Below are 40,547 nucleotides of genomic sequence, written 5' to 3'. Positions count from 1 at the left end.
GCCGCGAGACGTCGAGCGGATCGACCGAGCAGGAATAGCCCGTCGGCGGGACCAAATCGCTTGGCCGAAATCTCTTGACTGAGAGAGACCCGTTACCGAAGTCCTGACCCTACGCGCTCGGCAAGTCGCTGATCCCGGATGACAAATCGCAATTTCTCAAGTTTCAGTATGGCAGGGAGCTTGGATCTCGTTATCAATTTCACCAAGCGTTTCTTGGTCGAAAAACCGGTGACACGCTTTACCCTGCCGCTTGGCTGCATAGAGCGCGATATCCGCCGCGTGCAGGATCTGCGCTCCATCAGGCGCGCGGAATTGAGCCGAAAGCGCCGTTCCAATGCTCGCCGAAATGCGGCAGATGTCATCGCCAAAAGGTATGGGCTCCTCCAGCCGCGCGATGAGCCTATCTGCGATGCCGTTCAACCGATCGCGATCATGCAGGTTGCGAAACATCAGAACGAACTCGTCCCCTCCGATGCGTGCCACGGTGTCGTCATTCCGGGTTTCTTCCACCATCAGCCGGGCAACATGTTGCAGCACGTGGTCCCCTGCGGCGTGACCGAGCGTGTCATTCACGGATTTGAAGTAATCAAGATCCAGATGCATCAAGGCGAACGGAGCACCGCTGGCCAGCAAGCGCGAAAGGATGTGGTTCATGGCTCTTCGGTTTTTCAAGCCGGTCAAAGTGTCGGTAAACGCCCGTTCTTCGGCAGCGATCATCGCACCCTGCAAGCGCTGATTCAGCGTACGAGATGCCTCCATGGCTGCGGACTTTGCCTCGACCAGGTAGAGGAGCTCGATCGCCAAATCCGTCGCCGAGAAATCTGCGCTGGAGAGGTCATAGTCTTTGACGGCCTCCAGGATAGAAATGCCAAAGGACAGGTTGACCACTGCGCCCTCGCCTCTGTCCAAGGGAACAATCTGGCCTTTCAAGGCGGTTTCCGGCTCGTCTCGAAAGCGCAGGTGGAGCTTGGCACCAGTCGATTCGAGCAACCCTGCCATCGAGGTGACTGAACGTGGCCGGATCAGCGCGAAATGGTCCAGAAACGGCTCACCGATCATGAGGGTTTCCGGGCGCAACTTCTGCAGCGTCGGACCGACATGCGTCACACGCCCGGCTCTGTCGAGCATAACATTCATCGGGCAGAGCCGGGCGAGCAACAACGACAGATCCTCTCGCCTCATCCCGTTCTCACCCCCAACTCAAAGCTTCGTCCTTCCGAAAATGCGCTTTCGACCAGCGTGATCGAGATAAGTTCCCCCTCACCCGCATGCCCCTCGTGTTCCAGCATGACCAAAGCACCGTAGTCGTCCGCCATGGTGCGAAGGATTCCCATCATCACGTACGAATAGCCCGGCAATCCCGGATGGCAGTTCAGAGTGAACCGGCCATGTGCATGTTCGTGCAGTTCGAGCGCCGGCAGTACCAGGTCCGAAACCGCAAGCCTTGCCCTGTCCGACAGATCATCGAGCGAGTGTAGGAACTCCAGGTAATTCACTCCGCCGAAACGCAACAACCTGCGCAGGGCCTCGGTGCTCGGGTTCGAGACGAGATACGTACCGAGATCTTCCAGTACCTCTTCCTGGGGCCGAGCGAGTTCCGAACAGATGGCGTCGAGCAGGCGGAGGGAAGTAGCGTCGTCATAGAGGAGCATTGCCTCGAACTCTACGAAGCCCAGCTGTGCGGCTTCGGTTATCCGAATCCAGCGATCGTGGCCATAATTGCCGCAAACGAAGGATTGTAAGGCTCTGTTGACCAGCCCGTGCATGTCCGTCCCCAGGTTCTGCGTTAACGAACTGTGCCTGGAAAATCCTTAACAAACCTCCAACACTTGACTTCTTTAGCGTCAATCACCCGGCGCAAGGACATGACCGCCGATAAAAAGAGCTTCCACACCGGACGGCGCGACAGAATATTCGCCATCCAGGGCGGCAGTCAGATCCTCGACCGATAGTGTCGGCCAGACCTCTTTCAGGGGATCGAACGCCCCACGCAATCGGGGTGCCTGGGGACGGTCATGCAAGATGTATGTCACGTCTACCTGCTGCTCGTCGACCCGGCTCAATATCATGCCTTGGGCATCCGCGGGTGCATTGGGCATGAAGGTACCCCGGATCAGCACGCAGCCGGGACGGCCATCAGGCAGGCTGCGCTGACACCCATCGATCAACGCCTCCAGTCGGAACTCCGGCAGACCTGCTATGTCAGAAGGGTTCAGCATTGCCCCCTCGGGACGGACGGGCAACAGGGTGAGCAACCGTTCGACTCGCCCCGGACGCCGTGCCGTAAGCGCCCCGCGATCATACGCAAATCGGCTTTCAGCCTCGCGCGCAAGCGCGACAAGGTCGGTCAATTCAGGGTCGGCCTGCGCCTCTAGCCGGGCAAGAGCCGCACGCCCTGCGCGCCCCCAATCGTTATGCATCTGCCAAAGCGGCAGTTCGCTCGCCTCCGTTTTGCCTTGGGCGAAACGGTCAAGCTGGCTATTGGCCGACATGCGATAGATCTGGACTGCAGGTGTCAGCCAAAGTGCAGAACCGAAGATGACGGCACCCGCCATCGCGACATTGATCATGCGAATGTACGAGGTCCAGCGCGCCCAAGGCGTCGCCAGCGCATAGAGTACGCAATAGGCCATCAGGAACGCCGCCACATATGCGGCCAACCAACGCTCCGGCGTCCAGCCATAGGCCGTGACCCGCAACACGATCGCCCAGAGTGCAAGCCCGGCCAGAAGCGGCACAAGTACGGCGAGGATTCGCGTGGCAAGTCGCAAACCGGGGCTTTCGACCTCGTGCGCGCGGTCCCGATCAAGTGCGGTCGAGATGAGGGTGATCGCGGCAATCGTCACCGCCATCAGTGTTCCTGCGGAGGAAAACTCGCCGAAAAGACGGGACAATCCGCGCAAAGGCAACGCCGCCAGGAACACCACGATGACGCCTAGAACCACGGGAACAAGCAGCCGTGTCAGGCGCAGCACGAGGAAAGGCGACAGCCTGTCCCGCAACTCGTGCAGAACAGCCAGAGCAAGTCCCATCACCGCACCGCTGAGCGTGAAGACGAGCCAGTCAGTGCGCAGCAATTGTTGCAACACGTCAATTTCGACCAGTTCCAACAACGCGCTGGACAGAAAGACAACTAGCCAGAATCCCAGCACGAAAACCGCTGCCAGGGCGTATCGGACGGTCAGTGTCCACGCCGTTTCGAACAGTTGCGCGTATGAGAAAACAGCGCTTCTGTCCTGTGCCCAGACCGAACAGAAAGGCGTTGCGAAAAAGACAAGGATCGCCCAGCCGACCAACATATGTGGCCTGTCAAGCACCTCGGTCGAGACCTCGTAGCGAAATCCGGCGACACTCAGCAACACGGTGGAGGGAACAACAACGAGAAGCGCGACCCACAAGGCCCGCGCCAAGGGGACCGGCCCGGCCAGAGCAAGCGCGACCGTGGCATAGCCGGTAACAAATGCGAATGCCGCCACGAAAAGCGCCGGGTCGATACCGGGATCGGTCCAGTGTTCGCTCAGCACCCACAACGCAGCGCCGGCGACCGCCCCGGCGAGCGCCATCAACAAGCGGTTCTCGATCTTCTGCCGGTCGCCGTCCATGTTCCGCGCCCTTTTGCGACTTCTCACAGGCAGCGTATCGACAGGCGGTGGCAACGACCAGAGAAAGGGCGCAAGGTCATGCGCGATTCAGCGGTCAGAAATCGGTGGGCGCGCCACCTTCGGACTTTCTGCGCGCGACGAAATCGGCAAGCTCTTCACGGATTCCGTCTTCCATCGGCGGCGGCTCGAAGCTGCCAATAATCTCCTTGAACTTGTGATGGGCGCGCTCGGCCGTCCAGATTCCGCCTGCCGCTTCCCAGCCTTCGTAATTCTTCCAGTCGCTCAGGAACGGCTGGTAGAACGCCGTGGTGTATCGGTCCTGCGTATGTTGGATTCCAAAGAAATGCCCTTCGTTTCCAACCGCCTTGATTGCGTCCAGCGCAATCTCGTCGGGGCCGGTCGCCACCACCTCCGGCTCCATGTAGCGCTGGATCTGCTGGAGAATCTCGCAATCCATGATGAACTTCTCCGGGCTGGCAATCAGCCCGCCCTCAAGCCATCCCGCCGCATGATACACCATGTTGGAGCGGCTCTGCACCGCAGCCCAGAGCGAATTGGACGTCTCCCACATCGCCTGTCCGTCCGGCACGTTTGCTGCGCAAACACCGGAGGAACGCATCGGCAAACCGTAGAACCGGGCCATCTGCCCTGTCATCTGGGTCGAGCGCATGTATTCCGGCGTCCCGAACGCGGGTGCACCGGTTTTCATATCCACGTTCGAGGTGAAGGTGCCGATCACGCAGGGAATACCTGGGCGGACGTACTGGAACAACGCGATGGCGCACAGCGCCTCGGCCAGCGATTGCGCAACGGCACCCGCCATCGTCACCGGGGCCATCGCCCCGGCCAGGGTAAATGGCGTCACCACGATTCCCTGCCCGCGCCGGGCCATCCGAAGGCAACCGTCGATCATCGGGTGGTCATGCTTGAGCGGCGACGTGGAGTTGATGTTGGTGTACATGCGCGGCGTGGCCTCGAACTCCTCGTCGCTCCACCCGCCGCCGATCCGCACCATCTCCATGACATCCTCGACGCGTTCCTTGCCGAGGCTGTAGGCATGCATGACCTTGTCGCTCAAAGTCAGCTTGTCATAAAGCACGTCGAGATGCCGGATGCTGGCATGGATATCAACCGGCTCTACCGGATAACCGCCGGCGAAATGGATGCAGTTGAAGTACTGCGTCAGCTTCAGCAGGTTGGCGCATTGCTCGCGCGTACCGGGCACCTTCCTTCCGATCTCCATATCCCAGTAATTCGGTGGCGACGAGACATTGCCGAATAGCAGCTTGTTGCCGCCGATCGTAATCTTTCGGTCCGGGTTGCGCGGCGTGATGGTGAATTCGCTTGGGGCCCGACCTACCATTTCCATGACGAAATCGCGATCCATCCGGACAAGGTCGCCCTCGACGCGGCACCCGGCTTCGCGCAGTATTCCCAGTGCTTCTTCGTTCAGGAATACGACACCGATCTCTTCGAGGATGCGCATCGCGCCGTCATGGATCGCCTGAATGCCGTCCTCGTCAAGCGGCTCTGTCGGACGGTCCGTATTGACCGGGATGCGCCAAGGCATCTGGTCGATCACCGCCGCCCCACGACGGGCCGCTGCCCCCGCACGACCACCGCCGCGTCGCTTGCGCGTCATAACATCTGCCATGGCAAAAACCTCCCACGCCGCCTTGTCCTCCAGAAGGCCAAAGCGTAGCGGCACCTGCCGTTCCGTTTGCGACGGGCGCAGTCGTTTTTGAGATCAGAGTCCGGAAATCTCGCTGCTGGGCCGGATCGCTTCCAACCATGACGGGATATGGCCGATATGCGGCAGGACGACATCCGCATGCGCTGAAAGGTCTGCCTCGCGTGCGATACCCGTCAGCACGCCAATCGTCCTCATACCAGCCGCTCGTCCTGCCAGAAGGTCGTGCAGGCTGTCGCCCACCATCGCCACGCGTTCCGGCGCAATGCCCACGTGGTCGGCAAAGGCCAGCAACTGTCCCGGCAACGGTTTCGCCCCGTAACCGCTGTCGAACCCGGCAATGAAGTCGAACCGATCCTGTACGCCTGCCGCCCCGAGATGTGCCAACGCCGGGGCCTCGGCATCGTTGGTGGCAACCCCGAGGCGCAAACCGCGGGTCCGCAGATCGCTCAGAAAAGTGACCAGTTCGACCGCTTCGACCTGCGGCGCACGTTCTGCCTCGTCATTCAACATGTCGACGATCTCGGCGCTGCTCATCCGCGGCAATTCAGGATACAGAACCTCGGCGATCTCGGCGGGCGTTGCCGCGATCACCACACTGTCGGGGGCAAAGGTTCCGGTCTCAAGCTCGAAGCCAAGCCGCGCACCAATCCGTTCGGCGCGGCTTGTGTCACCCTCGCTGATCCGCTCGATCAAAGCGCGCGCAAAGGCAGACCAGGTCGCTGCAAAATCAAACAGCGTGCCGTCCTTGTCGAAAATGATCGCCTCGATCGTCATCTCGCCTCCGATCAGGTCCAATGCGTGCCGGCCGCGCCCGCCAACATCGCCCGCGCTCGCTCCGGCCGGTCATAGGCAGTGCCCGTCGCATCACAAAAGGCGACCACCCAGAGATCGTCCATCACGAGGAAATCCAGAACGGAAACCAGGAAATCCCTATCCCCTGCCCGCGCGCGCAGGTCTGCCTCCGAGGCGCCAGTCGCGCCCAGGAAGACGGGCAACAGGTCTTCATTGGCGACAAGCCAGGCAAGTACGCCCAACGCAAGCGTTTCGGCGGCATCGGCGGAATTCGGCATATCGGGGATGGGTCCACGGTTTCGGAAAGGGTTTATTAACCAGTCTAATAAAGAGTTCGTAAAGAATTGGAAACAACTCTCGGAAGGGCTCTGGCGGTGAAGGGAAAGATACTGGTTCTCGACGGCGTCTCGACCAATCGTATCATGCTGAAAGTCCAGCTTGGGGCAGCCTGGTACGACGTTGTGCAGGGCGACCGGCTCGAGGGGATTGAAAAGCTGCTACGCCGGACCCGGCCCGACCTGATCCTGACGGCGATGAGCCTTCCTGACGGCAATGCCGTCGAGTTGCGCAAATTGCTGCAGGGCGAAGCCGACCTCGCCGATATCCCTGTCATTGCCATCACCGCACAGAACGACCGCACCGCCCGCCTCAGAGCGTTGGAGGCAGGAATCGATGACGTGATCGGCCAGCCATATGACGATGCGATGCTGCTGGCCCGTATCCGCAGCCTCCTTCGTTGTCATGGCCGCTCCGACGGGCTTCACGAAGGACGCCCCGAGATGGGCCTGTCAGAGCCTGCGGCACATTTCGACGTACCTCGAACCGCTGAAATCGCGCTGATCACCGACTCGGCCGACACCGGCGCTCTTTGGCGAAACTGGCTTGCACCGCATTCACGGCACCGCATCGCGCTGCATCGCGCCGACCGGGTGTTGAAAATGTTGAACCGTGAAAGCCCTGACGCTGTGGTCGTCGAAATCGACCGCACCGGCTCGGGTCTGCGCCTGCTGGCCGACCTTCGCGCCCGTGCCCTGACGCGCAATGCGGCCCTGATCGCTGTCGCTCCCGCTGGAGACGGAACCCTAGCCGCGGAAGCGCTTGATCGCGGGGCCGATGACGTGATGTCCCTAGGCTTCGGTGCCGAGGAACTGGCTTTGCGGCTTGAGACTCAGCTGCGTCGCAAGGCTCGCGCTGATGGGATGCGCAACTCGGTCCGCGAAGGCCTGCGCGCGGCCGTTCGCGATCCGATGACCGGGCTGCATAACCGCCGCTACGCGGCCCCTGCAGTCCACTCACTTCTTCGCGAAGCGCACGCCAAGGGCCAGGTCCTCGCGTTCATGTTGGCCGACCTCGACTATTTCAAACGGATCAATGACAGCTTTGGCCATGCTGCAGGCGACACCGTCCTGATCGAGACCTCCCGCCGCATGACGTCGCTGCTTGCGGACGGGGCCTTGGCAGCCCGCGTCGGAGGAGAGGAGTTTCTCTTGGCCCAACCTGTTCAGACGTCCGCCATGGCAGAGCAGCTGGCGTCAGACCTGTGTCACGCGATCGAATGCCGACCGTTTCTCCTGCCCGCAAGGGGGCAACCACTGTCGGTCACGATGAGTGTTGGCCTCGTTGTCACCGATCACCTCGTCGAAGATCCGCCAGAGGCACTCTTGGCCCGGTTGATGGACCAGGCCGACCGCGCTCTCTATGCAGCCAAGGGGTCGGGGCGCAATCGCGTGTCACGCGCCCTGCCCGCCGCCTGATACTCAGTTCCGTGGCTTGTGCCGGTTGGCCAGATCCTCGATCCTGTCAGCAAAAGCTGCCCTTTCCGGTCCCGGCATCTCGGCGATCAAGGCGACGACGCGCTGTTGCACGTCCAGGTGTCGGGCGCGCGTCGCCTCGCCTTGTTCTTGCAGTACCACCATGATGGGTGCTGGATCGAAGGGCTCGTTGCGCAAGGCTCCCAGCATCGTTTCCAGCGCATCGGCTTGTTCCAAGCGGCGTTCTCCACGTTGATCACGATTTTCCGCGCGCAACGCGCGGCGGTCATCCTCGGGCAATGCACGGTACAGGACAACGCCGAGTGAACGAGGGGGGCCATGACGGTCAGGACCGCCATGTCGAAGCAGTGCGCCAACCGCCACCCCCGCGACTGCCAAGTTCGCTGCCAGAGAGACACCAAGAAGAAGCCGCATCCACAGCGGACTCTTTCGTTCCGAAGCACCCATCAATTTCCCTCCGCCAGAAGCAGCGCCAGGTCCGTTCCTCCGAACAGGTCGGGCTCTTGCTCGCTTTCATAAACCAATTGCGCGGGATCGGGCATGAAGGCCGGCGGTGCCAACCCGACCCACAGACCGGCGGCACAAGCCGTTGCAAGACCTCCCATCCCCGTCCAACCGCCCAAGGCCTCGCGCAGTTGCGCCCAGATCGCGGGGCGGCGTTTGGGTTTGACCCGAGCAGCTTTCGCCCGGCCCGCCTGAACCTGCGCAGCATCCGCGACCATGCGATCGGCCAGCGCGGCAGGCATCCTTTCCCGCCGGGCCGCTGCAAACATTTCGTCGAGTTCCTTCTGGTCTTCAGCCATCAACATACCCCAGCTCATCTCGTCGCTCCTGCAGGCTGCGCGCCAAAGCCCGCTTGCCCCTTGCGGTCAAGCTTTCGACCGCCTCGACGCTGATATCCATGATCCCCGCGATCTCGGGATTTGTCAGTTCCTCGATGTGGCGCAAAACCACCGCCTGCCGCTGTCGCTCGGGCAGGCTCATAAGGGCCAATTGCAGCGCGTCGTTGCGTGCTGCCTCCTGCATGGAATCGGCGGCACTCCGCCCGCCATCCTCGGGTTCGGGCACCTCGTCCAGATGCACCGTCCGCCTGCGCCGTTTGAGGTCGAGGCACAGGTTCAGCACCACGCGGTACAGCCATGTCGATACACGCGCCTGGCCGTGTTGCCAGTCCCCGGCAGCGCGCCAGAGACGCATCATCGCCTCCTGTGCGACGTCCTCGGCCTCGGCCCGGTTACCCAACATCCGCATTGCCACCGAATAGGCCCGCGGGCCAAGTCGCCCGGTCAGCAGGCGCGCGGCCTCGGCATCGCCATTGGCGAACGCCACTATCAGCGCCCCATCGTCATGTGGGTCCGCGGCGGTCACTCCGCCGCGGCCTGTAGCCTTATCCGGGCCAGTGTCCTGCATCGGGCGCGATCACTCCTTCGCGGAATTGCCATGCCGCTTCATGCGGTGGTCCTTCATCCGCGCCTGGGCCTCTTCGAACTCGGCCTTGGAGATGCCGCCGCTGCCGTCGCGGTCGGCCCGATCGAACATCTTTCCGGCGCGCTCGTGCTTCGGCATCTCGGCCGGGTTCAGGAAACCGTCCTTGTCGGCGTCCAAATGCTCCATCATCCTTTGGGCTCGGACGTCAGCCCGTTGCCGAGCCTGGGCCTGCATCTCGTCCAGAGACAATTTTCCGTCGCCATCGGTATCCGCTTCCTGAAACCGCGCAGCGCGATGCCCTTCCATCTCGGCACGGGTGATCTCACCGTTGCCATCGGTATCAAGTTCCTCGAAGCTCATCATCTGGCGCCCTGGCCCCATGGCCAACGCCCCGCTTGCTGTCACCGCCATGGCGGCCAAAACGATCCCCGCGATAAAGCCTGCATGTTTCATCTGTCGGTCTTCCCTTGTCGTGTCGGTGTTGCGGTCCGCCGACGGCTCTTGCCGTCCGACCATACAGCTTCAACGCATGACACGGCCTTCTCCGTCGAAGGAAAACAAAAAATTTTCCACGCGACCGGATGTCTCCTTCCTTCCTGCAGATGAAATCTCTATCTCAGACTTCGACGGACCCAAACGGCCCGATCCCAGCAAAGCGAGGCAGAGCATGAGCGAACAAACCCTCCGCGGCGATCTGGCCGAACGCCCGATCTGGCCCGCCCTTTTTACCGGCTTTCGGCGCAAATGTCCCAATTGCGGCAAGGGAGCAATCCTGCACAGCTATCTCAAGGTGAATGACGCCTGCCCGGAATGCGGCGAGGAGTTGTACCATCACCGCGCGGATGACGGACCGGCCTATCTGACCATCCTGATCGTGGGCCACTTGATGGCGCCACTTCTGCATATCGCATACGTCCAATGGCGCCCCGAGCCGCTTACACTATTCGCGATCTTTGCCCTTGGGTGTCTGGCGCTTTCGCTCTACCTTCTGCCGAGATTGAAGGGAGCGGTGGTCGCCTTCCAATGGGCGCGGCGCATGCACGGGTTCGACAAGACCACCTGACCCTTCGCCGGGTCAGGAGGATACATGAACGGACAAGCCACCACGGTTCAGGACAAGAGCGCGATCAGAAACGCGGCCACAGTCATCGTGCTGCGCGACCGGATGGACGAACCGGCTATCCTGATGGGCCAGCGCGGCGCCAAGGCGGCGTTCATGCCGAACAAGTTCGTCTTTCCCGGTGGCGCCATGGATGCGGGCGACGCGAACATACCGCTGGCAACCCCTCTGCCCGAGATCTGCCGCGAAAGGCTGGTCGAACAGTCCGAGGCAGACCTCGCCCATCCGCTAGCCGCCGCCGCCATCCGCGAACTGTGGGAAGAGACGGGCCTGATACTCGGCACGCCCGGCGAATGGTCGGGCACCGTGCCAGGCGACTGGCAGAGCTTTGCCGCGACCGGTCACCTACCGGCGGCGCATGGCTTGCAATTCGTATTCCGGGCGCTGACGCCGCCGGGCCGGCCCCGCCGTTTCGACGCGCGGTTCTTCCTTGTCGACGCCAGCGAGATCCAGGGCGATCTGGATGATTTCACCCACGCTTGCGACGAGCTATCGCATCTGCAGTGGATCCCGCTGAAAGATGCGCGCAAGTTCGACCTGCCCTTCATCACCGAGGTGGTGCTGGCCGAGGTCGGCGCGCGGGCCCGAGACCCAGAACCGCCCGCCTCGGTGCCCTATTTCCGCAACAATGACGAGGCGAGCCTGTTTCTGCGACTGCACGGTTACCCGATGCCCGACACGCACTAAAGAACGCCTCAGCGCATCCGGCTGATGACGACCGTCACCTCGGGCTTTTTGCCGATTTCAGTTTGCGCCGTCTGGCGTGCGATGCGGCGCAGGGCCTCCTCCAGCTTGTCATCGTCGCGCAGCGTTTTCGGGTCCGCCCGCATCAGGAACTGGTTGAGGTCTTCCTCCATCACCTCGACCAGCGCAGCGCGAGAGTTTCCGGTCTCTGCCAGCCCCATCGTATCGCACCACGGCTCGCCAAGCGGCTCGTCCCCTTCATCGAGGATAACGGTAATCGTGACATGCCCGTTGAGAGCCATCCGGATTCGGTCGCGGATGACCCCGTCCAACGCACCAACCTGTATCGAGCCATCCAGATAGGTCCGCCCCGTCTCGATGTATTCGGCCACCTTGGGCGCATTTCCCGACAGGTCCAGCATCATACCGTTCACGGCAACGATCCCGGTGCGCCCGTTGGCTTCGGCCAGTTTGACATGCTCGCGCAAGTGACGGTGTTCGCCATGCATCGGAACGATCATCTGCGGATCGACGATCTGGTGCATCCGCTCCAGATCGGGACGGTTGGCGTGACCCGATACGTGATACAGGCCCGAGCTGTCATCCACGACATCCACGCCCTTTTCACTCAACTGGTTGATGATACGGATCACATCCCGCTCGTTTCCGGGAATCGTCTTGGACGAAAACAGGAAAAGATCGCCCTCCTTCAGTTCGATCCCGCGATACTTGCCGCGCGAAAGCTGTGCACTGGCGGCACGTCTTTCCCCCTGGCTGCCGGTCACGATCAGCATCAGGTGATTGCGCGGGATGTCCTGTGCCTCTTCCGGTCCGATCACGCGGGGAAAATCGGTCAAGACACCAGTCTCAATCGCTGCCTCGATCATGCGTCTCATCGCCCGGCCAAGCAGAACGATCGACCGTCCGGCCCGCTCTCCGGCCTCGGCCAGTGTCTTGACCCGCGCCACGTTCGAGGCGAACGTCGTGGCGACGACCATACCGTCGGCCTGCTCGACCAGCTTGGTGAGTGCAGGTCCCAGCTCCGACTCGGACCGCCCCGCATGGGTCGAGAATACGTTGGTCGAGTCGCAGATCAACGCCCTGACCCCGGGCTTTGCAATGGCCGACCACAGGTCAGGATCAAAGGGTTCACCAACGACTGGTTCAGGGTCGATCTTGAAATCGCCCGAATGCACGACACGGCCTGCCGGGCTGTCAATGACCAGTCCGTTGCTTTCCGGGATCGAATGCGAGATCGGCGCAAAGCTTACTGTGAACGGTCCCGCAGTCACGGTTTCAGGCCATGGCTCCACTTCACGTACCGCGTCCTGCGGTTGTCCGCGCTCCTCCATCTTGCGACGGGCAAGATTCGCCGTGAAGGCACGGGCGTAAATCGGCGCGCGTAGCTCTTCGTAACACAGCGACACGGCGCCCAGATGATCCTCATGAGCGTGGGTGACGAAGATCGCCTCCAGCCGGTCCCGGCGCTCTTTCAGCCAGGTCATGTCGGCAAAGATCAGGTCAACCCCCGGTGTGCTGTCCATATCCGGAAAGGCCACGCCAAGATCGACAAGGATCAGTCGCTCCTCATCGGGTTTTCCATAGCCGTAAACATAGGCGTTCATGCCGATCTCGCCGGCGCCGCCGAGCGGTAGGTAAATCAGTCGTTCATTGCTCATGCCGAGCCATTTTCCTTGTTATAGCGATGAATCACGGTCAGGCCGTGCATCGTCAAATCATCCTCGAAGGCGTCGAACAGGTCGGCGGTCTGCTGAAACAGCGGGGCCAGCCCACCTGTCGAAACCACCTTCATCGGTGTGCCGTACTCGCCCTTGATGCGCGAACAGATCTCACGCACCAGCCCGACATATCCCCAGAACACGCCGGATTGCATGCATTCCACCGTGTTGGTGCCAATGACCTTTTGCGGTTTCGAGATGTCGACATGCGGCAGGGCCGCCGCAGCCAGGTGCAAGGCTTCGAGGCTCAGGTTCACACCCGGCGCGATCACCCCACCCACGTAAGCACCGTCACTTGCCACCACGTCAAAGGTCGTCGCGGTACCAAAATCCACCACGACCAAATCGCCGCCATGGCGGTCATAGGCACCCGCCGTATTCACCAGACGGTCCGGGCCGACCTGCGTCCCCTCGTCCACGCGCGGGGCAAAGGGCAAAAGGCATTCGGGCTTGCCCACGACAAGCGGCCGGCACCCAAAGAACCGGTCGGCAAAGACACGCAGGTTGAACACGACACGCGGCACGGTGGACGAGATGATGACGTCCGTGATGTCCGGCTCGATCCCATAATGCTTCAGAAGGGTAGAAAACCAGGTGAAATAGGCGTCGGCCGTCCGCGCATGATGGGTCGACGTTCTGAGCGTGCACAGGAAACGCTCGCCATCCCAGATCGAGAAGACGGTGTTAGTATTGCCGCAATCAATGGCCAGCAGCATCGCCCGCCCCCTTCAGAAGTAGATGTCCGCAGCCGGTATGCTCACCCGGCCTTCGGCGGTGTTTAGGACAAGGTTGCCCTGCTCGTCCACCGTCTCGAACGTTCCGGTGGTCTCACTGCGCCCGGTACGCGCGGTGATCACTTCGCCCAGTCTTGCGGCCCGGTCCAACCAGGCCAAACGGATCGGCCCAAAACCATGCGTCCTGAACTGCGTTTCGAACCGGGCATAAGCCGCGGCCAGTTCGGTCAGAAACTCGTCTGGTGTCACGGCCACACCTGTCTCGGATAGGAGTGAAACCGGCCGAACCGCTCCGGGTTCCACCACCTCGGGCGCGGGCGCTTCGGCAAGGTTCACGCCGATGCCGATGGCCAGATGCCCCAGTCCCTGACCACTCCCACTGCTTTCAAGCAGGATACCGGCCAGTTTACCCCCGTTCAGCAAGACATCATTCGGCCATTTCAGGGCGAGGCCCTGCGCCCGCCCGGTAGCAGCGACCACGGCGTCGAACAGGGCAAGGGCCGCCACGAAACTGCGCAACGCCGCCTGTGCAGGTGTTCCCTCGGGTCGCATCACGAGGGTCGAGGACAGGTTTCCCGCCGGATCAGCCCATGCCCGGGCGCGTCGTCCGCGGCCTTTGGTCTGCCGCCGCGCCATGATCCAGACCGGCCCCGCCATCCGTGGAGCGATCCGTGCAGCCTCGTCAAGTGTGCTGTCGACCTCCTCCAGCACGTGCAGACCATATCCGTCTGGCCACGCGCTCATGATGGCTGTCCTGTTTCGCGCCGGGTTCTGCAAACGCCCAAGGTTCGTTCATTGGACACCGGGCACCCGCATAAAGTACCGACGCTGCCGGCGCGCCCTTTCGGCATCGGATCAGTTGACAAGCGTCGCTGCCGCTGCCGCTGCCGCACCTTCGATGCCGAACTGGTACACAACCCCGACGAGCATCAGCGCGGCAGAGGCCATCAGTGCCCCCCAAAGGATCGGCGTCGACCGCGTATCGATCGGCTGATCGTTTTCGGCCCCGAAATACATGTAGAACACGATCCTGAGGTAATAATACGCCCCGATGACCGACGCGATGGCCGAGGCGATCACCAGCCCAGTAAGATCCGCCGCAACACCTGCTTGCCACACACCGAACTTGGCGAAAAAACCCAGCATCGGCGGCACGCCCGCAAGCGAAAACATCAGGATCAGCACTGCCAGCGCCGCGCCGGGTTCGCGCCGCGCGTATTGCCGCAAGGCGTCGATATCGGTGACCGGCTTGCCATCGCGCTCCATCATCAGGATAAAGGCAAAGGTGCCCACGTTCATCGTGACATAAACGGCAAGGTAGATCAGCATCGCCTGCACACCTGCCGCGGTCCCGGCCGCCAGACCGATCAGCGCATACCCCATATGCGCGATGGACGAAAAGGCCATCAGGCGCTTGATGTCGCGCTGCCCGATCGCCGCGATACCGCCCAGGAACATCGACAAAACCGACAGCAGAACGATAACCTGCTGCCAATCCGCCACCGCGCCGCCAAAGGCGTCATGCAGGAGGCGGGCGAACAGAGCCATCGCCGCAACCTTGGGTGCCGTGGCGAAAAAGGCGGTAACCGGTGTCGGTGCACCCTCATAGACGTCCGGTGTCCACATATGGAACGGGACGGCCGAGACCTTGAAGGCCAGGCCCGATATCAGAAAGATCAGACCGAATAGCAGACCAAGCGAAACTTCGCCCGCCGTCGCGGTCTGGATGATCCCGGAAAACAGCGTCGTGCCGGCATAGCCGTAGACAAGCGATGCACCGTAGAGAAGCAGGCCCGAGCTCAAAGCGCCAAGCACGAAATACTTGAGACCAGCCTCGGTCGATTTGGCGCTGTCACGACGCAGCGAGGCAACGACGTAAAGCGAAAGCGACTGCAGCTCGAGCCCCATATAGAGCGCCATCAAGTCGCCGGCGCTGACCATCATCATCATCCCGACAGAGGCCAGCGCGATCAGCACAGGGTACTCGAACCGCAGCAGGCCGCGGCGATGCATGTATTCCTGGCTCATCACCATGACGATTGCCGCGGACAGCAGGATGGCAACCTTGGCGAAACGGGCAAAGCCGTCATCGACGAACATGCCGCCAAAGGCCACGTTGACGCCCTCGCCGCTCATCGCGATCCAGATCGCCAGCACGGCCATGATGCCGGCAGTTACCCAAGTCAGGACCGGGGCCAGCGCATCCTTTGTCGTATAGACCGCGCCAATCAATGCCAGCATGGCGTAAACGGCCAGGATGACCTCGGGCAGGATCACGCTCAGATCGGACTGGATCATCTCCGTCCCCCTCAATTCGCAGCGTGCTGGGTCGCGGCCTCGGCCGCCGCCAGCGCGGAGTCATAGTTCTGTACAAGCGCCTCGGTCGACGGACCGATCACATCGGTCACCAGCGACGGGTAGACGCCCAACAGGATGGTCATCACGATAAGCGGGGTAAATATCGCCCGCTCGCGCGTGTTCATGTCGGTGATCGCCTTCAGGCTCTCCTTGATCAGGTCGCCGAACACGACCCGCCGGTAGAGCCACAGCGCGTATCCCGCCGAGAAGATCACACCGGTCGCGGCCACGGCGGTCACCCAGGTGTTGACCTGGAAGGCACCCATCAGAGTCAGGAATTCACCGATGAAACCGCTCGTGCCGGGCAAGCCGACATTTGCCATGGTGAACAGCATGAAGACCAGCGCGTAGGCAGGCATCCGGTTCACCAGCCCGCCATAGGCGTCGATGTCGCGCGTGTGCATCCGGTCATAGATCACGCCGACGCACAGGAACAGCGCCGCCGAGATGAACCCATGGCTAAGCATCTGGAAGATCGCGCCATCGACACCCTGCTGGTTCGCGGCAAAGATACCCATCGTGACAAAGCCCATATGCGCGACCGAGGAATATGCGATCAGCTTCTTCATGTCTTCCTGCACCAGCGCAACCAGCGAAGTGTAGACCACAGCGATCGCCGAGAGCCACAGGATGAAGGTGCTCATCACCTCCGTCCCCACCGGGAACATCGGCAGCGAGAAACGCAGAAACCCGTAGCCGCCCATCTTCAAAAGGATCGCGGCCAGCACGACCGACCCCGCCGTCGGCGCCTGAACGTGCGCGTCGGGCAGCCAAGTATGAACCGGCCACATCGGCATCTTGACCGCGAAGCTCGCAAAGAAAGCGAGGAACATCAGGGTCTGGGCTCCGCCGACGATATAGAGGCCGAGCACCGAGAACCCTTCGGAGGAGAACTGATGACTCATCAGCGCCTCGATATCGGTCGTTCCCGCATCGGCATACATCGCAACCATGGCCACCAGCATCAGAACCGAGCCGAGGAAGGTGTAGAGGAAGAACTTGAACGACGCATAGATGCGGTCCTTGCCGCCCCAGATACCGATGATCAGGAACATCGGGATCAGCCCCGCCTCGAAGAACAGGTAGAACAGCACCAGATCGAGCGCCATGAACACGCCCAGCATCAGCGTCTCAAGCAGCAGGAACGCGATCATGTATTCCTTGACGCGGGTCGTGACCTCCCAACTGGCGAGGATGGTCAGCGGCATGATGAAGGTGGTCAGCAAAACGAACAGAACGCTGATGCCATCCACGCCCATCTTGTATTTCAGGCCGAACATCCACTCGGCCTCTTCCACCATCTGGAAGCCCGTGTCGTTCGGATCGAAACCCGTGTAGATCCCGATGGAGACGAGGAAGGTCACAGTTGTCGCAAACAGCGCCACCCATTTGGCGTTCTTTTGCGCCGCGGCATCCTCGCCCCGCAGGAACAGCGCAAGAATGGCCGCCGCGAGCGCCGGGATGAAGGTGACGATGGAAAGGATGTTATCCATTATTGCGCTCCCCCGCCGATCGACATCCAGGTGACAAGCGCGGCGATGCCCAGCACCATGTAGAAGGCATAGGTGAAGATATATCCCGACTGCGCCCGGCCCGCGAGGCGGGTCAGGTAAGGCACGATCCCCATCGACACGCCGTTGATCGCCCCGTCGATCGTGTTGCCGTCACCCCGTTTCCACAGGAAGCGCCCGATCATCACGGCGGGTTTGACGAAGACGACGTCGTAAAGCTCGTCGAAATACCACTTGTTTTTCAGGAACAGGTAGAGAGGCCGCTGGTTCTCGGCCAGGCGACCGGGAAGCGACGGGTTAACGATGTAGAACAGGTAGGCCAGGCCAAGCCCAAGAACCATCGCCACGAACGGCGAAACCTTGACCCATTTCGGCGCCGCATGCGCATCGTCCAGCACGGTGTTGTCGGGCGCCATGTACAAAGCCCCCTCACCCGGTTGCCCGACAAAGGCGTAGTGATGGTCGCCGCCATGCCCGTCTCCGTGTTCCTCGCCATGTGCCTCGTCCGAGGCGTGCGCACCCTCCTCGGCATGGGCATCGGTCGAAACCGTATCCTCGCCGGAGGCTCCATGCGCCGCGTCCTCGCCATGCGCTCCGGCTTCGGCGACGGGGATCCCGTAGAACTTGCCGACCTGGTCCGCGTGACCAAAAAAGTTGCTGTACCAGATCATCCCGGCAAAGACCGCGCCCACGCTCAGCACACCGAGCGGAACCAGCATCACCCTGGGGCTTTCATGCGCGTGTTCGTGCGTATGCCGATCACCCCGCTGCTCGCCGTAAAAGGTCAGGAAGATCAGGCGCCAGGAATAGAAAGAAGTCATGGCCGCCGCGATCACAAGAAGCCAGAACCCGTATCCCGACCCACCGGCATAGGCGCTTTCGATGATGGCGTCCTTGGACAGGAACCCGGCAAAGCCGATGGTCGTCAGCGGGATACCTACACCGGTGATCGCGAGCGTGCCGATCATCATCGCCCAGAAGGTATAGGGGATCTTCTTCCGCAACGCGCCATAGTTCATCATGTCCTGTTCATGATGCATCGCGTGGATGACAGAACCGGCCCCGAGGAACAGAAGCGCCTTGAAGAAGGCATGCGTGAACAGGTGGAACATGGCCGCCGAATACATGCCGACACCGGCCGCCACGAACATGTAGCCGAGCTGCGAACAGGTCGAGTACGCGATCACACGCTTGATGTCCGTCTGGACAAGCCCCACGGTCGCCGCGAAAAACGCGGTCGTTGCGCCCAGCACGGTGATAAAGGCCGCAGCACCATCTGCGAACTCGTAAAGCGGCGACATCCGGCAAACGAGAAACACGCCCGCCGTGACCATCGTTGCGGCATGGATCAGCGCCGATACCGGTGTCGGGCCTTCCATCGCGTCGGGCAGCCAGGTGTGCAGGATCAGCTGCGCCGACTTGCCCATCGCACCGATGAACAGCAGGATCCCGACCACCTCGACCGCCGACCATTCACCCCAGAGGAAAGTCAGCTGTGTCTCCGCCAACTCGGGCATCGCGGCGAAAATGTCGTCGAAGCTGATGCTGTCGACAAGGAAGAACAGCGCAAAGATCCCCAGCGCATAGCCGAAATCGCCGACCCGGTTGACGATGAAGGCCTTCATCGCCGCGGCATTTGCGCTTGGCTTGCGATAGTAGAACCCGATCAGCAGATAGGATGCGACGCCCACGCCTTCCCACCCAAAGAACATCTGAACGAGGTTATCCGCCGTCACCAGCATCAGCATCGCGAAGGTGAAGAACGACAGGTAGGCAAAGAAGCGCGGTTTGTACGTCTCGCCGGTCCGAAAGTTCGCGTCATGATCCATGTAGCCGAAGCTGTAGAGATGCACGAGCGCCGATACTGTGGTCACCACGATCAGCATGATCGCGGTAAGCCGGTCCAGACGGATCGCCCAGGAGGTTGAGAGCGAACCGCTTTCGATCCAGCGCAGGATCTCGATCTGCTGGGTTTCGCCGTTGAACGAGAAAAAGACGATCCAGCTCAGAAGGCAGGCGAGGAACAAAAGCCCGGTAGCCGTCCAGAGCGCCGCCTTTTCACCTATGAACTTCCAGCCGAAGCCGCAGATGATCGCGCCCACCAGCGGGGCGAAGAGGATGATGGTTTCCATGGCGGCTTACCCCTTCATCACGTTGACGTCTTCGACCGCGATGGTGCCGCGATTACGGAAGAAACAGACAAGGATCGCCAGACCGATCGCGGCCTCGGCAGCGGCCACCGTCAGAACGAAGAGAGTGAAGACCTGGCCGACCAGATCCCCGAGAAAGGCGGAAAAGGCGACAAGGTTGATGTTCACCGCAAGCAGCATCAGCTCGATGCTCATCAGCAGGATGATCACGTTCTTTCGATTGAGAAAGAGCCCGAAAATCCCGATGACGAACAGCACCGCCGCCACCGTCAGGTAATGTTCCAATCCGATCATCTAACGTCCCTCCGGGCTTGCTACCCGTTGCAATATCCATTCGCCACCGAAACCGCGGTGATGATCCCCGCAGCGGCGACGTTCCGGGAGCGCGCGGTCACAGCCCCTGCCCCGGTTTCACGTCTTTCAGTTCCATCGCCTTGGCCGGATCGCGATAGATCTGAGCAAGGATGTCCTGCCGCTTGATATCGCTGCGGTGGCGCAGGGTCAGCACGATGGCCCCGATCATCGCAACCAGCAGGATCAGACCGGCCAGTTGGAAGAGCAGGAAATACTGGTCATAAAGGATGACGCCCAAGGCCTCGGTGTTGTGGCGTTCGGTCGGCACGGGCTGCGCCATGTTCTGGGCGGCAAGCGGTGCGCTTTCCCACGCGCCAAAGGCCATGACGAACTGCATGAGGATGACGACACCGATCAGCAGGGCCAGCGGCATGTATCGCGCCATTTCGGCCTTCAACTCGGCGAAATCCACGTCCAGCATCATCACGACGAAAAGGAACAGAACCGCAACCGCGCCGACATAGACGATCACAAGAAGCATCGCCACGAACTCGGCGCCCAGCAGCACGAACAGCCCGGCTGACGAGATGAATGCAAGGATCAGCCAAAGCACCGAATGAACCGGTTGGCGCGAGATCACGGTAAACAGGCCCCCGGTGACGGTGCTGATCGCGAAGAGGTAAAAGGCGAAGGCGCTCATTGGTCGGTGTCCTCTTTCTCGTCCATCACTTCCTTGGCCAGGTCCAGTGCACGGGTCATCGCGGGAATGCCGGCAAAGACCGACATCTGCCCGATCGCCTCGACGATTTCCTGCTTGCGCGCGCCCGCCTCGATCAGGTGGCGCACGGTTTGGCGAACGGCCGTATCAGCCTGCGCGCCCTGCATGGTCAACCCGGCCAGCGTCAACAAAAGGCGGGTCTTGGCGTCCAGCCCCTCCTTGTTGACTGCATTGCCGAACATCATCTCCATCATGTCCTTGGGCATGGTCGGCCAAAGCGCCTCGAACCCCTTGGGCGAAAAGCTTTCGAGCGCCGGGTTCATCGCCCGCGCCATCTCATGCGCCTGCTGCATCATGACCTCGAAGGGGTTCCTGGGCGTCTCGCTCATCGGTATGGCGCATCCAGTTCGAGGTTGCGGGCAATCTCGGCTTCCCACCGCTCGCCATTCTCCAGCAGCTTCTGCTTGTCATAGAACAGCTCTTCGCGTGTCTCCGTCGCGAACTCGAAGTTCGGCCCCTCGACGATGGCATCAACCGGGCAGGCCTCCTGGCAAAAACCGCAATAGATGCACTTGGTCATGTCGATGTCATAGCGCGTGGTGCGTCGGCTGCCGTCCTCGCGCGGCTCTGCATCGATGGTGATCGCCTGCGCGGGACAGATCGCCTCGCACAGCTTGCACGCGATGCAGCGCTCCTCGCCATTGGGATAGCGGCGCAGCGCGTGCTCGCCCCGGAACCGCGGCGACAGCGGCCCCTTCTCATGCGGATAGTTCACGGTTGCCTTGGGCGCAAAGAAGTACTTCAGCCCCAGCTTCATGCCCTGCCAGAAATCCTGCAGCAAAAAGTACTTGGCTGCACGGGTATAGTCGATCTGCGTCATGCTTAACCTCCAATCGGCCAGCGGGCGAAGGCGCCCCAGAACCAGTCGAAACGGGCCGCGAATGCGACAAAGACCACCCAGAAGAGGCTGAACGGAAGGAACACCTTCCATCCCAGCCGCATCAGCTGGTCATAGCGATAGCGCGGCGTGATCGCCTTCACCATCGCGAAGAGGAAGAAGAAGAATGCCATTTTGGCGATCATCCACAGAACGCCGTCAGGCAGCCCCGGGATGGGCGACAGCCAGCCACCGAAGAACAGCAGCGATGTCAGCGCGCACATCAGGAAGATGGCGATGTATTCGCCGGCCATGAACAGCAGGAACGGCGTCGAGGAATACTCGACCTGGTAGCCTGCCACCAGTTCCGACTCCGCTTCGGGAAGGTCGAAAGGAGGCCGGTTCGTCTCGGCCAGCGCCGAGATGAAGAACAGGAAGACCATCGGCAGATGCGGCAGCCAGTACCAGTTGAAAAAGCCCAGATTGCCGTCCTGTGCCGCGACGATGGCACCGAAATTCATCGATCCGGTCGAGATGATGACGCCGATGATGATCAGGCCGATGGACACCTCGTAAGATATCATCTGCGCCGCCGAACGCAGGCTCCCCAGGAACGGGTATTTCGAGTTCGAGGCCCAGCCCCCCATGATCACGCCGTACACCTCAAGCGAGGAAACCGCGAAGACATAGAGAATGGCCACGTTGATGTCGCTGACGACCCACCCGTCGTTGAACGGGATCACCGCCCAGGCCATCAGCGCCAGAACGAAGCTCGCCATCGGTGCAAGGATGAACACGGTGCGATCCGCACCCGCCGGGATAACGACCTCCTTGACCACGTATTTCAGCGCATCGGCCACCGTCTGCAACAAGCCATAGGCGCCCACGACGTTCGGCCCGCGCCGCATCTGAACGGCGGCCCAGATCTTGCGGTCGCCGTAGACTAGGAAGAGCATCGATAGCATCACGAAACCCACGACCGCCAGCACCTGCGCCAGTATGATCAGAGCTATGCCGCCCGGGGTGGTAAAGAATTCAGCCATAGGTCCTCACACCGTGGGTATTCCGTTTTCCGCGCAGTTCTGGACCACGATCTCGGCGTCGATGGTCTTCAGTCCCTGCGGCAGGGATGGCGAGATGGTGTAAACAGCATCTGCGCGCCACACGCCACCCTTTTCCTCGATATTCGTGCGCAAATGCCGCGCGAATCCGTAGCCCCGGATCAGCGCGTATTGAGCGGCTGCACATTCGGCGTAATCATCCACATCCTGTCCGTCACGCGCACCCGTCATGGCGACGTCGAAACGCACGAGATCTCCGTCCAGCAGACCCGTATCCACCCCCAGATATTCGGGCGTGAACGGCACTTCGTCCCGCGCCGGAGGCTCGGCACAGGCGGCAAGGGCCAGGACAGGGATCACCACGCTCATCCTCATTCCGCCGCGATCGGCGCCTCCGCCCGAGCACGGGCGTTGCGCGACAGTTCCGCCATCAGCTGGCTCGACCGCGCGATCGGATTGGTCAGGTAGAAATCACCGACGGCGTAGCGGAAGCTCGCATCGCCCAGCGGCCCCTCTTCCAGCGGCGACAGTTCGTTTTCGGCCACCTGGTCGATCTGCGCCAGGTGCGGCACGGCCTCGACAAGCTTGGTGCGCAGCTGCGCGAGCGTGTCGTAGGGCAACGCCTCACCCGCCTCGGCGGACAGGGCGCGCAGGATGGCCCAGTTATCCTTGGCCTCGCCCGGGGCGAAGCCGCAGCGCAGCGCAAGTTGCGGCCGGCCCTCGGTGTTGACGAACAGGCCCGGTTCTTCGGTCCAGGCCGCGCCCGGCAGGATCACGTCGGCCCGGTGCGCACCACGGTCGCCATGGCTGCCCTGATAGATCACAAAGGCGCCCTCGGCGATCTCGACCTCGTCCGCGCCGATGTTGTAGATCACGTCGGCCTCGTTCACCGCATCCATGCCACGCTCGGTAACCGCGCCGACATCCATGGCACCAACGCGGCTTGCAGCGGTGTGCAGCACCAACACCTTGGCCCCCGCCCCGCGGCACAGCTCGAGCGCTGCAGCCAGAACCGCCGCACCGTCCGCCTCGCGCAGTGCGCCCTGGCCGACGATCACGATGGGCGCCTTGTCCGCGATGTCCTTCGCCGCCCCGGCGGCCTTCTGCAGGGCCGCACGGTCATCACCCAGGTGATCGTAATCATAGGTCAGGTCGACCTTTGGCCCGATCACGCCCACTTGGGCGCCGCGAATCCATGCCTTGCGGATGCGCGCGTTCAGCACTGGCGCCTCGTCGCGCGGGTTGGCCCCGATCAGCAGGATCGCACCGCTCTCGTCGATATCCTCGATCCGCGCGGTCCCGACATACGCCCCGCGGTTGCCAGCCGGCAGTTTCGCGCCATCGGTTCGGCACTCAACGACGCCGCCCAACCCTTCGATCATCTGCTTGAGTGCAAAGGCGGCCTCGACCGAAACCAGGTCACCAACGATTCCTGCAGCCTTTTCGGCGCCCTTGAGTGCAGTCGCAGCCTTGCCCAAGGCTTCGGGCCAGCTGGCAGGACGCAGTTTGCCGTTTTCGCGAATATAGGGCCGATCCAGACGCTGTCGGCGCAGACCGTCCCAGACAAAGCGCGTCTTGTCGGAAATCCACTCCTCGTTCACGCCATCATGGTTGCGCGGCAGGATCCGCATCACCTCGCGCCCCTTGGTATCCACCCGAATCGAGGATCCAAGCGCATCCATCACGTCCACCGTCTCGGTCTTGGTCAGCTCCCAGGGCCGCGCGGTAAACGCATAGGGTTTCGATACCAGCGCGCCCACCGGGCAAAGGTCGATGATGTTGCCCTGCAGGTTGCTGTCCAGCGTCTCACCGAGATAGGCGGTAATCTCGGAATCCTCACCGCGCCCGGTCTGACCCATCTGGGTGATGCCGGCCACCTCGGTCGTGAAGCGCACGCAGCGCGTGCACGAAATGCAGCGCGTCATGTGGGTCTCGACCAGCGGGCCGAGATCGAGATCGTCAACCGCACGCTTTGGCTCGCGATAGCGGCTGAAGTCCACGCCATAAGCCATTGCCTGATCTTGCAAATCACATTCGCCGCCCTGGTCGCAAATCGGGCAGTCAAGTGGGTGGTTGATGAGCAGGAACTCCATCACCCCCTCGCGCGCCTTTTTCACCATGGGCGAGTTCGTCTTGACCACCGGCGGCTGGCCTTCCGGTCCGGGCCGAAGGTCGCGCACCTGCATCGCGCAGGAGGCGGCGGGTTTCGGGGGCCCGCCGACGACCTCTACAAGGCACATACGGCAATTGCCCGCGATCGAGAGCCGCTCGTGATAGCAGAAGCGCGGGATCTCGATCCCGGCTTCCTCGCAGGCCTGGATCAGCGTCATCGCGCCGTCCACCTCGATCTCGTGACCGTCGATATTGATCTTGCGGAGGTCAGACATGGTCTAGTTCGCCCTCAAATACACGCCGATCGCGCTGTTTCTGTCTATCTCCGCGCGCCCCAGCGCGCAGAAGCTTTCGGGTTTTTCATAACTGACGCCGTTGGCGGCCAGATAGGCCTCGCCCCGCGCCCGCATGCGGGCCTTCTCGACATCCGAGTCGATATAGGCCCGGATCTCATCATCCGAGTAACCCATGTCGTTGGCCTTTGATTTCAGGTTCCAGATGACACCCAGCGCTTTCAGGCGGCGGCCATCGATCCGGTCGCAGTAATCGTCAATCTCTTTGGCGACGGCTATGTAATACAGCGCATCGTCGATCTCGGGCACTTCGCTCAACGGCTGCTTGGCGTGAGCGAACACGGGAGCAACCGCCGCAAGGGCGGCAAGAGACATCGTAAGTCGGTTCAACATGACTGGTCCTTTCTCCAGGGAAGGGCCAGTACCTGTCCGATGTTCGCCGTTATGCAATAACAGCCGCCCCGAACCATCGTGATATGAGATATCCGCAATCATGGCCGCTGACAGGTTCCCCGGAACACGAGATCCCCATCGACGATCCGCAATTGCGAGGCGTCGCTGTCCGGACCTACGACCCAGTCGACCCGCGACGTGCCGAAATTGTCGATGCAATAGCGTGTCGCCTGGTAGCGCCCCGCCTCTCGCGCCGCATCCAGCGACTGTGTCGCGTCCTGCACGGTGACCGTGAAATCGGCAAGCGAGACTTTCTTGTCCACTGCGGCAGCCTTCGACGGAAAATACAGCCCATCGAACAGCACGCGGTTCTCGCGTCTTTCTCCACACCCCGCCGAGAGAACGACACCGGACATAGCCGCAAACATCACGATCGCCTTCATTCCGTGCATCCGCACCAGATCCTTCTATTCCGCCGCATGTACGCAGCCATGGCTGCGCCACATGTCGGCGTCCTTCAATTGCGCCCAGCCAAAGGCCCTGTCACTCGGCCCGTTCTCGCGCAGATCGTGCAGCCGCGCCAGAGCCTCTTCCAGCGTCGGGCGATGCCCCCGAGGCACCCACCACATGACGAAATGCTGCTCGCCCAGAATCTCGAACCAGTCCTGCCGCCGCTCGTAGAATTGCTTGTGGATCGTACCCCAGACGAACTGCTCAAGGCTCGGGGCATCCTCCCAAACGGTCAGGTTGGCCACGAACTGCGGATCGTCGCCGATATTGTTCTCGGTGTTGCCCGTTCCCGGCTCGCCCGACCCTTCCATCATCCAGACGAACCCCGGCATCCGCCTGCCCAGCCCGTTTACGCGGTCAAGATTCTCCATGAACTCGGCCACGCGCGGATCGTCAGTGGGCGCCAGAAGGCGGCCGACATTCAGCTCGGCCAGATGCATTCCTCTCATGCCGCCACCCCGCATTGCTCGCTTTTCCACAGCCGGGCGCCCGACGCATGGGCCCATCCGAACGCATGGTCGCTGTCACCATGTGCGGCCAGGTGGTCAAATCGCGCCTTGGCCTCTTCTACCGTGGGGCGATGCCCCTCCGGCACCCACCACAACACCATGCGCAGGCCTTGCGGCGCATACCACTCGTCCTTGCGATCATAGAACTGCTTGTGCACAGTCTGCCAGACAAAGCGTTCGAGGCTTTCGATATCCTCCCAGACCGACAGGGTCGAGGCGGTGCGCGGGTTGCCCCCCAGCGGGCCATCCGCCGCCGTTTGCGCGGCCTCCATATCGGCATCCGACAGGCGCCAGACAAAGCCCGGACTGCGCGCCGCGATGGCGTTCACCCGATCGATATTGTCGGCGAAATCCTTCACGCGCGGATCGTCCCAGTCATAGCGCAGGACACCGATATTGAACTCGGCGATATGATGGCCCCGTGGCTGCATCCCTACTCCGCTGCCATCGCGCCCATACGGCCGGTCTTCTGCGCCTTGATACGGTCCTCGATCTCTTCGCGAAAGTTGCGGATCAGGCCCTGGATCGGCCAGGCCGCCGCGTCGCCCAGGGCACAGATCGTATGACCCTCGACCTGCTTGGTCACGTCGAACAGCATGTCGATTTCCTCGACCTCCGCCTGCCCCTTCACCAGCCGGTCCATCACCCGCATCATCCAGCCGGTGCCCTCGCGGCAGGGGGTACACTGCCCGCAGCTTTCATGCTTGTAGAATTTCGACAACCGCCAGATCGCCTTGATGATGTCGGTCTGCTTGTCCATCACGATCACCGCAGCCGTGCCGAGGCCAGACTGCAGATCGTTGCGGAGATAGTCGAAATCCATGATCGCGTCGCGCATCTTCTCACCACGCACGCAAGGAACCGAGGATCCGCCCGGAATCACCGCCAGCAGGTTGTCCCAGCCGCCGCGAATGCCGCCGCAATGCGTCTCGATCAGCTCCTCGAAAGAGATGCTCATCGCCTCTTCGACCACGCAGGGATTGTTCACATGCCCTGACACGGCAAAGAGCTTCGTCCCGGCGTTGTTCTGGCGACCAAAGCCCGCGAACCAGTCCGCGCCGCGGCGCAGGATCGTCGGCACTACGGCAATCGATTCAACGTTGTTCACCGTGGTCGGGCACCCGTAAAGCCCCGCACCGGCCGGAAACGGCGGTTTCATCCGCGGCATGCCCTTCTTGCCCTCAAGGCTTTCGAGCAGTGCGGTTTCCTCGCCGCAAATATAGGCGCCGGCTCCGTGATGCAGGTACAGGTCGAAGTCCCATCCCGACCCGGCGGCGTTCTTGCCCAGAAGCCCCGCGTCATATGCCTCGTCGATAGCCGCCTGCAACGCCTCGCGCTCGCGGATGTATTCCCCGCGAATGTAGATATAGCAGGCATGCGCGTTCATCGCGAAAGAGGCGATCAGGCAACCTTCGATCAGCGTATGTGGATCATGCCGCATGATCTCGCGGTCCTTGCAGGTCCCTGGCTCGGACTCATCGGCGTTGACCACCAGGTATGCCGGCCGCCCATCGCTCTCCTTGGGCATGAAGGACCACTTCAACCCGGTAGGAAAGCCCGCGCCACCACGTCCGCGCAGACCGCTGTCCTTCATCGTCTGGATGATCCAGTCGCGGCCCTTGCCGATCAGATCGGCGGTGCCATCCCAGTGGCCACGGGCCTGCGCACCTTTCAGCGTGCGCTCATGCATCCCGTAGATATTGGTAAAGATCCGGTCCTGATCCTTCAGCATCGCTTGCCTATCCTTGGCTGTCCCGGCGCATGCGCCAGAGTTGAATGATGTTGACCACCGCGTAGATCAGCCCGCCCAGGGCCGCGAAGTCGAACAAGAGCGCGTAGCGCCCCGGCAGGCCCACCGCTGGCCCCACGAACAGCGTCGCGACCAGCCACAGCACGATCGTCCCGGCGATCACCAGGCTGATGTGGCGCCCCTTGCGGGCGATGGCCTGCTCCTGCTCGCTGGTCATTCGGTCTCCGTCTCGGACTCGTTATCCTGATTGGAGAGCTCGCGCGACTGCGCGATCCAACCGTCCCGCTCGATCCGGCCCTTGAACTTCAGCCTGCTGTCGACCCAAGCCACCTGTTCAGGCGTCCACGCCGCGATCTGGTCGAAATGATAGAACCCCATCTCGTTCAGCGTAGCCTCGAGCTTGGGGCCCACGCCCTTGAGCTGTTGCAGGTCGTCCGGCTTGCCCTCGCGCGCGGCCTCAAGCCGTTGCGGTTCGACCTCCTCGGTCACGCCACCCTCGGCGGCAACTTCGCCGGTTTCCACCGAAACGGGACGGCCCTTCTTAACCGGCGCGTTCTGCGCATCGGCTTCTGTACGCCACACGCTTGCCGCCGATGCTGCTGACTGGCCTGCCACGGCGCTGCCGTCCTCGCCACGCGGCGCGTCCTCACCCCCGGACGCGGGCACGGAATCGCGCGCCGCTTGCTTGTCCAGCCAGGGTGTCAGGATCGGTACCTCGGTTCCGTCGATGCGCTTCACCGTGTCGCCCAGATCAACCGCCAGCGCCACGCTTGCATTGTACTGCGTGCGTCCGCTTTCATATTCGGTCAGGCTGGTCAGCCCCTTGAGCGGTTCCGCGCCATAGCGGCCGTTCTGCGGTCCGGGCACCGGCACCTTGCCGGCCGCCAGTTCGTCGATGATCTCGCCCATACGCTCGGCGGTCAGATCCTCATAATAGTCCTTGCCGATCTGCGCCATCGGTGCATTCGCGCAGGACCCGAGGCACTCGACCTCTTCCCACGAGAATTTGCCATCCGCCGACAACTCATGCGGCTTGGCGGCGATCTTTTCCTTGCAGACGGCGACCAGGTCCTCGGCCCCGCAGATCATGCAGGAGGTCGTTCCGCAGATCTGGATATGCGCGACGCTGCCAACGGGTTGCAGCTGAAACATGAAGTAGAACGACGCCACTTCCAAAGCTCGGATATAGGCCATGTTCAGCATGTCCGCGACATGTTCGATCGCCGGACGGGTCAGCCAGCCTTCCTGTTCCTGCGCGCGCCACAAAAGCGGAATGATCGCGCTGGCCTGACGGCCTTCGGGATACTTGGTGACCTGGGCTTCGGCCCATTTGCGGTTCGCCTCGGTAAAGGCAAAGCTTTCGGGCTGTTCTGGATGAAGACGACGCAGCATCTCTCAGGCTTTTCCTTCTGCAACCAGGCGGCACCCGGCAAAGACCGAGTATTGCGCGCCCAGGAATTCGCTCAGCGTGGACATCACCGCGCCGATTTCACTATCCATCTCCGTCTGCCCGCTCCGGGCCGGCACCACATCGAGAAGCCGCTTTGACAGCCCCTGCAATTGCTGGGCCAGATAGGCCCTGTGCTTGTCGAGCGCCCCGAGGATCGACGCCTTGGCCAACCCGCTTTCAAGCGAATTGAGCCGCGGAACGACCGTGCCCTGCAGCGCACGCAGCGTGCCGGCATCCTCCAGCACGATTTGCGGCGGCCACTGCTCTTCGAGCATGGCATCCGTCGTCACCCCGCGCAGCGCCGCATCAAGCTTGGCAGCCGCATCGAAATTCTCGAAACAGATATCGAGCTTCTTTTCCAGCAGCCGCGTTTCCGACGCTTCGACGAATGCGACCCGCGCGTACCATGCCTGCACCGCGACAAAGATCGCCGCCACCATGGTCGAGCCCGCCAGCAGCAGGTTGGAGCCTCCGGCGCGATGCGTCACGACCACGCCCTCCCCGCGCCCGGACACATCATTCCCGCCTTCGCCCAGGGGCGGCACGCAGTCGGGACTGTCCGTTGCGCCTGTTTCACCGGTCGATCTCTCCGAACACCACGTCCATCGTACCGATGATGGCGGCAACATCGGCCAGTTGGTGGCCCTTGGCGACATGGTCCATCGCCTGAAGGTGCAGGAAGCCGGGTGCGCGCAGCTTGGCGCGATAGGGTTTGTTGGTCCCGTCCGCCACCAGGTACACGCCGAACTCTCCCTTCGGTGCCTCGACGGCGGCATAGACCTCGCCCTCGGGCACGTGGAACCCTTCGGTGTACAGCTTGAAGTGATGGATCAGGCTTTCCATCGAGGTTTTCATGTCCTTGCGCGAGGGCGGCGTGATCTTGCCGCGGGCCAGCACGTCGCCGGGGCATTCGCGCAGTTTCGCAATGGCCTGCCGAATGATCGAGACGGACTGACGCATCTCCTCCATCCGCACGAGGTAGCGATCGTAGCAATCGCCGTTCTTGCCCACGGGGATCTGGAACTCGAACTCGTCGTAGCACTCGTAGGGTTGCGCGCGGCGCAGGTCCCATGCCAGGCCGGACCCACGCACCATCACGCCCGAAAAGCCCCATTCGAGGATGTCATCCTCGGTCACAACGCCAATATCGGCATTGCGCTGTTTGAAGATGCGGTTTTCCGTCAGAAGCCCGTCGATGTCCTCCAGCACCTTGGGGAACTCGTGGCTCCATGCCTCGATATCGTCGAGCAGCGCGTCGGGCAGATCCTGATGCACTCCGCCGGGCCGGAAATAGGCCGCGTGCAGGCGCGCGCCACAGGCCCGCTCGTAAAAGATCATCAGCTTTTCGCGTTCCTCGAACCCCCAAAGCGGCGGCGTCAGCGCGCCGACATCCATCGCCTGCGTGGTCACGTTCAGCAAGTGGTTCAGAACCCGGCCGATTTCCGAATAAAGCACGCGGATCAACGAGGCACGGCGCGGGACTTCGACGCCGGTCAGCTTCTCGATGGCAAGACACCAGGCATGCTCCTGGTTCATCGGCGCCACGTAATCCAACCGGTCGAAATAGGGCAGGTTCTGCAGGTAGGTGCGGCTTTCCATCAGCTTCTCGGTGCCGCGATGCAATAGCCCGATATGCGGGTCGCAGCGCTCGACGATCTCGCCGTCAAGCTCCAGAACCAGACGCAGAACCCCGTGTGCCGCAGGGTGTTGCGGCCCGAAGTTCAGGTTGAAGTTGCGGATCTTCTGCTCGCCTGTCAGCGCGTCTTCGAAACCCTTGGATCCGTCCATCACCGCCGCTCCATCTCTTGCAGTTTCATCGCCATGATCCACAACAGGATCACCGTCCCGATCGGGATCAGGCAGGCGATGGCCCAATACTTGTTCAGTCCGAAATGCGGCAGGAGCTTCACCATCGGAATGATGGTGGCGACGGTCAAGACGATCCAGATCAGCCCTTCCATCAGCTCTTTTCCTTCTCCGCCTTCCCGTCCGGCGCAGTCTTGTCATCCCCCGGCAGGATGTAATCCGCGCCTTCCCACGGGCTCATGAAATCGAACTGCCGGTATTCCTGGACGAGTTTCACCGGCTCATAGACAACGCGCTTTTCAGCCTCGTCGTAACGCACCTCGGTATAGCCAGTCGTCGGGAAATCCTTGCGCAGCGGATGCCCCCGGAACCCGTAGTCGGTCAGGATGCGGCGCAGGTCGGGATGCCCCGAGAACAGGATGCCGTACATGTCGAACACTTCCCGCTCGAACCAGTTGGCCGAAGGGTGGATCCCGGTGATCGACGGGACCATGTCCTCTTCGCGCACGGCGGTTTTCACGCGGATGCGCTGGTTCTGGTACATCGACAGAAAGTGATAGACCACGTCGAACCGCTTGGGCCGGTCGGGATAGTCCACCGCCGTGATATCGACCAGCGAGGAAAACTTGCACGTCGAGTCGAGCTTCAGGAACTCCACCAGCCCGACGATCCGCGCCGGCGACACCTCGAGGTTCAGCTCCTCGTGATCGACGCTCCAGCCCAACACGCAGTCGGGCCGCTTGATCTCGATATGGGCGCCAAGCTCCTTCAGGGCTTCGATCATTCGTTCCCCTCCTCAGCGGGTGATGGTGCCGGTGCGGCGGATCTTGCGCTGCAACTGCATCAGACCATAAAGCAGCGCCTCGGCCGTCGGCGGACAGCCGGGCACGTAGATATCGACCGGCACGATCCGGTCACATCCGCGCACCACCGAATAGGAATAGTGATAATACCCGCCGCCATTCGCGCAGGACCCCATCGAGATCACGTAGCGCGGCTCGGCCATCTGGTCATAGACCTTGCGCAGCGCGGGCGCCATCTTGTTGGTCAGCGTTCCGGCGACGATCATCACGTCCGACTGGCGCGGAGAGGCGCGCGGCGCGATCCCGAACCGTTCCGCATCGTAACGCGGCATCGAGGTGTGCATCATCTCGACCGCGCAGCAGGCCAGCCCGAAGGTCATCCAGTGCAGCGAGCCTGTGCGCGCCCAGTTGATGAGATCCTCGGTCGAGGTCACAAGGAACCCCTTGTCGGCAAGATGCGCGTTCAACTCCTGCGTGGCCACCTCGCGGTCGGCCCCGGCCGTGTTGGCTCCGGTCATCACTCCCATTCCAGCGCTCCCTTTTTCCACTCGTAGGCAAAGCCGATGGTGAGAATGGCCAAGAACACCATCATCGACCAGAACCCGACATCGCTGATGTCACGCAGACCGACCGCCCAGGGAAACAGGAACGCGATTTCGAGGTCGAAGATGATGAACAGGATCGACACGAGGTAGAACCGCACGTCGAACTTCATCCGCGCGTCGTCGAAGGCGTTGAACCCGCATTCATAGGCGCTCACCTTCTCGGGGTCGGGGTTGCGCACGGCCAGCACCACCGCGGCCAGAATCAGGACAAGGCCAAGCCCGATAGCAACGGCCAGAAACACCAGGATGGGAAGGTATTCCCGCAACAGCTCTTCCAAGAGGTGGCTCCTTTCCTGCGCGGGCCTGCGCGCGCGCGGTCAATTGGCGTGTTGACTTGGCTCATTCTCTACTCCCGGCACCAGTTAGGGTCAACCAAGCCAGTCGGCCAGACGCCGGGTTTTATCGACGCAGGCAAGGGCAGTAAATTCACGTTTTTCTATGTGTTACACCCTTACCCTGCGTCCGATCCCGGGACGTTCCCGGACAGGTGGCGTAGGCGTCATTTTCTAAAGCAGCAGATCATGAATTTCCGCACCGATCCGCAGGTTGATCGCGTCCTGCGCGTCGCCATCCACCAAGGCCCAGAGCAGGTTGCCCGTGGGGATATGCGTGATGAACGCCTCCTGCACACCCGCCACCCCGGCATTCGCGGTTTCGGTCACCTGCACCAGGAAATCGTCCGCGCTCGCCCCGGTACCGCCAAAGACCAGCACGTCGCCCTCGGCCGCGTCATAATCCTGGATCCAGTCCGCCCCATGATCCGCGACCCCGAGGTGAAAGAACCGGTCCGCGCCCTCACCGCCGTTCACCCGGTCGTAACCGAAGCCGCCATTTACGAAATCGTTGCCCGCCCCGCCATAGAGCAGGTCCGACCACGCCTGACCGGTCAGGACATCGTCGCCATCCGCACCGATCACGGTATCCGTGCCGAACCCGCCCGAGACGGTATCGTTGCCCGCATCCCCGCGCAGCTCGTCATTGCCATACCCGCCATCGATGCTGTCATCGCCGTCGCCACCATAGACGACATCGCGCAGGTCGGCCTCGGTCGCGCCGCCCTCGATCACGTCGTCGCCTTCGCCGCCAATGAGCGTATCCGTGCCGTCCCCGCCCCGCAGCGTGTCATCCCCGGCAAGACCGTTGAGCGTGTCGGCGCCGTTGCCCCCTTCCAGCAGGTCGGCATCATCGGTCCCCATCAGCGCCCGCGGCGGGTCGGGAAGGTTGGTTTCCAGCTGGAACACCCCTGACGGACCGATGATGTAACCTGATCCGTCGGGAAATATCTGGCTGTTTTCTCCCCAATTATACGCGTCAAGCGGCGCCTCGCTGTCGCTCATCGGCTGCCCTTCGGCATCGAAGACCCGCAACACGACGGTGTTCTCGGGGCCCTCGAACGGAGGCAACTCCTGCGTTGGGTTCCACCACGGCGCCTCGGGCGCGATGTTCTGATACGTGACGACGAAGCCGCCGTTCTCCAGCGGGAAAAGGCGCACATCTTCCTGGTGCTCCAGGAAATACTCGTTGATCCGCGTTTCCCCACGATGTTCCGACCCGTCGGGGTTGTAGATCCGCAGGTAGATATCGGCGCCGGTATCCTCGACCTCGGGCGTGCCATCATCCTCGTGCTGCCTGTCGGCATTGTAGACCAACGCGATCTTGCCATTGCTCAGCGTCGCTGCTTCCAGCATGCCGCGCGCGGGACCGCGCGGAAACGCAAGGTTCTGGATGTGCTGCTGCTCCTCGGGATCGGCAGGTTGCAGCAATTCGCCCTCCAGCGTCAGCCGGGTCAGGAACAGGCCGCCATTGCTGGCATGAGCGTCATCGTTGACGTAGAACACGAAAACCGTGTCGCCCGCCCTGGCCAAGGTAAAATTCAGGTTGTCGCCACGGGCACTGCCCGCTCCGGTCTCGGTCGCATTCCAGAGCGTTCTGTTCACGATGACGCCATCGGCGTCATACAGGCGCGAAACCACACGGTTGCCCACGTTCACCACGGCCAGCACCTTTCCATCGCCGACATCAATCGCGGCATCGCCGCGCAGCTTGTCGAAATCCAGCCGTTCGTAGGTGGTGCTGCGGGTCTGAACGCCTTGTGCGTCATAGCTGACAAGCCGCAGATCGGCCTGCGTCCCGCTCGAGGTCGAGCCCTGCACAAAGATGCTGAACGCCCCGTTGCCGTCATCGCGCAAGTGCCAGGGCGTATAGGCGATCGGCTGGTCATCCGGACCGATCAGTTCGACCTTGTCGACCAGACGGTTGCCCTGCGTGTCCCAGATCGAAACCTGTTTTTGATCGAAAGGGCCCGATGTGACCTCGATCAGGCGATCATCGCCAAGGCGAAAAGTCGTCGAGTAGTTGTTGATTGCCGGCTGCGTCGGCGCGATCGAAAAAATCATGTAGATACCCACCCTGAAATGCCCGGGTCAAACCCCGAAAGAAACATGACGAGTGGATCGGGGCAGCCCCGTGGAACACCTTTTCGACCATCGGACATACCGTGTCCAACTCGTACTGGGCACAAGCGCTAGCACAGGTTGAAAAGCCTGCAAAGACAAAAAGTTAGACCGGCGCGACGCGGCTGGCCAACGCCGCACAACCAAGCCGGGAACGGGTCACGCCAGCAGGTCGAACACCTGATCACCGATCTGGAGGTTGATCCCCCCCTGACCATCTCCGTCAACGAGCGCCCAGAGCAGGTTGCCCGACGGGATATGCGTGATGAATGCCTCCTGCACGCCCGCGACACCGGCGTTCGCGGTCTCGGCGGTCTGGACAAGGAAATCATCCGCCGTGGCCGCGCCCACGCCGCCGCCATAGACCAGCACGTCGCCCTGCGCCGCGTCATAGTCCTGGATCCAGTCCGACCCATGATCCGCGACCCCGAGGTGATAGAACCGATCGCCGCCTTCGCCACCATTCACCCGGTCATAGCCGAAGCCGCCATTGACGAAATCGCCGCCTGCCCCGCCAAAGATCAGGTCCGACCACGCCTGCCCGGTCAGCACGTCATTGCCGGTGCCACCAACGATCGTATCGACCCCGAAGCCGCCGGAAACGGTATCGTCGCCCGCATCGCCGCGCAGCTCGTCATTGCCATAGCCGCCATCGATATTGTCGTTCCCGTTGCCGCCATAGACGACATCGCGCAGGTCGGCCTCGGTCTCGCCGCCTTGGATAACGTCATTGCCATTTCCACCGTTCAACGTATCGGTGCCGTCACCACCGAGAAGCGTGTCGTTCCCTTCGCGGCCCAAAAGGCTGTCATTGCCCGCGCGCCCTTCAAGCCGGTTTGCCATGGCATTGCCTGTCAGGACATCATCGCCCGTCCCGCCCGTTCCGTGCTCGATGACGACGCCGTTGGCGATGGTCAGCCCGCCATAAACCCCCTCGACGTAGGACACGAACCCTCCGCCGCCGTCTTCCTGCAGAAGTGTCGCCGCCCGCAGGTCGATCACGGCCTTGGCGCTGCCGTCATGCCGGATCACATCGGCGCCACTGGTGTCCCAGATCGCGGTATAGCCGGTACCGCTGGCGTTGGTGTCGGTAAGTGCATAGCTGTCATCGCCATTTGCGAAACTGGTGTTGGCCCCGTATTTCTGCTGGATCACCGCGATATCAAAGGCCATCGGCGTGCGCGAGATCCCGTATTCCAGCGTACCACTGCCGCCGACCGGCCCGTCCGCCCAGCCCTTGTTATAGGACATGACGGTAAAGACCTCTTGATTGAGAGAGAATTCACCGGTGTCCGACGAACTGCGCACCCCCTCGAACAGCTGACCGTTCCCGCCGCCATTGTCATGCGGATGCGCCAGGCCAAGCCCGTGCCCGAACTCGTGAATGAAATTGGAATATCCATAGGCACCCGGCGCAAGCAGCCCCCCGGCCGCATCCGACCAGAAAGTGGGGTTGGTGTTGAACCAGCCTTCGCCCTGCAACTGACCCAGCGCCGGATCAGGCGGCCCCATCTTCCCCGACAGACCGCTGTCCAGGAACCCCTTGCCAAGGACAAAATCCGCGGCTGCGCGGCTCGACACTTCTTCGAAGGTCAAAAGCGAGAATTTCGAGTATTCCGACAGCGCCGCCGCCGCTTGCTGGCGCTCATAGGCCGTCCAGTCACTGTCGGTAATTTCCTGCATGACGCTTTCACCCGCGTCGGCAAAGAAATAGCGGATATGGGTCTTGTCGAACTGCACGCCCCAATCGACGCCTTTCAGCGGGTCGGGCGCAGGGGGCGGTGCCAGTTCAACGATGTTCAGCCGGAATTCACCCGTGGTCGAGCGTGATCCCGTCGCCTCGAAGTAATAGGTGCCGCTGGTCTCGATCTCGAACGCGATGAAGGCGTTGCGCGTGATGCCGTTGTCATCGTTCTCGGCCAGAACCGCCAGCCCTGCATCGCGCAGCCGTATCAGCGGATCGCCCAGCGCGTTGCCATTGTCGCCAAAGGCGTCGAGTACCGCGTAGTAGGATTTTCCGGCTTCAAGCTCGACCGCATACATGTCGATGTCATCGACGAAATCGACCGTGCCGATGACCGGCATGTTGACTTGCGCCGGTGCGGCCAGGTTGGGAATGTCGCCCACCGTGTCGGCGCTGTAATTCACGGCGTTCAGCGCGATCTGATAGGCGCCGGTGGTTTGTCCGCCGCCGCCGAACCCGGTGGCCTCGACGAAATACAATCCGGTGCGCGTGGCGGTAAAGGCCAGAACGCTGTCCAGCGACTGGAACTTGTTGTCATTGTTCAGCAGCGCGTTGCCGAAATCGTCGCGCAGCACCAGCAACGGATCCCCCAACCCGTCGATCGGCAGCGCCGACATGCTCACTTCGTAGCTCTGGCCCTGCGTCAGGAACATGCGGAACCAGTCGGTATCGCCCGCCGCGCCGATCTCGGCATTGAGCCGCATGCCGGTGGTCAGCTCGATATTGGTGAATCCGCCTCCGGGAATATCGTTGCCCGGGCCGAACGCGGTGGGGTCTTCCTCGGGGAAGCCCACGCCTTCGAACGGGTCGATGGGCAGGGGCGGATCCTCGTTGCCAAAAAGATACTCCGCATCGGCGATATCCAGTGCCAGTTCATCGATCTGACGCAGCAGGTCGTTCTTGGAAAATGGCATCGGCTTGCCGGTATACGGGCAGTCCGCATGCACGGGGCGGAATTCGGCACAGATATTGCACATTGGAGAAATCTCCGAACAACGAGGACCTTGAAATCAGCAGGCGGATCAGGCGGTAACGGGTGTCATGCACCTGCCGGGCAACAAACTATTCGTTGCCGCAAGCATATGGCATGTTGTCGCAGCGGCATAGCCCCGTCTGCACCCGCCCGATCACGCAAGAAGGTCGAAAACATCTCCCCCGATCTGGAGGTTGATCGCGTCCTGGCCGTCGCCATCCACCAGCGCCCAGAGCAGGTTGCCAGACGGGATATGCGTGATGAACGCCTCTTGCACGCCAGCGACTCCGGCATTCGCAGTCTCGGCTACCTGCACCAGGAAATCGTCGGCCGTGGCCTCGCCTTCGCCGCCACCATATTCGAGGACATCGCCCTCTGCCGCGTTGTAATCCTGGATCCAGTCGCTGCCGTGATCCGCGACCCCGAGGTGATAGAACCGGTCGGCATCATCCCCGCCATTCACCCGGTCATAGCCGAAACCGCCATTGACAAAGTCATTGCCCGCCCCGCCAAAAATCAGGTCCGACCACGCCTGCCCGGTCAGCACGTCATCGCCGGTGCCGCCAACGATCGTATCAACCCCGAAGCCGCCAATGATCGTGTCGTTGCCCGCATCCCCGCGCAGCTCGTCATTGCCGCGGTCTCCATCGATGCTGTCGTTGCCGTTCCCGCCATAGACCACGTCCCGCAGATCCACACCGGGGCTGTTGGCGCCGCGACCAAAGATCAGGTCGTCTCCGTCGCCTGCGATGATCGTATCGACACCTGTGCCGCCGTGGATGGTGTCGTCTCCCGCACCGCCATCCAGCACATCGTCGCCCTCGCGCCCTTCAAGGCTGTCATTCCCGCCATTCGCGCGCAGCACGTTGTCGCCGCCACCCCCCTGAAGAACGTCATCACCCGCCCCCGAGGTCGCGGAGTCGTTGCCCCGTCCGGCATTTACCCGGATGTCGACAGTGGTGTCCGGCGCAATCAGGTTATCGTCGCCCTGGCTGCCGTTGAACGCCATCACCCCCGTCTGTCCCCCGCTCGTCAGACTGCCGGTCAGGTCGGTCGTGCCGGGTGTGTTATGCGTCAGCCCCGACAGCTGCTGGATGTCGTCAAAGCCATCCAGCTGACCCGCATTGGCAAGAACGCCGCCGCCGATCAGCACCTCTACCCCGGTGATGGTGAAATTCTGCATCTGAAGCGCGGTGAAGGTCCGGTTCACAAGGGTATCGGTCCCGTCGCCGCCCTCGATCGTGTCGGCGGACTGGTTGCCGCCAACCACCCGGATCGTGTCGTTCCCCGATCCGCCCTGGATCAGTTCATCGCCGCTGGTCGAATCCAGCTGGTCGTCACCGCCGTTGCCGATAAGCGTGTCGTTACCGGCGCCCGCGTTCATGGTGTCGCCGCCTTCGCCCCCTTCCAGAAGGTCGTTGCCGCCTGAATCGAACATCTCCCAGCCGGTATCGCCCCCGGTGATACGAAACACGTCATCGCCAAGGTTGGACCCGGTGAAGCGCCCCTTGAAGCCGCTGAGATCGACACCGGAAAGGTCGCTCGAACCACCCTCGGAATGCCGGAAAAAGCCTTGGAAATTCGAGGTGGAAGGCGCCTCGTTGGACGAGATCATCCGATCAAAATCATCGAGCTGGCCCGGCGATATGATCATCTCGAGGTTCCAGGCATCGAAGATTTCCATGTTCCGGAAAACGATGTTCTGGATCGATTCAAGGCCGGCCGGCTGCCAGCGCTGCATCAGGGCGGTATCCGTGCCATTCCCGCCGTCCCACAGCCCCTCTTCGCGGTCCGGTTCGCTCCACATCAGGGTGTCGTCGCCATCGTTACCCAATAGCGTGTCGACACCCGGACCGCCGTACAGCGTGTCGTCCCCGGCGCCGCCCAGCAGGCTGTCATCGCCGCGTCCGCCTTCGAGGCTGTCATCGCCTGCATTGCCGTTCAGGATATCGTCGCCGTCAAGCCCCTGCAAAACGTCGTTCTCGACTCCCCCCACGATCGGCGGAGCGTCCGTGCCGTTGTCATTGCCATTCGTACCGGTAAACGATGCCATCGTCTGTTCCTTCTCCCCAGAGGCCCCCACAAGGGCGGCGTGATCTACGCGGGACAGGACGAAAAACGGCTCTCAAATCAATTCGCAAACATCTCGTCCGGCAAAGCCCCCTATGCGGGACGGTGTCAATGTCGCCCGGACCTGAACCCACTCATCCGGCGATCCTATCAAAAACAGGCATCTTTGCCCATGCTTACGTCCTGAACCGTGCCGTACCCCGATTATCGGGCCATCACGCCAGCAAGTCGAAAACCTCTCCACCGACCCGCAGATTGATCGCGTCCTGCGCGTCGCCATCCACCAAGGCCCAGAGCAGGTTGCCCGAGGGGATATGCGTGATGAACGCCTCCTGCACACCCGCCACCCCGGCATTCGCGGTTTCGGTCACCTGCACCAGGAAATCGTCCGCGCTCGCCCCGGTACCGCCAAAGACCAGCACGTCGCCCTCGGCCGCGTCATAATCCTGGATCCAGTCCGACCCATGATCCGCGACCCCGAGGTGAAAGAACCGGTCCGCGCCCTCACCGCCGTTCACCCGGTCGTAACCGAAGCCGCCATTG

The 40,547-nt window shown here is 62.0% G+C and carries 42 protein-coding genes and 1 pseudogene; 3 read left to right on the top strand and 40 right to left on the bottom strand.

The annotated features are described in order from the left end of the window. Positions 1–156: 156 nt before the first annotated feature. The 6 genes from ACFORG_RS18585 to ACFORG_RS18560 form a co-directional block, all read right to left on the bottom strand. Entirely contained in the window at positions 157–1,182 is a 1,026-nt protein-coding gene (locus ACFORG_RS18585; RefSeq protein ID WP_386737036.1) for a diguanylate cyclase domain-containing protein, read from the bottom strand. Further along, the gene (locus ACFORG_RS18580; protein ID WP_386737035.1) at positions 1,179–1,766 is read right to left on the bottom strand and encodes a heme NO-binding domain-containing protein; all 588 of its coding nucleotides are present in this window, start codon (positions 1,764–1,766) and stop codon (positions 1,179–1,181) included. Before ACFORG_RS18580 ends, ACFORG_RS18585 begins: the two co-directional genes overlap by 4 nt. A gap of 78 nt (positions 1,767–1,844) precedes the next feature. Beyond that, positions 1,845–3,602: a DUF4153 domain-containing protein gene (locus tag ACFORG_RS18575; RefSeq protein ID WP_386737034.1), complete on the bottom strand. Its 1,758-nt coding sequence runs from the start codon at positions 3,600–3,602 to the stop codon at positions 1,845–1,847. 94 nt (positions 3,603–3,696) lie between these two features. Beyond that, entirely contained in the window at positions 3,697–5,256 is a 1,560-nt protein-coding gene (locus ACFORG_RS18570; protein WP_386737054.1) for a trimethylamine methyltransferase family protein, read from the bottom strand. A 93-nt stretch (positions 5,257–5,349) separates the two neighbouring features. Further along, positions 5,350–6,069 (bottom strand): HAD family hydrolase, encoded by a 720-nt coding sequence (locus ACFORG_RS18565; RefSeq protein WP_386737033.1) that lies wholly within the window; start codon positions 6,067–6,069, stop codon positions 5,350–5,352. Between the two features lie 11 nt (positions 6,070–6,080). Further along, positions 6,081–6,365, bottom strand: a complete 285-nt coding sequence (locus ACFORG_RS18560) for a DUF3572 domain-containing protein (protein WP_386737032.1) — start codon at positions 6,363–6,365, stop codon at positions 6,081–6,083. A 96-nt stretch (positions 6,366–6,461) separates the two neighbouring features. Between ACFORG_RS18560 and ACFORG_RS18555 the strand changes: the two genes are divergently transcribed. Further along, on the top strand, positions 6,462–7,841 hold the full coding sequence (locus tag ACFORG_RS18555) for a diguanylate cyclase domain-containing protein (RefSeq protein WP_386737031.1): 1,380 nt from the start codon (positions 6,462–6,464) through the stop codon (positions 7,839–7,841). Between the two features lie 3 nt (positions 7,842–7,844). Here the strand turns inward: ACFORG_RS18555 and ACFORG_RS18550 are convergent, their stop codons facing one another. From ACFORG_RS18550 to ACFORG_RS18535, 4 genes are read right to left on the bottom strand one after another with little or no spacing between them, the layout of a single operon-like run. Beyond that, positions 7,845–8,273 (bottom strand): periplasmic heavy metal sensor, encoded by a 429-nt coding sequence (locus tag ACFORG_RS18550; protein ID WP_386737030.1) that lies wholly within the window; start codon positions 8,271–8,273, stop codon positions 7,845–7,847. 32 nt (positions 8,274–8,305) lie between these two features. After that, positions 8,306–8,680, bottom strand: a complete 375-nt coding sequence (locus ACFORG_RS18545) for a hypothetical protein (RefSeq protein ID WP_386737029.1) — start codon at positions 8,678–8,680, stop codon at positions 8,306–8,308. Then, entirely contained in the window at positions 8,655–9,269 is a 615-nt protein-coding gene (locus ACFORG_RS18540) for an RNA polymerase sigma factor (RefSeq protein ID WP_386737028.1), read from the bottom strand. Before ACFORG_RS18540 ends, ACFORG_RS18545 begins: the two co-directional genes overlap by 26 nt. Before the next feature lie 9 nt (positions 9,270–9,278). Beyond that, positions 9,279–9,740 carry an EF-hand domain-containing protein gene (locus ACFORG_RS18535; RefSeq protein WP_386737026.1) on the bottom strand — a complete coding sequence of 154 codons (462 nt, stop codon included), beginning with the start codon at positions 9,738–9,740 and terminating at the stop codon, positions 9,279–9,281. 214 nt (positions 9,741–9,954) lie between these two features. Between ACFORG_RS18535 and ACFORG_RS18530 the strand changes: the two genes are divergently transcribed. Next, on the top strand, positions 9,955–10,350 hold the full coding sequence (locus ACFORG_RS18530; RefSeq protein WP_386737025.1) for a DUF983 domain-containing protein: 396 nt from the start codon (positions 9,955–9,957) through the stop codon (positions 10,348–10,350). A 24-nt stretch (positions 10,351–10,374) separates the two neighbouring features. After that, entirely contained in the window at positions 10,375–11,094 is a 720-nt protein-coding gene (locus ACFORG_RS18525) for an NUDIX hydrolase (protein ID WP_386737024.1), read from the top strand. A gap of 8 nt (positions 11,095–11,102) precedes the next feature. Here ACFORG_RS18525 and ACFORG_RS18520 read toward each other — a convergent pair whose 3' ends face one another. The 30 genes and pseudogenes from ACFORG_RS18520 to ACFORG_RS18375 all read right to left on the bottom strand — a co-directional run. Next, the gene (locus ACFORG_RS18520) at positions 11,103–12,770 is read right to left on the bottom strand and encodes a ribonuclease J (RefSeq protein ID WP_386737023.1); all 1,668 of its coding nucleotides are present in this window, start codon (positions 12,768–12,770) and stop codon (positions 11,103–11,105) included. After that, positions 12,767–13,546, bottom strand: coding sequence for a type III pantothenate kinase (locus ACFORG_RS18515; RefSeq protein ID WP_386737022.1), 780 nt, complete (start codon positions 13,544–13,546; stop codon positions 12,767–12,769). The genes ACFORG_RS18520 and ACFORG_RS18515 overlap by 4 nt, the downstream gene beginning before the upstream one ends. A 12-nt stretch (positions 13,547–13,558) precedes the next feature. After that, entirely contained in the window at positions 13,559–14,308 is a 750-nt protein-coding gene (locus tag ACFORG_RS18510) for a biotin--[acetyl-CoA-carboxylase] ligase (protein WP_386737021.1), read from the bottom strand. A 111-nt stretch (positions 14,309–14,419) separates the two neighbouring features. Then, a complete protein-coding gene (gene nuoN, locus ACFORG_RS18505; protein WP_386737020.1) occupies positions 14,420–15,862 on the bottom strand; it encodes an NADH-quinone oxidoreductase subunit NuoN in 1,443 nt (480 codons plus the stop codon). Between the two features lie 11 nt (positions 15,863–15,873). Continuing rightward, positions 15,874–17,415 carry an NADH-quinone oxidoreductase subunit M gene (locus tag ACFORG_RS18500; RefSeq protein ID WP_386737019.1) on the bottom strand — a complete coding sequence of 514 codons (1,542 nt, stop codon included), beginning with the start codon at positions 17,413–17,415 and terminating at the stop codon, positions 15,874–15,876. Continuing rightward, positions 17,415–19,565 (bottom strand): NADH-quinone oxidoreductase subunit L, encoded by a 2,151-nt coding sequence (nuoL, locus tag ACFORG_RS18495; protein WP_386737018.1) that lies wholly within the window; start codon positions 19,563–19,565, stop codon positions 17,415–17,417. Before nuoL ends, ACFORG_RS18500 begins: the two co-directional genes overlap by 1 nt. A gap of 6 nt (positions 19,566–19,571) precedes the next feature. Then, on the bottom strand, positions 19,572–19,877 hold the full coding sequence (nuoK, locus tag ACFORG_RS18490; RefSeq protein ID WP_386737017.1) for an NADH-quinone oxidoreductase subunit NuoK: 306 nt from the start codon (positions 19,875–19,877) through the stop codon (positions 19,572–19,574). Positions 19,878–19,974: 97 nt separating this feature from the next. Continuing rightward, on the bottom strand, positions 19,975–20,577 hold the full coding sequence (locus ACFORG_RS18485) for an NADH-quinone oxidoreductase subunit J (RefSeq protein WP_386737016.1): 603 nt from the start codon (positions 20,575–20,577) through the stop codon (positions 19,975–19,977). Then, entirely contained in the window at positions 20,574–20,984 is a 411-nt protein-coding gene (locus ACFORG_RS18480; RefSeq protein ID WP_386737015.1) for a carboxymuconolactone decarboxylase family protein, read from the bottom strand. The genes ACFORG_RS18485 and ACFORG_RS18480 overlap by 4 nt, the downstream gene beginning before the upstream one ends. Continuing rightward, a complete protein-coding gene (gene nuoI, locus ACFORG_RS18475; RefSeq protein ID WP_386737014.1) occupies positions 20,981–21,475 on the bottom strand; it encodes an NADH-quinone oxidoreductase subunit NuoI in 495 nt (164 codons plus the stop codon). The genes ACFORG_RS18480 and nuoI overlap by 4 nt, the downstream gene beginning before the upstream one ends. Before the next feature lie 2 nt (positions 21,476–21,477). Next, complete coding sequence (nuoH, locus tag ACFORG_RS18470) at positions 21,478–22,515, bottom strand: NADH-quinone oxidoreductase subunit NuoH (protein WP_386737013.1); 1,038 nt, start codon at positions 22,513–22,515, stop codon at positions 21,478–21,480. 6 nt (positions 22,516–22,521) lie between these two features. Further along, positions 22,522–22,908 (bottom strand): hypothetical protein, encoded by a 387-nt coding sequence (locus ACFORG_RS18465; protein WP_386737012.1) that lies wholly within the window; start codon positions 22,906–22,908, stop codon positions 22,522–22,524. Continuing rightward, positions 22,905–24,920, bottom strand: a complete 2,016-nt coding sequence (nuoG, locus tag ACFORG_RS18460) for an NADH-quinone oxidoreductase subunit NuoG (protein ID WP_386737011.1) — start codon at positions 24,918–24,920, stop codon at positions 22,905–22,907. The genes ACFORG_RS18465 and nuoG overlap by 4 nt, the downstream gene beginning before the upstream one ends. A 3-nt stretch (positions 24,921–24,923) precedes the next feature. Continuing rightward, the gene (locus tag ACFORG_RS18455) at positions 24,924–25,331 is read right to left on the bottom strand and encodes a DUF5333 domain-containing protein (protein WP_386737010.1); all 408 of its coding nucleotides are present in this window, start codon (positions 25,329–25,331) and stop codon (positions 24,924–24,926) included. A gap of 98 nt (positions 25,332–25,429) precedes the next feature. Further along, a complete protein-coding gene (locus ACFORG_RS18450) occupies positions 25,430–25,783 on the bottom strand; it encodes a hypothetical protein (protein WP_386737009.1) in 354 nt (117 codons plus the stop codon). 15 nt (positions 25,784–25,798) lie between these two features. Further along, on the bottom strand, positions 25,799–26,281 hold the full coding sequence (locus ACFORG_RS18445) for a DUF3291 domain-containing protein (RefSeq protein WP_386737052.1): 483 nt from the start codon (positions 26,279–26,281) through the stop codon (positions 25,799–25,801). Positions 26,282–26,286: 5 nt separating this feature from the next. Next, a complete protein-coding gene (locus ACFORG_RS18440) occupies positions 26,287–26,781 on the bottom strand; it encodes a DUF3291 domain-containing protein (protein ID WP_386737008.1) in 495 nt (164 codons plus the stop codon). Positions 26,782–26,783: 2 nt separating this feature from the next. Beyond that, positions 26,784–28,082 carry an NADH-quinone oxidoreductase subunit NuoF gene (gene nuoF / locus ACFORG_RS18435; protein ID WP_386737007.1) on the bottom strand — a complete coding sequence of 433 codons (1,299 nt, stop codon included), beginning with the start codon at positions 28,080–28,082 and terminating at the stop codon, positions 26,784–26,786. Positions 28,083–28,089: 7 nt separating this feature from the next. Further along, positions 28,090–28,317, bottom strand: coding sequence for a DUF5337 domain-containing protein (locus ACFORG_RS18430; protein ID WP_386737006.1), 228 nt, complete (start codon positions 28,315–28,317; stop codon positions 28,090–28,092). Continuing rightward, a complete protein-coding gene (locus tag ACFORG_RS18425; RefSeq protein WP_386737005.1) occupies positions 28,314–29,492 on the bottom strand; it encodes an NADH-quinone oxidoreductase subunit E in 1,179 nt (392 codons plus the stop codon). Before ACFORG_RS18425 ends, ACFORG_RS18430 begins: the two co-directional genes overlap by 4 nt. Positions 29,493–29,495: 3 nt before the next feature. After that, on the bottom strand, positions 29,496–30,065 hold the full coding sequence (locus tag ACFORG_RS18420; RefSeq protein ID WP_386737004.1) for a hypothetical protein: 570 nt from the start codon (positions 30,063–30,065) through the stop codon (positions 29,496–29,498). 58 nt (positions 30,066–30,123) lie between these two features. Further along, positions 30,124–31,338: an NADH-quinone oxidoreductase subunit D gene (locus tag ACFORG_RS18415; protein WP_386737003.1), complete on the bottom strand. Its 1,215-nt coding sequence runs from the start codon at positions 31,336–31,338 to the stop codon at positions 30,124–30,126. Further along, positions 31,338–31,511 (bottom strand): hypothetical protein, encoded by a 174-nt coding sequence (locus tag ACFORG_RS18410; protein WP_386737002.1) that lies wholly within the window; start codon positions 31,509–31,511, stop codon positions 31,338–31,340. Before ACFORG_RS18410 ends, ACFORG_RS18415 begins: the two co-directional genes overlap by 1 nt. Further along, positions 31,511–32,140: an NADH-quinone oxidoreductase subunit C gene (locus tag ACFORG_RS18405; protein WP_386737001.1), complete on the bottom strand. Its 630-nt coding sequence runs from the start codon at positions 32,138–32,140 to the stop codon at positions 31,511–31,513. The genes ACFORG_RS18410 and ACFORG_RS18405 overlap by 1 nt, the downstream gene beginning before the upstream one ends. A gap of 12 nt (positions 32,141–32,152) precedes the next feature. After that, positions 32,153–32,677 carry a NuoB/complex I 20 kDa subunit family protein gene (locus tag ACFORG_RS18400; RefSeq protein WP_386737051.1) on the bottom strand — a complete coding sequence of 175 codons (525 nt, stop codon included), beginning with the start codon at positions 32,675–32,677 and terminating at the stop codon, positions 32,153–32,155. Beyond that, positions 32,677–33,042 carry an NADH-quinone oxidoreductase subunit A gene (locus ACFORG_RS18395; protein ID WP_386737000.1) on the bottom strand — a complete coding sequence of 122 codons (366 nt, stop codon included), beginning with the start codon at positions 33,040–33,042 and terminating at the stop codon, positions 32,677–32,679. Before ACFORG_RS18395 ends, ACFORG_RS18400 begins: the two co-directional genes overlap by 1 nt. Before the next feature lie 228 nt (positions 33,043–33,270). Then, on the bottom strand, positions 33,271–35,160 hold the full coding sequence (locus ACFORG_RS18390; protein WP_386736999.1) for a calcium-binding protein: 1,890 nt from the start codon (positions 35,158–35,160) through the stop codon (positions 33,271–33,273). A 216-nt stretch (positions 35,161–35,376) separates the two neighbouring features. After that, on the bottom strand, positions 35,377–37,938 hold the full coding sequence (locus ACFORG_RS18385) for a M10 family metallopeptidase C-terminal domain-containing protein (protein ID WP_386736998.1): 2,562 nt from the start codon (positions 37,936–37,938) through the stop codon (positions 35,377–35,379). A gap of 150 nt (positions 37,939–38,088) precedes the next feature. Continuing rightward, a complete protein-coding gene (locus ACFORG_RS18380) occupies positions 38,089–39,987 on the bottom strand; it encodes a calcium-binding protein (RefSeq protein ID WP_386736996.1) in 1,899 nt (632 codons plus the stop codon). A 232-nt stretch (positions 39,988–40,219) separates the two neighbouring features. Next, positions 40,220–40,547 (bottom strand): annotated as a pseudogene (locus tag ACFORG_RS18375) (hypothetical protein); the annotation flags it as partial.

The sequence above is a fragment of the Lutimaribacter marinistellae genome, from assembly GCF_042648365.1.
Lineage (GTDB): Bacteria > Pseudomonadota > Alphaproteobacteria > Rhodobacterales > Rhodobacteraceae > Lutimaribacter_A > Lutimaribacter_A marinistellae.
The sequence above is the reverse complement of the archived record's forward strand: the minus strand, read 5'-3'. Positions and strand labels throughout refer to the sequence as shown.

Coding starts and splice junctions, on each gene's coding strand:
- ACFORG_RS18585 (WP_386737036.1), bottom strand. CDS start 1,182: ATGAGGCGAGAGGATCTGTCGTTGTTGCTCGCCCGGCTCTGCCCGATG.
- ACFORG_RS18580 (WP_386737035.1), bottom strand. CDS start 1,766: ATGCACGGGCTGGTCAACAGAGCCTTACAATCCTTCGTTTGCGGCAAT.
- ACFORG_RS18575 (WP_386737034.1), bottom strand. CDS start 3,602: ATGGACGGCGACCGGCAGAAGATCGAGAACCGCTTGTTGATGGCGCTC.
- ACFORG_RS18570 (WP_386737054.1), bottom strand. CDS start 5,256: ATGGCAGATGTTATGACGCGCAAGCGACGCGGCGGTGGTCGTGCGGGG.
- ACFORG_RS18565 (WP_386737033.1), bottom strand. CDS start 6,069: ATGACGATCGAGGCGATCATTTTCGACAAGGACGGCACGCTGTTTGAT.
- ACFORG_RS18560 (WP_386737032.1), bottom strand. CDS start 6,365: ATGCCGAATTCCGCCGATGCCGCCGAAACGCTTGCGTTGGGCGTACTT.
- ACFORG_RS18550 (WP_386737030.1), bottom strand. CDS start 8,273: ATGCGGCTTCTTCTTGGTGTCTCTCTGGCAGCGAACTTGGCAGTCGCG.
- ACFORG_RS18545 (WP_386737029.1), bottom strand. CDS start 8,680: ATGAGCTGGGGTATGTTGATGGCTGAAGACCAGAAGGAACTCGACGAA.
- ACFORG_RS18540 (WP_386737028.1), bottom strand. CDS start 9,269: ATGCAGGACACTGGCCCGGATAAGGCTACAGGCCGCGGCGGAGTGACC.
- ACFORG_RS18535 (WP_386737026.1), bottom strand. CDS start 9,740: ATGAAACATGCAGGCTTTATCGCGGGGATCGTTTTGGCCGCCATGGCG.
- ACFORG_RS18530 (WP_386737025.1), top strand. CDS start 9,955: ATGAGCGAACAAACCCTCCGCGGCGATCTGGCCGAACGCCCGATCTGG.
- ACFORG_RS18525 (WP_386737024.1), top strand. CDS start 10,375: ATGAACGGACAAGCCACCACGGTTCAGGACAAGAGCGCGATCAGAAAC.
- ACFORG_RS18520 (WP_386737023.1), bottom strand. CDS start 12,770: ATGAGCAATGAACGACTGATTTACCTACCGCTCGGCGGCGCCGGCGAG.
- ACFORG_RS18515 (WP_386737022.1), bottom strand. CDS start 13,546: ATGCTGCTGGCCATTGATTGCGGCAATACTAACACCGTCTTCTCGATC.
- ACFORG_RS18510 (WP_386737021.1), bottom strand. CDS start 14,308: ATGAGCGCGTGGCCAGACGGATATGGTCTGCACGTGCTGGAGGAGGTC.
- nuoN (WP_386737020.1), bottom strand. CDS start 15,862: ATGATCCAGTCCGATCTGAGCGTGATCCTGCCCGAGGTCATCCTGGCC.
- ACFORG_RS18500 (WP_386737019.1), bottom strand. CDS start 17,415: ATGGATAACATCCTTTCCATCGTCACCTTCATCCCGGCGCTCGCGGCG.
- nuoL (WP_386737018.1), bottom strand. CDS start 19,565: ATGGAAACCATCATCCTCTTCGCCCCGCTGGTGGGCGCGATCATCTGC.
- nuoK (WP_386737017.1), bottom strand. CDS start 19,877: ATGATCGGATTGGAACATTACCTGACGGTGGCGGCGGTGCTGTTCGTC.
- ACFORG_RS18485 (WP_386737016.1), bottom strand. CDS start 20,577: ATGAGCGCCTTCGCCTTTTACCTCTTCGCGATCAGCACCGTCACCGGG.
- ACFORG_RS18480 (WP_386737015.1), bottom strand. CDS start 20,984: ATGAGCGAGACGCCCAGGAACCCCTTCGAGGTCATGATGCAGCAGGCG.
- nuoI (WP_386737014.1), bottom strand. CDS start 21,475: ATGACGCAGATCGACTATACCCGTGCAGCCAAGTACTTTTTGCTGCAG.
- nuoH (WP_386737013.1), bottom strand. CDS start 22,515: ATGGCTGAATTCTTTACCACCCCGGGCGGCATAGCTCTGATCATACTG.
- ACFORG_RS18465 (WP_386737012.1), bottom strand. CDS start 22,908: ATGAGGATGAGCGTGGTGATCCCTGTCCTGGCCCTTGCCGCCTGTGCC.
- nuoG (WP_386737011.1), bottom strand. CDS start 24,920: ATGTCTGACCTCCGCAAGATCAATATCGACGGTCACGAGATCGAGGTG.
- ACFORG_RS18455 (WP_386737010.1), bottom strand. CDS start 25,331: ATGTTGAACCGACTTACGATGTCTCTTGCCGCCCTTGCGGCGGTTGCT.
- ACFORG_RS18450 (WP_386737009.1), bottom strand. CDS start 25,783: ATGCACGGAATGAAGGCGATCGTGATGTTTGCGGCTATGTCCGGTGTC.
- ACFORG_RS18445 (WP_386737052.1), bottom strand. CDS start 26,281: ATGCATCTGGCCGAGCTGAATGTCGGCCGCCTTCTGGCGCCCACTGAC.
- ACFORG_RS18440 (WP_386737008.1), bottom strand. CDS start 26,781: ATGCAGCCACGGGGCCATCATATCGCCGAGTTCAATATCGGTGTCCTG.
- nuoF (WP_386737007.1), bottom strand. CDS start 28,082: ATGCTGAAGGATCAGGACCGGATCTTTACCAATATCTACGGGATGCAT.
- ACFORG_RS18430 (WP_386737006.1), bottom strand. CDS start 28,317: ATGACCAGCGAGCAGGAGCAGGCCATCGCCCGCAAGGGGCGCCACATC.
- ACFORG_RS18425 (WP_386737005.1), bottom strand. CDS start 29,492: ATGCTGCGTCGTCTTCATCCAGAACAGCCCGAAAGCTTTGCCTTTACC.
- ACFORG_RS18415 (WP_386737003.1), bottom strand. CDS start 31,338: ATGGACGGATCCAAGGGTTTCGAAGACGCGCTGACAGGCGAGCAGAAG.
- ACFORG_RS18410 (WP_386737002.1), bottom strand. CDS start 31,511: ATGGAAGGGCTGATCTGGATCGTCTTGACCGTCGCCACCATCATTCCG.
- ACFORG_RS18405 (WP_386737001.1), bottom strand. CDS start 32,140: ATGATCGAAGCCCTGAAGGAGCTTGGCGCCCATATCGAGATCAAGCGG.
- ACFORG_RS18400 (WP_386737051.1), bottom strand. CDS start 32,677: ATGACCGGAGCCAACACGGCCGGGGCCGACCGCGAGGTGGCCACGCAG.
- ACFORG_RS18390 (WP_386736999.1), bottom strand. CDS start 35,160: ATGATTTTTTCGATCGCGCCGACGCAGCCGGCAATCAACAACTACTCG.
- ACFORG_RS18385 (WP_386736998.1), bottom strand. CDS start 37,938: ATGTGCAATATCTGTGCCGAATTCCGCCCCGTGCATGCGGACTGCCCG.
- ACFORG_RS18380 (WP_386736996.1), bottom strand. CDS start 39,987: ATGGCATCGTTTACCGGTACGAATGGCAATGACAACGGCACGGACGCT.